The 57,202-nt window shown below is 64.6% G+C and carries 49 protein-coding genes and 1 other RNA gene (2 of these 50 running past the window's edge); 26 read left to right on the top strand and 24 right to left on the bottom strand.

What is annotated here, in order from left to right; all coding sequences use genetic code 11:
• The 3 genes from lpdA to aceE all read right to left on the bottom strand — a co-directional run.
• Positions 1–922 carry the 5' portion of a dihydrolipoyl dehydrogenase gene (gene lpdA / locus BXA07_RS11065; RefSeq protein ID WP_076567983.1) on the bottom strand. It extends 857 nt beyond the left edge of the window, so the window shows 922 of its 1,779 coding nt (coding positions 1–922); its start codon is at positions 920–922; its stop codon lies off the left edge, out of view.
• A gap of 10 nt (positions 923–932) precedes the next feature.
• Positions 933–2,588 (bottom strand): dihydrolipoyllysine-residue acetyltransferase, encoded by a 1,656-nt coding sequence (gene aceF, locus BXA07_RS11060; protein WP_076567982.1) that lies wholly within the window; start codon positions 2,586–2,588, stop codon positions 933–935.
• Between the two features lie 93 nt (positions 2,589–2,681).
• Positions 2,682–5,378 carry a pyruvate dehydrogenase (acetyl-transferring), homodimeric type gene (gene aceE / locus BXA07_RS11055; RefSeq protein ID WP_076567981.1) on the bottom strand — a complete coding sequence of 899 codons (2,697 nt, stop codon included), beginning with the start codon at positions 5,376–5,378 and terminating at the stop codon, positions 2,682–2,684.
• 463 nt (positions 5,379–5,841) lie between these two features.
• Between aceE and folD the strand changes: the two genes are divergently transcribed.
• From folD to BXA07_RS11025, 5 genes are all read left to right on the top strand, one after another.
• Positions 5,842–6,687, top strand: coding sequence for a bifunctional methylenetetrahydrofolate dehydrogenase/methenyltetrahydrofolate cyclohydrolase FolD (gene folD, locus BXA07_RS11045; RefSeq protein WP_070221908.1), 846 nt, complete (start codon positions 5,842–5,844; stop codon positions 6,685–6,687).
• Between the two features lie 36 nt (positions 6,688–6,723).
• A complete protein-coding gene (locus tag BXA07_RS11040) occupies positions 6,724–8,805 on the top strand; it encodes a M3 family metallopeptidase (RefSeq protein ID WP_170909644.1) in 2,082 nt (693 codons plus the stop codon).
• 8 nt (positions 8,806–8,813) lie between these two features.
• Positions 8,814–9,239 (top strand): DNA polymerase III subunit chi, encoded by a 426-nt coding sequence (locus BXA07_RS11035; protein WP_076567978.1) that lies wholly within the window; start codon positions 8,814–8,816, stop codon positions 9,237–9,239.
• Complete coding sequence (locus BXA07_RS11030) at positions 9,236–9,622, top strand: hypothetical protein (protein WP_076567977.1); 387 nt, start codon at positions 9,236–9,238, stop codon at positions 9,620–9,622. Before BXA07_RS11035 ends, BXA07_RS11030 begins: the two co-directional genes overlap by 4 nt.
• 279 nt (positions 9,623–9,901) lie before the next feature.
• On the top strand, positions 9,902–11,044 hold the full coding sequence (locus BXA07_RS11025) for a branched-chain amino acid ABC transporter substrate-binding protein (protein ID WP_076567976.1): 1,143 nt from the start codon (positions 9,902–9,904) through the stop codon (positions 11,042–11,044).
• Here the strand turns inward: BXA07_RS11025 and BXA07_RS11020 are convergent.
• On the bottom strand, positions 11,037–11,939 hold the full coding sequence (locus BXA07_RS11020) for a LysR family transcriptional regulator (RefSeq protein ID WP_076567975.1): 903 nt from the start codon (positions 11,937–11,939) through the stop codon (positions 11,037–11,039). The genes BXA07_RS11025 and BXA07_RS11020 overlap by 8 nt on opposite strands.
• A gap of 88 nt (positions 11,940–12,027) precedes the next feature.
• Here BXA07_RS11020 and BXA07_RS11015 point away from each other — a divergent pair, with 88 nt between their 5' ends.
• Positions 12,028–13,041, top strand: a complete 1,014-nt coding sequence (locus BXA07_RS11015; protein WP_076567974.1) for an NAD-dependent epimerase/dehydratase family protein — start codon at positions 12,028–12,030, stop codon at positions 13,039–13,041.
• A 21-nt stretch (positions 13,042–13,062) separates the two neighbouring features.
• Here BXA07_RS11015 and BXA07_RS11010 read toward each other — a convergent pair whose 3' ends face one another.
• Together BXA07_RS11010 and ilvD are read right to left on the bottom strand one after the other, a co-directional pair.
• Positions 13,063–13,374, bottom strand: coding sequence for a c-type cytochrome (locus tag BXA07_RS11010; RefSeq protein ID WP_076567973.1), 312 nt, complete (start codon positions 13,372–13,374; stop codon positions 13,063–13,065).
• A gap of 220 nt (positions 13,375–13,594) precedes the next feature.
• Positions 13,595–15,466: a dihydroxy-acid dehydratase gene (gene ilvD / locus BXA07_RS11005; protein ID WP_076567972.1), complete on the bottom strand. Its 1,872-nt coding sequence runs from the start codon at positions 15,464–15,466 to the stop codon at positions 13,595–13,597.
• 173 nt (positions 15,467–15,639) lie between these two features.
• On the opposite strand from ilvD, the gene BXA07_RS11000 reads away from it, so the two are divergent.
• Together BXA07_RS11000 and lgt are read left to right on the top strand one after the other, a co-directional pair.
• A complete protein-coding gene (locus BXA07_RS11000) occupies positions 15,640–16,566 on the top strand; it encodes a LysR family transcriptional regulator (RefSeq protein ID WP_076567971.1) in 927 nt (308 codons plus the stop codon).
• Positions 16,567–16,629: 63 nt separating this feature from the next.
• Entirely contained in the window at positions 16,630–17,454 is an 825-nt protein-coding gene (gene lgt, locus BXA07_RS10995) for a prolipoprotein diacylglyceryl transferase (protein ID WP_076567970.1), read from the top strand.
• 7 nt (positions 17,455–17,461) lie between these two features.
• Here lgt and BXA07_RS10990 read toward each other — a convergent pair whose 3' ends face one another.
• From BXA07_RS10990 to BXA07_RS10970, 5 genes are all read right to left on the bottom strand, one after another.
• Entirely contained in the window at positions 17,462–17,926 is a 465-nt protein-coding gene (locus tag BXA07_RS10990; protein WP_076567969.1) for an EVE domain-containing protein, read from the bottom strand.
• An 87-nt stretch (positions 17,927–18,013) separates the two neighbouring features.
• Positions 18,014–18,191, bottom strand: a non-coding RNA gene (gene ssrS, locus BXA07_RS10985) — 6S RNA.
• 54 nt (positions 18,192–18,245) lie between these two features.
• Complete coding sequence (locus BXA07_RS10980) at positions 18,246–18,557, bottom strand: cell division protein ZapA (protein WP_034747344.1); 312 nt, start codon at positions 18,555–18,557, stop codon at positions 18,246–18,248.
• Entirely contained in the window at positions 18,557–18,820 is a 264-nt protein-coding gene (locus tag BXA07_RS10975; protein WP_076567968.1) for a DUF904 domain-containing protein, read from the bottom strand. The genes BXA07_RS10980 and BXA07_RS10975 overlap by 1 nt, the downstream gene beginning before the upstream one ends.
• 156 nt (positions 18,821–18,976) lie before the next feature.
• Positions 18,977–19,723: a hypothetical protein gene (locus BXA07_RS10970; protein WP_139335528.1), complete on the bottom strand. Its 747-nt coding sequence runs from the start codon at positions 19,721–19,723 to the stop codon at positions 18,977–18,979.
• Between the two features lie 526 nt (positions 19,724–20,249).
• Here BXA07_RS10970 and groES point away from each other — a divergent pair.
• From groES to BXA07_RS10955, 3 genes are all read left to right on the top strand, one after another.
• Positions 20,250–20,540 carry a co-chaperone GroES gene (groES, locus tag BXA07_RS10965; protein WP_010400979.1) on the top strand — a complete coding sequence of 97 codons (291 nt, stop codon included), beginning with the start codon at positions 20,250–20,252 and terminating at the stop codon, positions 20,538–20,540.
• Between the two features lie 50 nt (positions 20,541–20,590).
• Positions 20,591–22,240 carry a chaperonin GroEL gene (gene groL, locus BXA07_RS10960; RefSeq protein WP_076567966.1) on the top strand — a complete coding sequence of 550 codons (1,650 nt, stop codon included), beginning with the start codon at positions 20,591–20,593 and terminating at the stop codon, positions 22,238–22,240.
• Positions 22,241–22,425: 185 nt separating this feature from the next.
• Positions 22,426–22,932 carry a hypothetical protein gene (locus BXA07_RS10955; RefSeq protein ID WP_244556246.1) on the top strand — a complete coding sequence of 169 codons (507 nt, stop codon included), beginning with the start codon at positions 22,426–22,428 and terminating at the stop codon, positions 22,930–22,932.
• Positions 22,933–22,938: 6 nt separating this feature from the next.
• Here BXA07_RS10955 and BXA07_RS10950 read toward each other — a convergent pair whose 3' ends face one another.
• Positions 22,939–24,177: an MFS transporter gene (locus tag BXA07_RS10950; RefSeq protein WP_076567965.1), complete on the bottom strand. Its 1,239-nt coding sequence runs from the start codon at positions 24,175–24,177 to the stop codon at positions 22,939–22,941.
• Entirely contained in the window at positions 24,174–24,686 is a 513-nt protein-coding gene (locus BXA07_RS10945) for a PadR family transcriptional regulator (RefSeq protein ID WP_244556245.1), read from the bottom strand. The genes BXA07_RS10950 and BXA07_RS10945 overlap by 4 nt, the downstream gene beginning before the upstream one ends.
• 99 nt (positions 24,687–24,785) lie before the next feature.
• On the opposite strand from BXA07_RS10945, the gene BXA07_RS10940 reads away from it, so the two are divergent.
• Both BXA07_RS10940 and BXA07_RS10935 read left to right on the top strand, forming a co-directional pair.
• The gene (locus tag BXA07_RS10940) at positions 24,786–25,343 is read left to right on the top strand and encodes a GNAT family N-acetyltransferase (RefSeq protein WP_076567964.1); all 558 of its coding nucleotides are present in this window, start codon (positions 24,786–24,788) and stop codon (positions 25,341–25,343) included.
• A gap of 118 nt (positions 25,344–25,461) precedes the next feature.
• The gene (locus tag BXA07_RS10935; protein ID WP_170909647.1) at positions 25,462–27,000 is read left to right on the top strand and encodes a POT-type proton-dependent oligopeptide transporter; all 1,539 of its coding nucleotides are present in this window, start codon (positions 25,462–25,464) and stop codon (positions 26,998–27,000) included.
• Positions 27,001–27,047: 47 nt separating this feature from the next.
• Here BXA07_RS10935 and BXA07_RS10930 read toward each other — a convergent pair whose 3' ends face one another.
• Positions 27,048–28,679 carry an alpha-D-glucose phosphate-specific phosphoglucomutase gene (locus BXA07_RS10930; protein WP_076567962.1) on the bottom strand — a complete coding sequence of 544 codons (1,632 nt, stop codon included), beginning with the start codon at positions 28,677–28,679 and terminating at the stop codon, positions 27,048–27,050.
• 168 nt (positions 28,680–28,847) lie between these two features.
• Between BXA07_RS10930 and BXA07_RS10925 the strand changes: the two genes are divergently transcribed.
• The 6 genes from BXA07_RS10925 (at position 28,848) to BXA07_RS10900 (ending at position 35,599) form a co-directional block, all read left to right on the top strand.
• Complete coding sequence (locus BXA07_RS10925) at positions 28,848–29,333, top strand: sigma-70 family RNA polymerase sigma factor (protein WP_170909643.1); 486 nt, start codon at positions 28,848–28,850, stop codon at positions 29,331–29,333.
• A gap of 8 nt (positions 29,334–29,341) precedes the next feature.
• Positions 29,342–30,430, top strand: a complete 1,089-nt coding sequence (locus BXA07_RS10920) for a FecR family protein (protein ID WP_076568008.1) — start codon at positions 29,342–29,344, stop codon at positions 30,428–30,430.
• 85 nt (positions 30,431–30,515) lie between these two features.
• Positions 30,516–32,939 (top strand): TonB-dependent siderophore receptor, encoded by a 2,424-nt coding sequence (locus BXA07_RS10915; protein WP_076567960.1) that lies wholly within the window; start codon positions 30,516–30,518, stop codon positions 32,937–32,939.
• 340 nt (positions 32,940–33,279) lie between these two features.
• Positions 33,280–33,618: a DUF3649 domain-containing protein gene (locus tag BXA07_RS10910; protein WP_076567959.1), complete on the top strand. Its 339-nt coding sequence runs from the start codon at positions 33,280–33,282 to the stop codon at positions 33,616–33,618.
• The gene (locus tag BXA07_RS10905; RefSeq protein WP_076567958.1) at positions 33,615–35,246 is read left to right on the top strand and encodes a PepSY-associated TM helix domain-containing protein; all 1,632 of its coding nucleotides are present in this window, start codon (positions 33,615–33,617) and stop codon (positions 35,244–35,246) included. The genes BXA07_RS10910 and BXA07_RS10905 overlap by 4 nt, the downstream gene beginning before the upstream one ends.
• Positions 35,246–35,599, top strand: coding sequence for a DUF3325 domain-containing protein (locus BXA07_RS10900; RefSeq protein WP_076567957.1), 354 nt, complete (start codon positions 35,246–35,248; stop codon positions 35,597–35,599). The genes BXA07_RS10905 and BXA07_RS10900 overlap by 1 nt, the downstream gene beginning before the upstream one ends.
• Position 35,600: 1 nt before the next feature.
• Here the strand turns inward: BXA07_RS10900 and BXA07_RS10895 are convergent, their stop codons facing one another.
• The 6 genes from BXA07_RS10895 to BXA07_RS10870 all read right to left on the bottom strand — a co-directional run bounded on the left by BXA07_RS10895 (position 35,601) and on the right by BXA07_RS10870 (position 43,399).
• Complete coding sequence (locus BXA07_RS10895; protein WP_083708162.1) at positions 35,601–37,403, bottom strand: putative bifunctional diguanylate cyclase/phosphodiesterase; 1,803 nt, start codon at positions 37,401–37,403, stop codon at positions 35,601–35,603.
• Positions 37,404–37,571: 168 nt separating this feature from the next.
• Positions 37,572–39,200 (bottom strand): methyl-accepting chemotaxis protein, encoded by a 1,629-nt coding sequence (locus tag BXA07_RS10890; RefSeq protein ID WP_076567956.1) that lies wholly within the window; start codon positions 39,198–39,200, stop codon positions 37,572–37,574.
• Positions 39,201–39,426: 226 nt separating this feature from the next.
• The gene (gene xylB, locus BXA07_RS10885; protein ID WP_076567955.1) at positions 39,427–40,896 is read right to left on the bottom strand and encodes a xylulokinase; all 1,470 of its coding nucleotides are present in this window, start codon (positions 40,894–40,896) and stop codon (positions 39,427–39,429) included.
• Between the two features lie 143 nt (positions 40,897–41,039).
• Positions 41,040–41,573 (bottom strand): GNAT family N-acetyltransferase, encoded by a 534-nt coding sequence (locus BXA07_RS10880; protein ID WP_076567954.1) that lies wholly within the window; start codon positions 41,571–41,573, stop codon positions 41,040–41,042.
• Positions 41,570–42,088 carry a GNAT family N-acetyltransferase gene (locus BXA07_RS10875; RefSeq protein WP_076567953.1) on the bottom strand — a complete coding sequence of 173 codons (519 nt, stop codon included), beginning with the start codon at positions 42,086–42,088 and terminating at the stop codon, positions 41,570–41,572. The genes BXA07_RS10880 and BXA07_RS10875 overlap by 4 nt, the downstream gene beginning before the upstream one ends.
• 36 nt (positions 42,089–42,124) lie before the next feature.
• On the bottom strand, positions 42,125–43,399 hold the full coding sequence (locus BXA07_RS10870; protein ID WP_076567952.1) for an amidohydrolase family protein: 1,275 nt from the start codon (positions 43,397–43,399) through the stop codon (positions 42,125–42,127).
• 383 nt (positions 43,400–43,782) lie between these two features.
• Here BXA07_RS10870 and BXA07_RS10865 point away from each other — a divergent pair, with 383 nt between their 5' ends.
• The 5 genes from BXA07_RS10865 to BXA07_RS10845 all read left to right on the top strand — a co-directional run bounded on the left by BXA07_RS10865 (position 43,783) and on the right by BXA07_RS10845 (position 52,407).
• Positions 43,783–44,634 (top strand): phasin family protein, encoded by an 852-nt coding sequence (locus tag BXA07_RS10865; protein ID WP_076567951.1) that lies wholly within the window; start codon positions 43,783–43,785, stop codon positions 44,632–44,634.
• 167 nt (positions 44,635–44,801) lie between these two features.
• Positions 44,802–46,553 (top strand): ABC transporter ATP-binding protein, encoded by a 1,752-nt coding sequence (locus BXA07_RS10860; protein WP_076567950.1) that lies wholly within the window; start codon positions 44,802–44,804, stop codon positions 46,551–46,553.
• On the top strand, positions 46,543–48,351 hold the full coding sequence (locus BXA07_RS10855; RefSeq protein ID WP_076567949.1) for an ABC transporter ATP-binding protein: 1,809 nt from the start codon (positions 46,543–46,545) through the stop codon (positions 48,349–48,351). The genes BXA07_RS10860 and BXA07_RS10855 overlap by 11 nt, the downstream gene beginning before the upstream one ends.
• A 126-nt stretch (positions 48,352–48,477) precedes the next feature.
• Entirely contained in the window at positions 48,478–50,178 is a 1,701-nt protein-coding gene (locus tag BXA07_RS10850; protein WP_076567948.1) for a methyl-accepting chemotaxis protein, read from the top strand.
• Between the two features lie 111 nt (positions 50,179–50,289).
• Positions 50,290–52,407, top strand: a complete 2,118-nt coding sequence (locus tag BXA07_RS10845) for a tetratricopeptide repeat-containing diguanylate cyclase (protein ID WP_244556244.1) — start codon at positions 50,290–50,292, stop codon at positions 52,405–52,407.
• Positions 52,408–52,476: 69 nt separating this feature from the next.
• Here BXA07_RS10845 and BXA07_RS10840 read toward each other — a convergent pair whose 3' ends face one another.
• The 4 genes from BXA07_RS10840 to BXA07_RS30105 form a co-directional block, all read right to left on the bottom strand.
• Complete coding sequence (locus BXA07_RS10840; protein WP_076567947.1) at positions 52,477–52,806, bottom strand: hypothetical protein; 330 nt, start codon at positions 52,804–52,806, stop codon at positions 52,477–52,479.
• Positions 52,807–52,980: 174 nt separating this feature from the next.
• Complete coding sequence (locus BXA07_RS10835) at positions 52,981–53,892, bottom strand: P-loop NTPase family protein (RefSeq protein ID WP_212592284.1); 912 nt, start codon at positions 53,890–53,892, stop codon at positions 52,981–52,983.
• Positions 53,893–53,999: 107 nt separating this feature from the next.
• The gene (locus BXA07_RS10830; RefSeq protein WP_076567945.1) at positions 54,000–54,884 is read right to left on the bottom strand and encodes a hypothetical protein; all 885 of its coding nucleotides are present in this window, start codon (positions 54,882–54,884) and stop codon (positions 54,000–54,002) included.
• A gap of 60 nt (positions 54,885–54,944) precedes the next feature.
• A complete protein-coding gene (locus BXA07_RS30105; protein ID WP_139335526.1) occupies positions 54,945–55,607 on the bottom strand; it encodes a hypothetical protein in 663 nt (220 codons plus the stop codon).
• 318 nt (positions 55,608–55,925) lie between these two features.
• On the opposite strand from BXA07_RS30105, the gene BXA07_RS10820 reads away from it, so the two are divergent.
• Together BXA07_RS10820 and BXA07_RS10815 are read left to right on the top strand one after the other, a co-directional pair.
• Positions 55,926–56,801, top strand: a complete 876-nt coding sequence (locus tag BXA07_RS10820; protein WP_076567943.1) for a hypothetical protein — start codon at positions 55,926–55,928, stop codon at positions 56,799–56,801.
• Positions 56,798–57,202: the 5' end (the start) of a hypothetical protein gene (locus BXA07_RS10815; RefSeq protein ID WP_076567942.1), read on the top strand. Its footprint extends 1,098 nt past the window's final position; the window shows 405 of its 1,503 coding nt (coding positions 1–405); it begins with the start codon at positions 56,798–56,800; its stop codon lies beyond the right edge, outside the window. Before BXA07_RS10820 ends, BXA07_RS10815 begins: the two co-directional genes overlap by 4 nt.

Below are 57,202 nucleotides of genomic sequence, written 5' to 3'. Positions count from 1 at the left end.
TCGCCATTTCCAGGCCGATGATGCCGCCGCCGATGACCAGCATGCGTTTCGGGATCTGGCGCAATTCCAGTGCACCCGTCGAATCGACGATGCGCGGGTCTTCCGGCACGAAGGGCAGCTTCACCACGGACGAACCGGCGGCGATGATGGCCTGCTTGAACTGCACGACCTTTTTAGAACCGTCGCCTGCCGTCACTTCGATGTGGTTCGCGGAGAGGAACTGGCCCACGCCGGTGACGACTTGCGTCTTGCGTGCCTTGGCCATGCCGGCCAGGCCGCCCGTCATGTTCGAGATCACGCCTTCCTTGTACTTGCGTACCTGGTCGATGTCGATCGTCGGCTTGGCGAACGTCACGCCCGTGTTGGACATGTGCGCCGTTTCGTCGATGACGGATGCCACGTGCAGCAGCGCCTTCGACGGGATGCAGCCCACGTTCAGGCACACGCCGCCCAGGGTGGCGTAGCGCTCGACGATGACGGTACTCATGCCCAGGTCGGCCGCGCGGAACGCCGCCGAGTAGCCGCCAGGACCTCCACCGAGCACCATCATGTCGACGTCGATGTCGACCTGGCCGCTGTAATTGCCGGCCGGGATGGCGGCAACGGCCGCAGGTGCAGGTGCGGCTGCCGGAGCGGTTGCCGCCGGCGCAGGAGCGGCAGCTGGCGCGGCAGCTGCCGCGCCTTCAGCCGCTTCCACCACCAGCAGCGCGCTGCCTTCGGCGATCTTGTCGCCGACCTTGACCTTGACTTCCTTGACGACGCCCGCGTGGGTCGACGGAATCTCCATGCTGGCCTTGTCCGATTCGACCGTGATCAGGGACTGGTCCACCTTGATGGTGTCGCCGACCTTGACCATCAGTTCGATGACTTCGACTTCCTTGAAATCGCCGATATTCGGTACTTTTACCTCTACTGTGCTCATCAATCGCTCCTTACAGCAGAATTTTGCGCATGTCGGCCAGGACTTCGCCGAGGTACACGGAGAATCGCGCGCCCATCGCGCCATCGACCACGCGGTGGTCGTAGGACAGCGAGGTGCCCATCATCAGGCGTGGCTGGAAGGCCTTGCCATCCCATACCGGCTTGATCGAGGCTTTCGACAGACCCAGGATCGCCACTTCCGGCGCATTGACGATAGGCGTGAAGTGCGTGCCGCCGATGCCGCCCAGGGACGAGATCGTGAAGCTGGCGCCCTGCATGTCGGCCGGTTTCAGCTTGCCTTCGCGTGCCTGCAGCGACAGTTCCGTCATTTCGCGGGCGATCTGCGAAACCGACTTCTGGTCCGCGCCCTTGATCACCGGTACCACCAGGCCGTTCGGCGTGTCGGCCGCGAAGCCGATGTTGTAGTACTGCTTGAGGATCAGGTTCTCGCCCTTGGCGTCGAGCGAGGCGTTAAACGCGGGGAATTTCTTCAGCGCGGCGACGGACGCTTTGATCACGAATGCCAGCATGGTCAGCTTGGCCGCATCCTTGTTCTTCGCATTGGCCGCGTTGGTATCGACGCGGAATGCTTCCAGGTCCGTCACGTCCGCTTCGTCGAACTGCGTGACGTGCGGGATCATGACCCAGTTGCGGTGCAAATTCGGGCCCGAGATTTTCTTGATGCGCGACAGCGGCAGCAATTCGGTCGTGCCGAACTTGCTGAAGTCCAGCGACGGCCATGGCAGCAGATCCAGGCCAACGCCGGAACCGGCCTTGGCGACCGGTGCGTTAGGCGCGACAACGGCGCCCGACATCACGCCCTTGACGAAGTTCTGCACGTCTTCCTGGGTGATGCGGCCCTTCGGACCGGAACCGCCCACGCGGGCCAGGTCCACGCCCAGTTCGCGCGCGAACTTGCGGATCGATGGCGACGCGTGCGCCAGCTTGCCGTTCACGGCAGGCGCGGCGGCAGTTGCCGGGGCAGCAGCGGCGACCGGCGCCGAAGCGACGGCGGCGGCTGGTGCGGCGGCAGCTTGCGCGGCCGGCGCAGGCGCGGCGGCCGGGGCGGCAGCGCCACCGGTCGTTTCCACGACCAGCACCAAGCTACCCTTGGCGACCTTGTCGCCGACCTTGACCTTCAATTCCTTGACGACACCGGCGTGGCTCGATGGGATTTCCATGCTGGCCTTGTCCGATTCGACCGTCAGCAGCGACTGGTCGACCTTGATCGTGTCGCCCACCTTGACCATCAGTTCGATGACTTCGACTTCCTTGAAGTCGCCGATATCGGGCACGGTCACCTCGACCAGGGCCGGCGCGCCGGCAGGGACGGCGGGTGCCGGCGCGGCCGCAGGAGCGGCGGCGGGGGCGGCTTCAGCGGCAGGTGCCGGGGCGGCAGCGGCGGCTGGCGCCGGCGCCGAGTCGTCGTCCGCCACTTCCAGCAGCAGGACCAGCGAACCTTCGGCGATCTTGTCGCCCACGTTGACTTTCAATTCCTTGACGACACCGGCGTGGCTCGACGGGATTTCCATGCTGGCCTTGTCCGATTCGACCGTGATGAGGGACTGGTCGACCTTGACCGTGTCGCCTGGCTTGACCATCAGTTCAATGATCTCGACTTCCTTGAAATCGCCGATATCCGGGACTTTGACTTCCACAATGCTCATAGCTTGCTCCGTTATTTTATTTGTCAGATGGACCCGCGCACACGCCAGGGCGGCGCTTGCGCACTGCCCTGGCGTGATCGGATCACTTAACGATTACTGGGTCACCGGATTCGGTTTGTTCGCGTCGATGCCGTACTTGGCGATCGCCTGCTCCACCACCGACACGTCGATCTTGCCTTCGTCAGCCAGCGATTTGAGCGCGGCCACGGTGACATAATAACGGTTCACTTCGAAGAACTCGCGCAGCTTGGCGCGGCTGTCCGAGCGGCCAAAGCCATCGGTACCGAGCACTTTGTAGGTGCGGCCCTTCGGCATGAAGGCGCGGATCTGTTCTGCAAATGCGCGCATGTAGTCGGTCGTGGCGACGATCGGGCCGTCCGTATCCTGCATCAGCGACGTCACGTACGGCACGCGCTGCTCTTTCGACGGATTGACCATGTTCCAGCGTTCCGCATCCTGGCCATCGCGGGCCACCAGGGTCAGCGACGGCGCCGACCACACGTCCGCGGCCACGCCCCAGTCGTTTTCCAGCAGTTCGGCGGCGAAGATCGATTCGCGCAGGATGGTACCGCAACCGATCAGCTGTACGCGCAGCTTGGCGTCAGCCTTGCCTTCTTGCAGCTTGTACATGCCTTTCAGGATGCCTTCTTCCTGGCCTGGCTTGATGCCTGGCTGGGCGTAGTTCTCGTTCATGATCGTGATGTAGTAGAACACATCTTCCTGGTTGGCGATCATGCGGCGCAGGCCGTCCTGGATGATGACGGCGACTTCATGGCTGAAGGTCGGGTCGTACGGCATGCAGGTCGGGATGGTCGCGGCGAAGATATGGCTGTGGCCATCTTCGTGCTGCAAGCCTTCGCCGTTCAGCGTCGTGCGGCCGGCCGTGCCGCCCATCAGGAAGCCGCGGGCGCGCATGTCGGCCGAAGCCCATACCTGGTCGCCGATGCGCTGGAAGCCGAACATCGAGTAGAAGGTGTAGAACGGGATCATGATGCGGTCGTTGGTCGAGTACGACGTCGCCGCGGCGATCCACGAGCTCATGCCGCCCGCTTCGTTGATGCCCTCCTGCAGGATCTGGCCGGCCTTGTCTTCGCGGTAGTACATGACCTGGTCCTTGTCGACCGGCTCGTACAACTGGCCTTTCGGGTTGTAGATGCCGATCTGGCGGAACAGGCCTTCCATGCCGAAGGTACGCGATTCATCGACCAGGATAGGCACGACGCGCTGGCCCAGGTTCGGGTCTTTCAGCAGGGTCGAAATGACGCGCACGAAGGCTTGCGTGGTCGAGATTTCGCGGCCTTCCGGCGTCGCTTCCAGCACGTTCTTGAACGCGTCCAGGCCAGGCACGGGCAGGGTTTCCTCGGACTTCTGGCGGCGCTGCGGCAGGTAGCCACCCAGGGCCTTGCGGCGCTCGTGCAGGTAGAGCATTTCCGGCGCGTCGTCGGCAGGCTTGAAGAACGGGATGTCGGCCAGCTTGTCGTCGGGGATAGGCAGCGAGAAGCGGTCGCGCATTTCGCGGATGGCTTCGTCGTCCAGTTTTTTCGTCTGGTGCGCCGTGTTGCGCGCTTCGCCGGACTTGCCCATGCCGTAGCCCTTGATGGTCTTCACCAGCAGGACGGTAGGCTGGCCCTTGTGTTCCTGGGCGATCTTGAAGGCAGCGTAGATCTTGTGCGGATCGTGGCCGCCGCGGGTCAGGCGCCAGATGTCGTCGTCACTCATGTTGGCAACCATTTCCAGCAGCTTCGGATGCTTGCCGAAGAAGTGCTTGCGCACGTAGGCGCCATCTTTCGCCTTGTAGTTCTGATATTCGCCGTCGACGGTTTCCATCATCACGCGCTGCAGGATGCCTTCCTTGTCTTGCGCCAGCAGGGCGTCCCAGCCCGGGCCCCAGATGACCTTGACGACGTTCCAGCCCGCGCCACGGAATTCGCCTTCCAGTTCCTGGATGATCTTGGTGTTGCCGCGCACCGGGCCGTCCAGGCGCTGCAGGTTGCAGTTGACCACGATGACCAGGTTGTCGAGCATGTCGCGCGCGGCCAGGCCGATCGCGCCCAGCGATTCCGGCTCGTCCATCTCGCCGTCGCCGCAGAAAGCCCAGATTTTACGGTTGTCGGTCTTGGCGATGCCGCGTGCGTGCAGGTACTTCAGGAAGCGCGCCTGGTAGATCGCCATGTGCGGGCCCAGGCCCATCGACACGGTCGGGAACTGCCAGAAGTCGGGCATCAGCTTCGGATGCGGGTACGAGGACAGGCCCTTGCCGTCGACTTCCTTGCGGAAGTTCAGCATTTGCTCTTCCGTCAGGCGGCCTTCGAGGAAGGCGCGCGCGTAGACGCCGGGCGAGGAGTGGCCCTGGATGTACAGCAGGTCGCCGCCGTGGTCGGCCGTCGGCGCGTGCCAGAAGTGGTTGAAACCGATGCCCAGCATGTTCGCCAGCGACGCGAACGAGGACAAGTGGCCGCCCAGGTCGCCGTCGGCGCGGTTGGCCTTGACCACCATGGCCATGGCGTTCCAGCGCATCCACGAGCGCAGGCGCTCTTCGTATTCCAGGTTGCCGGGGCAGTGTGCTTCTTGTTTGGTGGGGATGGTATTGACGTAGGCGGTGGTACTGGAGAACGGAATCTGGGCGCCGCGGCGGCGGGCCAGGTCAACCATGCGCTCCATCAGGTAATGCGCGCGTTCCGGACCTTCATTTTCCAGCACGGCTTCGAGCGCGTCCAGCCACTCCTTGGTTTCCTGCATATCCGGGTCGGTGCCGATCTGTGTCGTTACCTGGTTCAGTTGAGCTGACATCTGTTGAGTCTCCTTTGTGAACGCCCCACCCCGATTTTCCGGATCGCTGTCGGACGGTATTTCGCTGATTATTTACTATTAAGTCGGTTTAGTGTGGGGATTCTAACAGCGTATTTAGTATTTTTCAAATTACGATATAGCATTTCATATCATGAAATCACCCTATGAAATTTATGCTGCACTGCCGCAAATTCTGTCCGGAAATTTGGGTGAGCAGAGTGGCAAAAGGAATGAGCACCCCAGTCGTCGGCACAGGCTCCCCGGGCCAAGCGGACCTGAAAAATGTCGAGGGCAAGGCGCAGCGACGCAGACAGTACGCCAGTACGGCAAGGAGCTGCAACGCCGCCATCGGCATTTTCTCAGGCCCGCGTCTCCGGCCCGCTGTTGTTACGCCAAAACCGCCCCTTTGCGCCGCCCGGCTTTATAATCTGTCTTTTCCCTCCCACATCTCTCAGCCCCTACCATGCCAGCACAACTGATCGACGGAATCGCCCTCTCCCAAAAACTGCGCAGCGAGATCGCCACGCGCGCCGCCGCCCTCACGGCCAAGGGCACCCAGCCCGGTCTGGCCGTGATTCTCGTCGGCGAAGACCCGGCCAGCCAGGTGTATGTCCGCAACAAGGTCAAGGCGTGCGGCGACGTGGGTTTCCACTCGGTGCTGGAAAAATATGAAGCGGACCTGTCCGAAGCCGACTTGCTGGCACGCATCGCCAGCCTGAACGCGGATCCCGCCATCCACGGCATCCTCGTGCAGATGCCTTTGCCGAAGCACATCAACCCGCACAAGGTCATCGAAGCGATCGCCACGACGAAAGACGTGGACGGCTATTCCGTCCTGAGCGCCGGCGAACTGATGACGGGCTTGCCCGGCTTCCGCCCGTGCACGCCGTACGGTTGCATGAAACTGATCGAAAGCACGGGCGTGGACTTGCGCGGCAAGCACGCCGTCGTCATCGGCCGCAGCAACACGGTCGGCAAGCCGATGGCCCTGCTGCTCTTGCAAGCGAACGCTACCGTCACCATCTGCCATAGTGCGACACCGGACCTGGGCCTGTACACGCGCCAGGCGGACGTGGTCGTGGCCGCCGTCGGCCGCCGCAACACCCTGACGGCCGACATGGTCAAGCCGGGCGCCATCGTCATCGACGTGGGCATGAACCGCGACGATGACGGCAAGCTGTGCGGCGACGTGGATTTTGCCGGAGTGAAAGAAATCGCGTCCCACATCACCCCAGTACCGGGTGGCGTCGGTCCGATGACGATCACCATGTTATTGATGAACACAGTAGAGGCTGCCGAGCGCATCTAAAGAATCACCCCGGGGCGGCATTGCCGCCTTATTAATATGGAACCGACGATGAACACCAATCCCCTGCTTGATTTTTCCGGACTGCCACGCTTCGACGCGATCACGCACGAGCATGTCACGCCTGCCATCGATACCCTCCTGGAACAGGCGCGCGCCACGGTGGCGCGGCTGGAAGCGCCCATGGAAGAAGTGAGCTGGGACAACTTCGTCGCGCCCCAGGACCAGATCGCCGAAACCCTGGGCCGCGCCTGGAGCATCGTCAACCATTTGAATAGCGTGGTCGATACGCCGGAACTGCGCGCCGCCTACAACGCCAACCTGCCCAAGGTGACGGAATTCTGGACCGAGCTGGGCCAAAATGAAGTGCTGTTCGGCAAATACAAGCAGCTGCAGGCCAGCCCCGCTTTCGCCAGCCTGTCGCCGGCACGCCGGCGCATCGTCGACAATGCCGTGCGCGACTTCCGCCTGGGCGGTGCCGAGTTGCCCGAGGACAAGAAAGAGCGCTTCGGCGCCATCCAGGAAGAACACGCTGCCGTCGCTACGCGTTTTTCCGAAAACGTGCTCGACGCCACCAATGACTATAAGTTGCTGGTCGAGAACGAAGCCGATCTCGCAGGCCTGCCCGACGACGTGAAGGCCGCCGCGCGCGCCGCCGCCGACAAGGCCGGCAAGCCAGGCTATGAATTCTCGCTGCACTTCCCCTCTTATTACCCGATCCTGCAGTTTGCCGACAATCGCGCACTGCGCGAAACCATCTACCGCGCCAACGCCACCAAGGCGTCGGATCTGGGCGAGGTCTTCAGCAAGAAAGAGGACTGGGACAATACGCACAACATCGTCACCTTGTTGCGGCTGCGCAACGAAGAGGCCCAGCTGCTCGGCTACGCCAATTTCGCCGAAGTGTCGCTCGTCTCCAAGATGGCCACTTCGCCCGCGCAAGTCATCGCCTTCCTGGAAGACCTGGCCAAGCGCGCGCGTCCGTTCGCCGAGAAGGACCTGGCCGAACTGCAACAATTCGCCCGGGAAGAGCTGGGCATCGCCGAGCTGCAGGCGTGGGACGTGCCGTACGCTTCCGAAAAGCTGCAGGAACGCCGCTACGCGTTCTCGGCCCAGGAAGTCAAACAGTATTTCCCAGAACACAAGGTGATCGACGGCCTGTTCCGCCAGATCCAGAACCTGTTCGCGGTCGAGATCAAACCCGATACGGCGCCCGTCTGGCACCCGGACGTGCGTTTTTACCGCATCGAGCGCGACGGCCAGCTGGTCGGCCAGTTCTACCTGGACCCGTATGCGCGCGCCGGCAAGAGCGGCGGCGCCTGGATGGACGATGCACGGGGCCGCCGCGCCGACGCACAGCACGTGCAAACGCCGATCGCCTACCTGACCTGCAATTTCACGCAGCCGGCCGTGGTCGATGGCCAGGTCCAGCCTGCCCTGTTCACGCACGATGAAGTCATCACCCTGTTCCACGAGTTCGGCCACGGCCTGCACCATATGCTGACCGTCGTCGACGAGCTGGGCGTGTCGGGCATTGCCGGCGTCGAATGGGATGCCGTGGAACTGCCGTCGCAATTCATGGAAAACTTCTGCTGGGAATGGGAAGTGCTTGAACACATGACGGCGCACGCCGTCACGGGCGAGCCGCTGCCGCGCGCGCTGTACGACAAGATGCTGGCGGCCAAGAATTTCCAGTCCGGCTTGCAGACGCTGCGCCAGGTGGAGTTCTCCCTGCTCGACATGCATCTGCACTATGACTACGACGCCGGCACGGGCCAGACTGTGCAGCAGCTGATCGACGGCGTGCGCGCCCAGTTCGCGCTGATCATCCCGCCCGCCTTCAACCGCTTCCAGAATTCCTTCGGGCATATCTTCTCCGGCGGCTACGCGGCCGGCTACTACAGCTACAAATGGGCCGAGGTGCTGTCCGCCGACGCCTATGCGGCGTTTGAAGAAGCCAGGGCGCTGGGACCGGCCGCCACCACGGCGGCAGGCAAGCGTTACCTGGAGGAAATCCTGTCCGTCGGCGGCTCGCGCCCCGCGCTCGAATCGTTCACGGCCTTCCGCGGCCGCGAACCTAGCATCGACGCCCTGCTGCGCCACAGCGGCATGGCAGCCTGAGGGATGACATGACGCGCGTCGATTTTCATACGAATGTGCCCGACAAGCTGGCCTACGCCTGCCGCCTGGCGCGCAAGGCGTATATGGCCGGCAACAAGGTCGTGGTGCTGGCGGGCAACAGCGCCCAGCTAGACGCCATGAATGCGGCCATGTGGACCCTCTCGCCGACCGACTTTGTGCCGCACGTGCTGGCCGGCGAGCCGCTGGCCGCGCAGACCCCCATCGTGCTGACCGACAGCGAAGAGGTGGAACTGCCGCACCACGATATCCTGGTCAATGTATCGCAGCTGCCACCCGCCAACTACGCGCAATTCCAGCGCGTGTTCGAGATCGTTTCCATGGACGAGCAGGACGCCCAGGCGGGCCGCCAGCGCTTCCTGCACTACCGCCAGCAGGACGTGCAGCCGACCCACTTCGTGGCAGGTAAAGCATGAACCAGCAGCCATTCGACCAGGGCATCCCCCTGCTGACGGAGGTGCTGCTGGGGCCGGATGTGCCGGAGGCGGCGCCCGTCGTACCTGCTGCGCCAGCTGTCGAGGAAGCACCAGCATTGCCACCCAGCATGCCGCTACCGGACTGGGATGCCATCGAACAGCGGCTAACGCAACGCATCCTGCATCAAGTCCAAGGCAAGATCGACCATCTGCTGGAAGAACGCATTGCCCACGTCCTGCAGACGGCCCTGCAAAACGCCCTGATCGGCATGCGCGGCGCCCTGCGCGAAGATTTGCAGCAATCGCTGGAGCAGATCGTGGCCCACGCGGTCAGCCATGAGCTCGGGCATCTGCATCCACCAGCGCAGACGCTGTACCCCTGAGCATGCTGCGCAATGCCGGGTTACGCGCTGCGCGCTGACCCGACCTACCACGACCCGCCCGACCTACCCTATTCTTTCCTCCAACGCCATTCTTTGGTGCGCTCGCACCCGAGAAATCGGTGCATCGCGCCTCACTTTGGTGATTGTTGCGACAAAATGCAAAAAGCCCGAAATGCGGCTTTGCGCCGCCTGTTTTTTGTTGTACCTTTCCTCACACGTACCGCCATTCGAAGCGGTTTCACGCGACGCCGCCGTATCTTTATCCATTGGAGAATGTTTATGCTGCTCAAGACCAAAGTCCTTCCACTCGCCCTTGCCCTCGCTTTTGCCGGTCACGCGGGCGCGCAGGAAATCATCAAGATAGGCCACGTCGCGCCGGTCTCTGGCGCCAGCTCCCACCTGGGCAAGGATAATGAAAACGCGGCCAAGATGGCCATCGAGGACTTGAACGCCAAAGGCTTCAAGATCGACGGCAAAGTCGTGAAATTCGTGCTGTTGCCCGAAGATGACGCGGCCGATCCGAAACAGGGTACGGCCGTGGCGCAAAAGCTGGTGGACGCCAAGGTCAACGGCGTGATCGGCCACCTGAATTCGGGCACGACGATTCCCGCTTCGCGCATTTACTTCAATGCCGGCATCCCGCAGATTTCGCCGGCCGCCACCAACCCGACGTATACCCAGCAGAAATTCAACACGGCCTTCCGCGTCGTGGCCAATGACAACAAGCTGGGGGGAACGTTGGGCGCGTATGCCGTCGGCAAGCTGCAGGCGAAGAAAATCGCCGTCATCGACGACCGCACGGCCTACGGCCAGGGCGTGGCGGAACAGTTCGTCAAGGGCGCCAAGAAGGCGGCGCCTGGCGTGCAAATCGTCGGCAAGGAATTTACCAATGCCAACGCCACCGACTTCAACGCCATTCTGACCAGCATCAAGTCGAAGAATCCCGACCTGATCTTCTTTGGCGGCATGGATTCCGTGGGCGGCCCCATGCTGCGCCAGATGAAGGCGCTGGGCATCAAGGCCAAGTTCATGGGCGGCGACGGCCTGTGCACGGAACCGCTGGGCAAGCTGGCCGGCGACGCCGTGGGTGAAAACATGGTCACCTGCGCGGAAGCGGGCGGCGTCACGGGCGACCAGCAAAAAGGCATGGACGATTTCCGCGCCCGCTACAAGCAGAAATACAATATGGACGTGCAGCTGTACGCGCCCTATGTGTACGACGCCGTGATGACCATGGCCACCGCCATGGCCGATGCGAAATCGTCGAAACCATCCGTCTACCTGCCCTTCCTGGCCAAGGTGCACTACCAGGGCGTGACGGGGCCGATCTCGTTCGATGCCAACGGCGACATCAAGGATGGCGCGCTGACCCTGTTCACCTACCGGGATGGCAAGAAAACCAAGATGGAAGTGGTCAAGTAAGCGATTGGCTGGCAACGTAATCGCGTAAACCTTCGGCCAGCGCGTCGAAGGTGGCGCGGCAGCGCAGGCTGCCGCGCAAGTCTGCATGCATGGTGACCCAGGTTTCCATCGGCAGCGCAAACGCTTGCGGCAGCACGCGCCGCAGGGCCGGATCGCGCGCCGCCAAGCCCGCCTGGCACACGCCGATGCCGGCGCCCGCGCGGATCAGGGCCAGTTGCGCCAGGTCGCTGTCGCTGCGCCAGGCAAAGTTTTCCCGCGTAAATCCCTGGAAGGCCGCACCCGCATTGCGCACGAAGGGGCTCGCCTCGTCGTAGCCGATGACGGCATGTTGCGCCAGATCAAGCAGTCCCGCCGGCGTGCCATGGCGCGCCAGGTAATCCGCGTGCGCATGCAGGCCCAGTTCGATCTCGCCCACCTTGCGCGCCACCAGCTGCTCCTGGCGCGGACGCAGCATGCGCACGGCGATGTCCGCCTCGCGGCGCAGCAAATCCTGCACCTTGTTGCTCAACACCAGTTCAATGACCAGACCGGGATGGCGTTCGCGCAAGCGGGCCAGTATCGGCGGCAGCACTTCCACGCCCACCACTTCGCTGGCCGCGATGCGCACGACGCCGGCCACGCCCTGCCCCTGGCTGCTGGCCGCCCGTTCCATCAGGGCCGCCGTGTGCTCCATGGTTTCCGCATGGGGCCGCAGCGCCAGCGCCACTTCCGTGGGCAGCAAGCCCAGCTGCGAACGCGTAAACAGCGTCGCGCCCAGCGCCTGCTCCAAGGCGGCGATGTGCCGGCCGACGGTGGGCTGGGTGATGGCCAGCGCACGGGCGGCGCCGGACAGGGAGCCGTGCCTGAGCACGGCCAGCAGCGAACGGTAGTATTCCCAGGCGATGGAGGTAGTCATACATAAATGTATAGCCTCTGATCGATGTTCGTCAATTTCCAATTAGGCTTGCGCGGCAGATACTGGCGCCATCAACCACACGGAGGTCATGATGGACAAAACGGTATTGGTACTGGGCGCGACAGGCGGCATCGGCGGCGAGATGGCGCGCCAGCTGCTGGCGGCGGGCTGGCAGGTGCGCGCGCTGCGGCGCGGGGATACGCCGTCGCCACGCGGCGATGGCATTGAATGGCTGCGCGGCGACGCGCTGTCGCGCGCGGACGTGCTGGCGGCCGCGAAAGGCTGCGCCGTCATCGTGCACGCCGTCAACCCGCCCGGCTACCGCCACTGGGGCCGGCTGGTGCTGCCCATGCTCGACAACACGGTCGCCGCGGCGATGGCCGAAGGCGCCACCATCGTGCTGCCCGGCACCGTCTACAACTTCGGCCCCGACGCCTTTCCCGCGCCGCACGGCTTGCTGGCGGAAGACGCGCCGCAGCGCCCGCGCACGCGCAAGGGCGCCATTCGCGTGGAAATGGAGGCAAGACTGGAACGGGCCAGCATGCAGGACGCGCGCGTGCTCATCGTGCGCGCGGGCGACTTCTTCGGCCCCCGCGCCGGCAACAACTGGTTTTCGCAGGGCCTGGTGAAACCGCGCCAGAGCGTGCGCAGCGTGCTGTATCCGGGCGCGCCCGGCGTCGGCCACCAGTGGTCCTACCTGCCGGACGTGGCGCGCACGATGGTGCAGTTGCTCGATGTACGCGCCACGTTGCCCGCATTTGCGCGCTTTCACATGGCCGGCCACTGGGACCGCGACGGCCGGCAAATGACCGGCGCGATTGCCCGCGTGGTGGAACAGGCGACAGGAACTGCGCCCGCCATCCGGCGTTTTCCGTGGTGGCTGGTGGTGCTGGCCTCGCCGTTCGTGGCGACCCTGCGCGAAATGCGCGAGATGCGCTACCTGTGGCGAATACCCTTGCCCATGGACAATACGCAACTGCTGGCCGTGCTGGGACAGGAAGCCCACACGCCCCTCGATGAGGCGGTTAGAGCCACCCTGGAAGGAATGGGCAATCTGAACGTGACAGGCAAAAAAAATGCGCCGGGATTGCCGGCGCACTAATTGCAGGTACTGCGGCACAGATTATTTCTGTGCCAGTACCCATTTAACCAGGGTGCGGGCTTCCGCCTCGCTCACTTGCGGGTTCGCTGGCATCGGGATCGCGCCCCAGGTGCCGGAACCGCCCTTCATGACTTTCGCCACGAGCTTGGCTTCCGCGTCTTTTTGACCGGCATACTTGGCCGCCACGTCTTTATACGCAGGACCCACCAGTTTCGTGCTCACCGCGTGGCAAGCCATGCAGTTTTTTGCTTTCGCCAGGTCCGGATTGGCCAACGCAGCTTGCGATGCCAGAGCCGAAACGGCCAATACACTCACCAACATAAAACGTTTCATTGTCTTTTCTCCAAAGTTACTTCCTGCGGCATTTTACTGTGTTTCCGCAGATGCACCACGAGCCCAGATCAAGCGTTTCAATGTAGTAACGCAATGTAGTCGGAAGGCATGCCTATTCTGCCCCATCCGCGCGCCCATGACCATGTTGTTTGTAAGGCGATGTAACGACAGCCGGCCCCGCGCGGTCGAACGGGGCCGGCCGTCTCACTTATGCAACAAATCAGCGTTTCTGCTTCTTCAACTGCGACAGATCGCGCACGGCGCCGCGGTCGGCCGACGTCGTCAGCGCCGCATACGCCTGCAGGGCCTGCGACACGTAGCGGTCGCGGTTGACAGGCAGCCAGGCCGCGTCGCCCTTCGCTTCCATGGCGGCGCGGCGCGCGGCCAGGTCAAGGTCCGTCACGCGCAGGTTGATGGTGCGCGCGGGGATGTCGATGTCGATGAAGTCGCCCTCTTCCACCAGGCCGATGGCGCCCCCTTCGGCCGCTTCCGGCGAGGCGTGGCCGATCACCAGTCCCGAGGAACCGCCCGAGAAGCGCCCGTCCGTGAACAGCGCGCACGCCTTGCCCAGGCCCTTCGATTTGATGTACGAGGTCGGATACAGCATTTCCTGCATGCCGGGACCGCCTTTCGGGCCTTCGTAGCGGATGATGACGACGTCGCCCTCATGCACGGTATCGGCCAAAATCGCTGCAACAGCGGAATCCTGGCTTTCGAACACGCGCGCCTTGCCCGAGAATGTCAAGATGCTTTCATCGACGCCCGCCGTCTTGACGATGCAGCCCTTTTCGGCCAGGTTGCCGTACAGGACGGCCAGGCCGCCATCCTGCGAATACGCGTGGGCCTTGTCGCGGATGCAGCCGGTGCTGCGGTCCTTGTCGACGGCGGCGAAGCGCTCGGACTGCGAAAACGCCGTCTGCGTCGGCACGCCGCCCGGCGCGGCGCGGAACAGTTCATGCACGGCAGGGTTGTCGGTGCACATGATGTCGTTTTGCGCGATGGCGTCGGCCATGGTGGCCGCGTGGATGGTCGGCAAAGTGGTGTCGAGCAGGCCGGCGCGCGCCAGTTCGCCCAGGATGCCCACGATGCCGCCGGCGCGGTGCACGTCCTCGATATGGTATTTGTCCGTCATCGGCGCGACCTTGCACAGGCAGGGTACCTTGCGCGAAATGCGGTCGATGTCGGCCATGGAAAATTCCACTTCCGCCTCGTGCGCGGCGGCCAGCAGGTGCAGCACGGTGTTGGTCGAGCCGCCCATGGAGACGTCGAGCGCCATGGCGTTCTCGAACGCGGCCTTGGTGGCGATCGAGCGGGGCAGCACCGAGTAATCGTCCTGCTCGTAATGGCGCTTGGCCAGTTCCACGATCAGACGGCCCGCGCGCAGGAACAGCTGCTGGCGGTCAGAGTGCGTGGCCAGGATCGTGCCGTTGCCGGGCAGGGCCAGGCCCAGCGCTTCCGTCAGGCAGTTCATCGAGTTGGCCGTGAACATGCCGGAACACGAACCGCAGGTGGGGCAGGCCGAGCGCTCGATCTCGGCCACGTCGGCGTCGGACACCGTGCTGTCGCCCGCCTTGATCATGGCGTCGACCAGGTCCAGCTTGATGATCTTCTGCGTGCCGTTGACCACCTTGACGACCTTGCCCGCTTCCATCGGCCCGCCGGAAATAAACACGACGGGGATATTGATGCGCATGGCGGCCATCAGCATGCCCGGCGTGATCTTGTCGCAGTTCGAGATGCAGACCATGGCGTCGGCGCAGTGGGCGTTGACCATGTATTCGACGGAGTCGGCGATCAGGTCGCGCGAGGGCAGCGAATACAGCATGCCGCCGTGGCCCATGGCGATGCCGTCATCGACGGCGATGGTATTGAATTCCTTGGCCACGCCGCCGGCCGCCTCGATCTCGCGCGCCACCATCTGCCCCAGGTCTTTCAGGTGCACGTGGCCGGGCACGAACTGGGTGAACGAGTTGACGACGGCGATGATCGGCTTGTCGAAGTCGCCATCCTTCATGCCGGTGGCGCGCCACAGGGCGCGGGCGCCAGCCATGTTGCGGCCGTGGGTGGTGGTGCGGGAGCGGTATTGCGGCATGATGGGGTCCTTCCAAGGATGATTGATGCCTGACTGTGCGGATTCTCAACAAAACCCTGCATGCAGTGGGGGTACGCCAGATTGCCTTGCGCACGCGCCACTGTCAAATATATGATGCACATGGCTGTGAGTCGTTTTACATATCACAGCATTCAATCTGCATGGAAAAGCATATGAACCTTGAACTGCGCCAGCTGCGCTACTTTGTCACCGTCGCCGAGGAGCTGCACTTCGGCCGCGCCGCCGCGCGCCTGCACATGACGCAGCCGCCCCTGTCGCAAACCATCATGGCCCTGGAAGAACAGCTGGGCGCCCCCCTGTTCGTGCGCACGCGCCGCGAGGTCCAGCTGACGCCGGCAGGCAGCGCCTTGCTGCCCGAGGCGCGCCGGCTGCTGGCGCAGGCGCAGGCGCTGCCCGCGCTGGTGCGCCGCGCCGCGCAGGGCGAGGCGGGGCGTCTGAGCCTGGCTTTCGTTTCCTCGGCGGACTACAGCGTGCTGCCGCCCCTGCTGCGCGCGTACCAGACGGCCTATCCGCAGGTGCAGATCGCCCTGCAGGAAGCCACCTCCGACCTGCAACTGGACGAACTGCTGGCCGGGCGCACGGATGCGGGCCTGCTGATCCCGCCCCTGCCCGAGAAGGCGAAGGGCGAACTCGACTACCTGCCCGTGCTGGCCGAGCCGCTGGTGCTGGCCGCGCCGTCCGGCCTCGCCATCCTGAACACGCCCGGCCCCGTGCGCCTGGGCGACGTGCCGCCGCTGCCGTTGATCATTTTCCCGCGTGCAATATCCCCCGCCCTGCACGACGCGATACTCGGCGTGTTCCGCGCGGCCGGCGTGACGCCGCAGATCGGCCAGGAAGCGATCCAGATGCAGACCATCGTCAGCCTCGTCTCGGCTGGCATGGGCATCGCGCTTGTGCCACAATCGGTATCGAACCTGATGCGCCCCGGCGTAGAATACAGGCCGCTGCAGGATGCCACGCCGCTGGTGGAAACGGGCCTGGCGTGGCGCCGCGACAATCCATCCGCCGTGCTGCAGGGCTTTCTGGCCCTGCTGCGCACGCAGATATGCAATACCGGTCAATTATTAAGTGGCCGCTAAGGCAAAAAACTTGCCGCAAGGTCATACTACGCAACCCAAGTTTCAAATAATGAAAGAAAACCGATGCTGATACACCCGATGCCCGACCCCATCGCCATACAAATCGGCCCGCTCGCCGTGCACTGGTACGGCCTGATGTATGTGCTGGCCTTTGCCCTGTTCATTGCCCTGGGCCGTGTGCGCATCAGGCAGCCGCATATCGCCGTGCTGGGCTGGAAGAAGGAAGACCTCGACGACATGCTGTTCTACGGCATGCTGGGCGTGGTGATCGGCGGGCGCCTGGGTGAAGTGCTGTTCTACCGTCCCGAATACTTCCTGCACAATCCGCTCGAGATCTTCATGGTGTGGCATGGCGGCATGTCCTTCCATGGCGGCTTCCTCGGCGTCATCCTCGCCATGTACCTGTGGAGCCGCAAGGCGGGCCGCAACCTGTTCGACGTGCTCGACTTCATCGCGCCGCTGGTGCCGCTCGGCTACGCGGCCGGCCGCCTGGGCAATTTCATCAATGCCGAACTGCCGGGCCGCATCGCCCCGGACACCCTGCCGTGGGCCATGCAGTGGCCGGGCATCCCGTATCCCGTGCACCCGTCGCCGATCTACCAGATGCTGGTCGACGGTATTTTGGTGTTCATCATCCTGTGGCTGTATGCGCGCAAGCAGCGTCCGCGCATGGCCGTGGGCGCCATGTTCACCCTGTTGTACGGCTGCGCGCGCTTCTTCACGGAATACTTCCGCACGCCGGACTGGGAAGTCGTGTGGCTGGGCGTGCCGATCACGTCGGGCCAGATGCTGTCGCTGCCCATGATCGTCGGCGCCATCGCCCTGCTCGTGTGGGCGTATAAAAGCCAGGTGATGGGCACGCCGCCCACCAAGGCGCGCGCGGTCTGAGGGGCGATCAGCCCAGTAGTTTGTTTGTAATCACTTTCCATTGCGCCGGCGTCACCGGCGTGATGGACAGGCGGCTGCCCTTCTTGAGCAGCAGCATGTCCTCCAGTTCCGGCATCTGGCGCAGCTCGGACAGGGGCAGCAGCGCCGTCTTCTTCAGGCCCCGTACGTCGACGCTGATCCAGCGTGGCTGTTCAGGCGTGGCTTTCGGGTCGAAGTACTTTCCACCTTCTTCAAACTGGCTGTGATCGGGATAGGCGCCGCTGGCCACTTCGGCTATGCCCGCCACGCCCGGCTGCGGGCAGCTCGAGTGATAAAACAGCACGCCGTCGCCCGGCCGCATGCCGTCGCGCATGAAGTTGCGCGCCTGGTAGTTGCGCACGCCGAACCAGGGCAAGGTGTGCCCGGGCGCGGCCATCAGGTCGTCGATGCTCACTTCATCGGGTTCGGACTTCATCAGCCAGTATTGTTTCATTGCATTTCCCAGGTCAAAGAATAAAAGCGACAGGCGTAAAAAAACGGCTGCGCATGCTGATGCTGCAACCGTTTTTTGTACTGCAAATTAGGCCCCGCCTGTGCCGCTATGCCGGCATCCCGAACCAAACGGTTCAAGGTGGTCACGTTAGTTCAATTTCGGGTTCGTCGAACGAGCGACGCTCACTCCCATCAAACAAAATTCGCAACCGATGCGCATAAATGGTTCAAGGAATATATGGCAATCGCGAACACCGCAGGGTAGACCCAAGTTTACTCCTTTGCTCGCGCATCGCAAAGACAAATCGTCGCGTGTCCGCTTAAAAAAGGTTTTCCTGGGGCGTCAGTGCGCTGTCCAGGACGGTGTGCATGGCCGAGATTTTTTGCTTCACTTCCAGTATCGTCAGTTCCGACAGCGGCCCTTGCGGCGACTTGACGGAAAGAAACTCTGCCGCCACGCCCAAGGCGGCCAGCACGGCGATACGGTCGTTGCCCTTGACCTTGCCCGCGTCGCGGATGGCCTTCATCTTGCTATCGAGATAGATCGCCGCTTCGCGCAGCGCGCGCTCTTCGCCGTCGCGGCACACCATGCTGTAGGACTGGCCCATGATATTGACATCGACACGCGGCATTACGCTTCCTTCTCGTTCTCGGCAATATAGGCGCCCGCTTCCGAAGCGGCTTGCTCCAGGCCGGCCTGCACCAGTTCCGGGATTTTTTCCAGCAAGGCTTCCACGCGCTCCTGCGCCTCGCGCATGCGTTGCACGTACTGCGCGTTGTCGGCGGACAGGGCGGCGTTGTCCTTGCGCAATTGCGCGTTTTCACGACGCAGCGCATGGGTCATTTCGGCCAGCAGGCCTATTTTGTCGGATAATTCATTGAATTCGGAAATCATCCCGCCACTATAGGGCGGACGCTCCATGGGCGTCAATCGAATCACGCCGCTGTCACACATATTTACATCAATGCAGGGCAGTTGGCGGACAATACACTCTTTTTCCGGCGCTTTTCGCCATCTGCACGCATCTGCCGGCGCCGCGATGGCAGCGTTTTACTCGTCGACGTAATCGGGTTCGATATCGAGACCGCCATAGCGGTTTTCGCAAGAGCGGCGCACCAGCGTCTGTTGTCCACCCTTGCCGTCAAGCACCATCGTCAAGTCGCGGCAAGTACGGTGGTAGCTGCCCGGCTTGGCGTCCGTCCGCGAGGGCGTCAGGCGCACTGCCAGCGGCGCCGCATTGCCCAGGCCCTTGTTGCTCCACTGGCGCGTCTTGCCATCCTCTTCATCTTTCAAGGTACGCACGGCGGCCGTCAGCAGCGATGCCTGCTCTTTCGCGTTCAACTTGGCCACCGTCACGTCCGACAGGAAGGGCGGATACACGACGGGCGCCGGGTCCTTGCCCTGCACGTCCCAGCGGCCGCTGTTCTGCGAACAGGTGCGGCGGCTCAGGTCTTGCGACTTGCCGCCCGCCGTGACGACGAATTTCAGGTCGCGGCAGAGGTGCGCCTTCAGGCTGTGCTCCGTCATGCCGGAATTGCTGAAGTTATAGGTCACGTTCACCCGCGCGCCGCTGTCGCCGCCGTTGTCCCACACGTGGGCGTCCTGGTCGTCGTCGTCCTTGTTCAGGTCGTTGAACAGCTCGTTGAGCAGCATTTCCTTTTCCAGCGGCGTCAGGGTGGCCACGGTGATCTCGTCGAGAATGGTGGGCGTTTGCGCGGCGGCATTGCCCAGGCAGGCGAGGCCGACGACGGCGACGCCCAGCAGGCGCAGGGCGGGACGGGAAAGTGTCAATGACATGGTGTGCTTTCTGGCGCAGGTGGCGATATTGATGTGCAATTGCAATCATCTTATCAAAGTCCATAGTAAAACCCTGTTTCCCGTGCGTACAGGAACGCCCCTCGCCTGCCGGCCATGCTAGAGTCGCGCCTGTTGCTGACGCCCGGGAAGCTGGCTTGCGCCAGCGCAAACCCTGTGTAAATGCAGGCTGCGCAGAACGTGTATGCATATCTTCCCGGAGAATAAGCCCTTGAATAAGCCCCCTACCGTCCCTATAATTAGCACTCGTTAGTAGAGAGTGCTAACAAACTCTTTCGTAGCAATCCTCAGGACATGATGGTGTCTGCCGGGCAACAGCAGGGAACGCTACGCGGCGGGCGACGCCGCGATGCCACCACTGCCCAGCGCCGGCCTGCACACGATGCCATGGGGTTTGCTTGACCGTTGCGGGCTGCTTTCAACGGCGGTCACTGAAAGCACGCCTGGCGCTGTGCCAGGCATGTATTCATTTAGCAACACCTATCCATTGAACTTTAAGGAGTTTTGTATGAATCTGCGCCCATTGAACGATCGCGTCATCGTCAAACGCCTCGACCAGGAAACCAAGACTGCGTCCGGCCTCATCATTCCTGATGCAGCTGCTGAAAAACCGGATCAAGGCGAAGTCCTTGCCGTAGGCAATGGCAAGATTCTCGACGACGGCAAAGTGCGTCCTCTGGATGTCAAAGTGGGCGACCGCGTCCTGTTCGGCAAGTACGCCGGCCAAACCGTCAAAGTTGACGGCGATGAGCTGCTGGTCATGCGCGAAGAAGACATCATGGCGATCGTCGTCAAGTAATTGTTTCCACGTTGTAGACAGATACATCCCGAAACTCAGGAGAATTGAACATGGCAGCTAAAGAAGTAGTATTCGGCGACGCAGCGCGCGCCAAGATGGTCGAAGGCGTCAACATCCTCGCCAACGCAGTCAAAGTCACCTTGGGCCCGAAAGGCCGCAACGTCGTGCTGGAGCGCTCGTTCGGCGCCCCTACCGTCACCAAGGATGGTGTGTCGGTAGCGAAAGAAGTTGAACTCAAAGACAAGCTCATGAACATGGGCGCGCAAATGGTCAAGGAAGTTGCTTCCCGCACCAGCGACAACGCCGGCGACGGCACCACCACCGCCACCGTGCTGGCACAAGCCATCGTGCGCGAAGGCATGAAGTTCGTTGCCGCCGGCATGAACCCGATGGACCTGAAGCGCGGTATCGACAAGGCAGTTGCCGCCACCGTCGAAGAACTGGCGAAAATCGCCCGTCCTTGCACCACGACCAAGGAAATCGCCCAGGTTGGCGCGATCTCGGCGAACTCGGACTACTCGATCGGCGAGCGTATCGCTGAAGCGATGGAAAAAGTCGGCAAGGAAGGCGTCATCACCGTTGAAGACGGCAAGTCGCTGAACGACGAGCTGGACATCGTTGAAGGCATGCAGTTCGACCGCGGCTACCTGTCGCCATACTTCATCAACAACCCGGAAAAGCAAGTTGCCGTCCTGGACAGCCCATTCGTCCTGCTGTGCGACAAGAAAATCTCGAACATCCGTGACCTGCTGCCGGTACTGGAACAAGTCGCCAAGGCTGGCCGTCCACTGCTGATCATCGCGGAAGACATCGAAGGCGAAGCGCTGGCTACCCTGGTTGTGAACAACATCCGCGGCATCCTGAAAACCTGCGCAGTGAAAGCACCAGGCTTCGGCGACCGCCGCAAAGCCATGCTGGAAGACATCGCTGTCCTGACGGGCGGCCAGGTGATCGCTGAAGAAGTCGGCCTGACCCTGGAAAAAGTGACCCTGGCCGAACTGGGCCAGGCAAAACGCATCGAAGTGGGCAAGGAAAACACCATCGTCATCGATGGCGCCGGCGAAGCTGCCTCGATCGAAGCACGCGTGAAACAAGTGCGCGTACAGATCGAAGAAGCAAGCTCGGACTACGACCGTGAAAAACTGCAAGAGCGCGTGGCCAAACTGGCTGGCGGCGTTGCCGTGATCAAGGTTGGCGCAGCCACCGAAGTCGAAATGAAAGAGAAAAAAGCCCGCGTTGAAGATGCACTGCACGCCACGCGCGCTGCCGTGGAAGAAGGCATCGTGCCAGGCGGCGGCGTAGCCCTGCTGCGCGCACGCGCCAACATCACGGTCAAGGGCGACAATCCTGACCAGGACGCCGGTATCAAGATCGTCCTGCGCGCCATGGAAGAGCCACTGCGCATGATCGTGCAAAACGCCGGCGAAGAAGCTTCGGTCGTCGTGGCAGCCGTACTGGCTGGCGCGGGCAACTACGGCTACAACGCTGCCAACGGCACGTATGGCGACATGGTGGAAATGGGCGTCCTGGACCCAGCCAAAGTGACCCGTTCGGCGCTGCAAAACGCCGCTTCGATCGCTTCGCTGATGCTGACGACCGACTGCATGGTCTGCGAAATCGCTGACGACAAGGCAGCTGGCGGCATGGGCGGCGGCATGGGTGGCATGGGTGGCATGGGCGGCATGGACGGCATGATGTAATGTCCGGCATCTCCGCGCGCAGGCGACGGCGCGCAGGGATGCATACGCCGGGACAGGGCAGGCAGGCCAAAAGCTGCCAGCGCCTGCCCGGCGGCCCCGAAAGCCATCTTCTACGGAAGGTGGCTTTTTTTCGTCTTGCCTTCTAGAAACCTCAACGATTGCCCGCCCGCGCGTTTTGCTTTAGCATGGCCGCCATCGCCCTTCTTTCTGACGCCACCATCATGCCGCCACGCGCCTCTTCTTCCAAAACCGCCGTCATCGCCGGCATCCTGGCCGGCTTGCTGGCCGCCGGGCTCGGCGCTTTCTACCTGCACCAGCAGTCCGCCCCGCACGGCACCGATGCCCCCGCCGCCGGCAGCCCGGCGCCGGAACCGAGCGCGCGCGCCGTCGACGCGCTGATGGCATTGCCGGAAATCAAGGCCTGGTCGGCGCATATCGAAAAGGCATCGGGCGGCCGCGCGCATGGCGCCGTGATGGAAACGTCGCCCGACGTGCGTCTCATCGATGGCAAGCCCTACCATGACCTGAGCTTTATGGAAAACACGCCGGAAGCGGCGCACCGCTGGGAGAGTTTCGTCGTTTCCCAGGATGGCAAGCGCATCCTCGTCGACGACGTCGTCAGCGGCGAGCTGATCAGCCTGGAACAATGGCGCAAGGACAACGCGCCCATGCAGCGCATTGCCACCCAGTAACTATCCCTACGCCGGCGCCCCCTGCGGCGCCGCGCCGCGCACGCGCGCCACCCACCACACGGTCCACAGCGACAAGCCCGCCGCCAGCCAGCCATTGATGCCGTAGCCGCTGATGTGGCCGGCCGCGTCCGTCTGCAGGGTCAGGCCGCCCAGCCAGGCGCCCAGGCCGCTACCCAGGCTTTGCAGGGCCGAATTGGCGCTGAGAAACGCGCCCCGCTTGTGCGGTTCCGGTATCGTCGTCAGCAGCGCCTGCAGCGGCACCATGCGGCCCGACACCAAGGCCATAAAGAAGGGAAACGCCAGCATCAGCCCCAGCAGCGGCAACTGGGGCAAGTGCGTCATGAACAGCAGCGGCGCAATCGACAGCAGCGACACCCAGCGGTACACCTGCTGCTTGCCGGCCCGGTCCGCCCAGCGGCCGATCAGGCGCGCCGTGAAGATCGTGGCGCAGCCGCCCGCCAGGTAGACCCAGGTGACGTCGGCCGGCGCCAGCCCCATATTGCCCACCAGCACGGGCGAAATGAAGGGTATGACCAGCATGCCCGCCGTCATGTTGACAATCGACAAGGAAAACGCTTGCAGGTGGCGCCGCTCGCGCAGCAGCGCCAGCAGGTTCGGCAGCACCTGGCGCAGCGGCGTGGGAGCCGCGCCCATGTGCGCCGTGAGCGCCGGCAGCACGCGCGCCGCACCGAGCCAGACCAGCAGCGACAGCGCGACCAGCAGGAAAAACGGCGAAGCCCAGCCAAAGTGCGCGGCCAGCACCACGCCGATGGGCACGCCGCCCACGGCCGCCATGGCAAACGAGGTCATGACGACGCCCGTGGCCGCGCCGCGCCGCTCGGCGGGAATCACGTCGCCGATGATGGCCATGACGATGGCGCCCAGCACGCCGCCCGTCAGCCCCGCAAACGCGCGCGACCACAGCAGCACGTGGAAGTTCGGCGCCAGCGCGCAAGCGAGGTTCGACACGGTGAACAGGCAAAACATGGTCAACAGCAGCTTCTTGCGGTCGAAGCGGTCGATATACGTGGCCGCCAGCAAGCCGGACAGGCCCGCGCACCAGGCATAGGCCGAGACGGCGCCGGAGACGGCGGCCGGGCCGATATGGAAGGCCTGCATCAGCTGGGGCGCCAGCGGCATCATCACCATGAAATCCATGATGACGGTAAATTGCGTCAGCGCAAGCAGCCACAGCATCGCGCGCTCGCGCGCCGGCGTCAGCAGAGGTGCAGGTGCGGCCGTCATGCCAGCGCCTCGATATCGCTGCGGGCCTGGCGCAGGATGGCGCGCATGGCGTCGAGGCGCACGGCATCCGCATCGCCCGCGCGCCCGCGCGCCAGCACGGCCGCCTTCAGTTCATGCATCAAGTGGCGCAAATCGTCGTCCGCGCCGGCCGGCGCACCGATCCTGGCGGCAATCGCATCGACATAGGCGCGGTTCGCCGCAAGAAAAGCCAGCCCCTCGGGCGTGATGCTGTGCAACTTCTTGTTGCCGTCGAGGCTGACGGCCACGTAACCGTGGCCCACGAGGCCGTGCATCAGCGGATAGATGGCGCCGGGACTCGGGGCATACGCGCCGCCGGCGCGCTGGCCGATGGCCTTGATGATGTCGTAGCCGTGGCGCGGCTTGTCGGCAATCAATTGCAGCACCAGGTAGCGCAAGGTGCCCGCGTCAAACATTTTCGGCCCGCGCGCGGCCGGGGCCACGCTGGCAGCGGCGCGCGGCGGGTGCGCGCCGTGTGGTAAGAGGGACATGGCATTCCTTAAGATATATCGCAATAAGATATATCTTAATTTGGAGTGCGCTGCAACGCAAGGTTTACTTTCCGGCATCAAAGCCCGATACTCGCCCACATGCCTGCCCCGACCGTCCGCCCCCTCACGCCCGACGACGCGCCCGCCTACCGCATGCTGCGCCTGGCCGGCATCGCCGAATCGCCGGGCGCCTTCTGCACCACGCAGGCAGCGGAAATCGCCGTGCCGCTGGCGCAGATGGCCCAGCGCCTGCGCTCCACGCCGCACCAAATAATGTTTGGCACTTTTGAAGATGGACGATTGATCGCCATTGCCGGCCTGCGCCGCGAACCAATTGCCGTCGTGCATGACAAGGCCAGCCTGTGGGGCGTGTACGTGGCGCCACCGGCGCGCGGCCGGGGCGTGGCGCGGCAACTCGTGCAGGCGGCCATCGCCCATGCCTGCGGGGTTCCCGAACTGGCGCGCGTGCGCCTGGCCGTGGCGCAGGACAACCATGCTGCGTTGAGCCTCTACCTGGGCTGCGGCTTTGTCCTGGCCGGCGAGGCGGCATCGGCCGGCATGCTGCAAATGCAATACATGCTGCCGCGGCCCGCCATCGCAACGACGAAAAATGATGTCTTTATGAAAATCAATACCTTACAAATCCCTGCGAAATAGCGGACAAGCCGTTTTTTCTGTTGCAAGCAAACGCGGCAGGCCTTAGCATCGCGGCTTACAAAAAAAACTTGGGGGAGAGCCAATGTCATCGGCCGAGACACAAACCGCCACGGGCAAAATGCCGCGGCAAATACCGTACATCATCGCCAACGAAGGCTGCGAACGCTTCAGCTTTTATGGCATGCGCAACATCCTGACGCCATTCCTCATCAGCACCCTGCTGCTGATGATCCCGATCGACCAGCGCACGGGCGAAGCCAAGCACGTGTTCCACACCTTCGTCATCGGCGTGTATTTCTTCCCGCTGCTGGGCGGCTGGCTGGCCGACCGCTTCTTCGGCAAGTACAACACCATCTTCTGGCTCAGCCTCGTGTATTGCGCCGGCCATGCCTGTCTGGCCATCTTTGAAAACAGCGTCAACGGCTTCTATTTCGGCCTGTTCCTGATCGCCTTCGGCTCCGGCGGCATCAAGCCGCTCGTGGCCTCGTTCGTCGGCGACCAGTTCGACCAGACCAACAAGCACAAGGCCAAGCTGGTGTTCGACCTGTTCTACTGGATCATCAACTTCGGCTCCTTCTTCGCCTCGCTGCTGATGCCGATGTTCCTGCGCGATTTCGGCCCGTCGATCGCCTTCGGCATCCCCGGCCTGATGATGCTGGCCGCCACCATCGTCTTCTGGATGGGCGCCAAGAAGTACGTGCACGTGCCGCCGGCGCCGCCGAATCCCGATTCGTTCACCCGCGTGGCCCGCACCGCCCTGCTGGCCCGCGTCGACGGCGGCTCGCGCCCTGGCCTGTACGTGGCCTACGTCGGCGTGATCGGCGCCCTGTATGCGTTCTACAGCATTCCCGAATGGGGCTTCGTGATTTCCGCGTGTACGGCGCTGGTCCTGCTGCTGGCCTTCGGCAGCATCGGCACGGCCATGCAGCTCGAACGCGCGCGCGGCATCCACCCGGACGAAGCCGTCGAAGGCGTGCGCGCCGTGCTGCGCATCCTCGTCATCTTCGCCCTCGTCACGCCGTTCTTCTCGCTGTTCGACCAGAAGGCCTCGACGTGGATCGTGCAGGCGAACACCATGGAAAAACCAAGCTGGTTCCTGCCGGCGCAGATGCAGGCGCTAAACCCGATGCTGGTGATGCTCTTGATCCCGTTCAACAACCTGGTGCTGTACCCGATGCTCAACCGCTTCGGCTGGGAAGCGACGGCCCTGCGCCGCATGACGGCCGGCATCGGCTTTTCCTCGCTGGCGTGGATCGTCATTGGCCTCTTGCAGCTGGCCCTCGACAGCGGCAGCGCCGTTTCCATCATGTGGCAGATCCTGCCCTACGCCCTGCTGACGTTCGGCGAAGTGCTGGTCTCGGCCACGGGCCTGGAGTTTGCCTACAGCCAGGCGCCCGTCTCGATGAAGGGCGCCATCATGAGCTTCTGGAATCTGTCGACCACGGTGGGCAACCTGTGGGTGCTGATCGTCAACCGCAGCGTCATGAACGAAGGCGTGATCGGCAAGATCGCCGAGAGCGGCATCAGCGTGACGGCCTTCCAGATGTTCTTCTTCGCCGCCTTTGCCGCCGTCGCCATGCTGGCCTTCGGCCTGTATGCGAAGCGCTACAAGATGGTGGACAACTACCGCCAGGCAGCCGTGCCAGCGAAGGCGTGATGCCGGCTTGATCCGACGTAAAAAAGGGCGCCCGAGGGCGCCCTTTTTTACGTCGTCACCGTCGGCGCGTCGCGCCCCGTGCGTGCGCGGATCTGCGCCACCTGCTCGGCCACGGCGATCAGTCCCGCCAGCGCCTGCTGCGTGGGGATCGCGTGCTGCGCGGGATCGGCTTCGTAGCGCTCCAGGTACAGGCGCAGGGTGGCGCCCTCGGTGCCCGTGCCCGACAGGCGCAGCACGATGCGCGCGCCGTCCGTCATGATGATGCGGATGCCCTGCTGCGTCGCCACGGAGCCGTCGACGGGGTCCGTGTAGCTGAAATCGTCGGCCAGCGCCACCGTGTAGCCATCGAATACCTGGCCCGGCAAGGCGGCCAGCCGGGCGCGCACGGCGTCCATCAGCTGCGCCGCGCAAGCACTGTCGATGCCTTCATAGTCGTGGCGCGAGTAATAGTTGCGGCCATAGGTAGCCCAGTGGGCGCGCACGATGTCTTCCACCGACTGTTTTTTCTCCGCCAGCAGGTTGAGCCAGAACAAGACGGCCCACAGGCCATCCTTTTCGCGCACGTGGTTCGAGCCCGTGCCGTAGCTCTCTTCGCCGCACAGGGTGGCCATGCCGGCGTCGAGCAGGGTGCCGAAGAATTTCCAGCCTGTCGGCGTCTCGTGGCAGGGGATGCCCAGCGCGCTGGCGACCCGGTCGGCCGCGCCCGACGTGGGCATCGAACGGGCGATGCCTTTCAAGCCCCCACGGTAGCCGGGCGCCACGGTGGCGTTGGCGGCCAGGATGGCCAGGCTGTCCGAGGGCGTGACGTCGAAGCGCCGGCCGACGATCATGTTGCGGTCGCCGTCGCCGTCCGAGGCGGCGCCGAAGTCGGGGCCATCGTCGGATGCCATGATGGCGATCAATTCCCGCGCATTCACGGGATTCGGGTCCGGATGGCCGCCGCCGAAGTCTTCCAGGGGCACGCCGTTGATGACGCTGCCCTTGGTCGCGCCCAGCATGCCTTCCAGGATGGCCGTCGCATACGGGCCGGAGACGGCGTGCATGCCGTCAAAGCAGATGCGCAAGCCGCCCGCGAACAGGGCGCGGATGGCGTCGAAGTCGAACAGCTGCTGCATCAGTTCCGCATAGTCGGCCACGGAGTCGATCACCTCGACCGTCATCTGCTCGATGCGCACGGTGCCCGGAGCGTCGAGGTCGATGTCCGCCGCGTCGCTGATGCGGTATTCGCTGATCGTTTGCGTGCGCGCAAACATGGCTTCCGTGACCTTCTCGGGTGCCGGGCCGCCATTGGCGATGTTGTACTTGATGCCGAAGTCGCCATCGGGACCGCCCGGGTTATGGCTGGCCGACAGGATGAGGCCGCCGCTGGCGCCATGCTTGCGGATCACGCAGCTGACGGCCGGCGTCGACAGGATGCCGCCCTGCCCCAGCAGCACGCGTGCGTAGCCGTGCGCGGCCGCCATGCGCAGCACCGTCTGGATGGCCGCGCGGTTGTAGTAACGCCCGTCGCCGCCCAGCACCAGGGTCTGGCCGCGGCAGTCGCCGAGCGTGTCAAACACGCTCTGCACGAAGTTTTCCAGGTATTGCGGGGCGCTGAAGACCGCGACCTTCTTGCGCAGGCCCGAGGTGCCGGGCCGCTGGCCGGCCAGCGGCGCCGTATTGATGATTTGAATAGCCATGTTGCCTCCCTGTTAACTTCCCATGTTAACCGATGCCGGGCGCCCGGCAAAGCGTTGTACGCCTGCCACGGTGCGGCAAGCCGCTTAGCGCCGCATCCCCGCATGTCATATAATGAGAATCATTCTCATATGCGGCATTCCTGGCTGCGGACTCAGACATCGGACGCCGTGGTTGCACGCTATTACCAAGAACTGTTGAACTTTTGCTGGCGCAGCTTGCGCAACCGCGAGGCTGCTGCCGACCTGGTGCAGGAAAGCTATGCGCGCGTGCTGGGCGAAGCGGCCGTGCGCGAACCACGCGCGCTGCTGTACCACACGGCGCGCAAGCTGATGATCGACCAGCACCGCCGCGCCACCCTGCGCCAGCACGAGGAACTCGATGCCCTGCCGGAAGCCGCGCATCCGGCAGCGCCCCGGCATTTGCAGCCGGAACAGGCACTGGAAAGCAGCCAGGACTGGCAAGCCTGCGTGGCCGCCATCGATGCCCTGCCGCCGCGCTGCCGCGACGCCTTCGTGCTGCACGTCTTCGAAGAATTGCCGCACGCACAGATCGCCGCGCGCATGGGCATATCCGTGAGCATGGTGGAAAAACATATCGCGCGCGGCATGCTCAGTTGCCGGGCGCAGTTGCATTCCTTGCGGGAAGCCACATAATGGCGCCCATGACCGCCCACCCGCCCCGCCATGATTTCGGCCCCTGCGCCCAGGAGCAGGCGGACTTGCGCGAGCATGCAGCTTTTGCCGCCACGCAAGACCCACTGGCGCTGGCAGCTGCCACCTGGTTCAGCCGGCGCGCTAACCTTGATGTGCCGCAACAGGCCGAATTTGCCGCCTGGCTGGCGGCCGATGCGCGTCACGCCCACGCGTACGCGCAGCTGGACGATACGCACCGCGCGGCGCGGCGGATTCCCGCCCGCGTCGCCGCGCGCTGGACGGTCCCCCCGGCGCCACTGTCCGCTCCCCGCCGGCACTGGCTGCGCGCCCTGCCGTATGCGGCCGCCGCCATGCTGCTGCTCAGTGTCGGTGCGGGCGGCTACCAGTGGTGGCAGCAGCAAGCCGTGTTCAGCCAGTCGTACGCCACCGTGCGGGGCCAGCGCCTGGCCGTCGCCCTGCCCGACGGCAGCAAGCTGCAGCTCGATACGGCCACGCAGCTGCACGTCACCGTGTACCGCCAGAGGCGCGAAGTACGCCTGGCGCACGGCGAAGCGCTGTTCCAGGTGCAAGCGCAGCAAGGGCAGCCATTCAACGTGCTCAGCGGCCCTGTGACGGTGACGGTGGTAGGCACGCAGTTTTCCGTGCGCAACACCCTGGCCCAGGACAGCCACCTGCGCGTGGCCGTGCAGCATGGCCATGTGCGCGTGGCGGGCGCGCGGCAAGAGCAAGTCGACCTGACGGCCGGCCAGGGCGTCACGGCCGACGCCGCAGGGAATTTGTCCGCCGTCGCCAGCCTGGCCCCCGGCAGCGTGGCGCCGTGGCGTGACGGCAGGATCACCTTCGACAACGTGCCGCTGGACGCGGCGCTGGCCGAATTCGAACGCTACGGCGACACGGGCCTGCTCGTGCGCGATCCCGCCGTGGCGCGCCTGCGCATCGGCGGCAGCTTCAGCCTGACACAGCTCGACCGCTTCGCCGCCGCCCTGCCCCAGCTGCTGCCCGTGCAGCTCGTGCGCACGGGCGCCGCCAGCGAGATCCGCATGGCGGCAACCATGCCTGCGCAGGCGCCCGCCATGCATCTGCAACAAAATAAATGAAAATAAGTCGCATTCGCAGGTGAGGATTTGATCCGCTGCCGCGTCTACTAGGTTAATCGACAACAAGTAACCTGGAGAATGCCGCATGTGGTCCCCCCGCTTCAATCTGCAACCCGCCCCCCTCGCCCTGGCCGCCATGCTGGCCCTGGGCACGCTCAGCGCCGCACAGGCGCAAGCCTTGCCCACCGTCAAACTGTCCATCGCCGCCCAGCCGCTGGGCCAGGCCCTGAATGAACTGGCGCGGCAAGCCAATCTGCAACTGCTGTTTGCCCCCGAGCTGGTGGCCGGCAAGACGGCGCCCGCCATCAGCGCCACCCTGAGCGTGCGCGACGGCCTGGAGCGCCTGCTGGCCGGCAGCGGGCTGCAGGCGGCCATCGACGGCAGCGCCGTCATCATCAAGGCGGCGCCCAAGGCCACGGGCGAGACGGCGACCCTGTCGGAAATCACGGTGACGGCCAATGGCGAGCGCACGGCCACCAGCGAAGGCACCGGCGCCTACACGACGCGCGCCGTGACCCTGGCGGGGGCCGAACGCTCGCTGCGCGACACGCCGCAATCGGTGTCCGTCGTCACGCGCCAGCAGATGGATGACAAGAACCTGTTCACCCTGGACCAGGTACTGGAGCAAAGCACGGGCCTGACGCGCATGAACCGCAGCTTCGGCTCGCATGAGTTCCTGTCGCGCGGCAATGCCCTGTCTTACCTGATCGATGGCATGCCCGGCATTTCCGACAATGCCACGGGCTGGCTGATCCCCGACATGGCCGTGTATGACCGCGTGGAAATCCTGCGCGGCTCGACCGGCCTGATCGTCGGCGCCGGCACGCCGGGCGGCGTCGCCAACCTGGTGCGCAAGCGCCCGCGCGCCGAAGCCCATGCGGACGTGACGGCCACCATGGGCAGCTGGCAGCAGCGCCGCGTCGAGCTCGACGCGGGCACGCCGCTGAACGGGGCCGGCACCGTGCGCGGCCGCGTGCTGGTCGCCTATGAAGACCGCGATTACTTTTATGACGCGGCGCACAGCCGCATGCCATTGTTCTACGGCATCGTCGAAGCGGACCTGGACGCCGCCACCACCGTGCGCGCCGGCGCGCGCCGCCAGCACACGGTGACGGACGGCTACTGGCTGTTCGGCCTGCCCCGCTACAGCGACGGCGCGACCTTGCCGGTACGCCGCTCGACGTCGCTGGCGCAGGACTGGAACCGCCACGACGCCACCATCGGCGAACTGTTCGCCGACCTCGAACACCGTTTTGGCGGCGACTGGAAGGCCAAGCTTGCCCTCAACCGCACGTATGGGGCCTTCGATCAGCAGGCAGCCATCGTGCGCGGCAGCATCAATCCCGCCACGCAGCAGGGGGCGCGCCTGTACACGGTCAACTACCGCAAGCAGGACATCGTCACCACGGGCCTGGACGCCAACGCGGGCGGCACTTTTCAAGCCTGGGGCGGCAGGCATGAGGTGCTGCTGGGCATGAACGCCTCGCGCGCCGTCACCGACGACCACGCGGCCTCGACCTCGCCCGGCCTGCCCTTCGACGTCTTCCACCCGAACAATTCGTTGCTCGCGCAGCCCGCGCATCCGGCCTGGGATTCGCTGCCGCACCTGAACGAGCAGCATTACGGCGCCTACGCCAGCACGCGCTGGGAACTGCGCCCGGACCTGCATCTGCTGCTGGGCGGGCGCCTGAGCTGGTTCGACAAGCAGACCACGGGCAAGCTGGCCACCGACCCCGTCAGCCGCTACAAGGAGAGCCGCGAATTCACGCCGTACGCGGGCCTGGTGCTCGACCTCGACAAGCGCTGGTCCGTGTACGGCAGCTATGCCAGCATCTTCCAGCCGCAGAGCCTGTACTACACGCTGGGCGGACAGCCCTTGAAACCCGTCGTCGGCGACACCTATGAAGCGGGCGTGAAGGGCGAACTGTACGACGGCCGCCTGAACGTGGCGCTGGCCGCCTTCCGCATCGACAAGCGCGACACGGCCATCTACGACGAGGCCAGCAATGACGATTGCCTGAAGTGGGACGTGACGGGCAGCTGCTACCGCAATGGGCGCCCCATCCGCAGCACGGGCATCGACGCGGACGCCAGCGGCGAAGTGCTGCCGGGCTGGCAGTTGTCGTCCGGCTACACCTACAACATCGCGCGCGGCGAAGGCGATGAAACGCCGCCCACCGTCACGCCCAAGCACATGCTGCGCGTGTCGACCAGCTACCGCCTGCACGGCGCGTGGAACCACTGGAGCATCGGCGGCGGCGTCTCGGCACAAAGCGGCTATGTGTACCGGGCCGATGACAATCCCGACGTGCGCTTCCGCAACGGCGGACGCGCGGTGTGGGACGCGCGTGCCGCGTATATTTTCAACCGCAACTGGAGCGCCAGCCTCAGCATCGCCAATATAACGGACAAGACCTACTGGGCCGCCACGGGCGAATTGCGCCGTGGTAACTACTTCGGCGAACCGCGCAACATCCTCCTCACCGTGCGCTACACGCCGGCACTGTAAGCGCTTGCCATCCACGCTGCCGCATGCCTGCGGCGGCGTCATTGCCGCAGCGCACACTTGCATGTCTCGCAACTCCGCACTATAATAAGAATAGTTCTCATTCACATTTGGATTCCAGCCGGAATCCGCTCCCGCATTACCCGCCCGCCACTCATCGGCCGGCACGGCATGGCTGGTGCGCAGCTGGATGACACGCTGCGCCAGCCAGGCATCCCCGCCAAGCAAGCCTTTCCATATCCATCACCAACAAAGGAGGTTTCATGGCACGAACACCTACGCTGGCCGCCGCGCTTTCTCCCGCCGCTGCCGCCCTGCCGCCCGGCAAGGAACACGACTGACCATGCACGCACCTGCCACAGTTGAAAAAATCGCGCGCCTGCGCCTGTCCGACGGAGCCATGTACCGGCTCGGCGTCGCCTCGCGCAGCGTGGCGGCCATCGTTGGCGGCTACGTGCTGGCCGCGCTGGTCACCATGCTGCTGTCGGTGAGCCTGCCCATGGCCCGTTCCGAAGCCGTCATGACGGCCACCCTGCTGTCGTTTGCCGTCTACACCTGCGCCGTGATGTGGGTCTTTGCCACGCGCAGCGCCCTGCGCGCCTGGCTGGGTCTCCTGATTCCGGCCGCCGTCATCGCCGCCATCCTGCAATCGATGGACGCACTCTCCTGGAGTCTCGCATGAAAGAAGGTTTCCGCCAGTCGATGGCGTGGCTGCACACCTGGTCCGGCCTGCTCGTCTGCTGGATCTTGCTGCTGGTGTTTTGCGCCGGCACGGCCAGCTACTACCGCAATGAAATCACCTTGTGGATGCAGCCCGAACTGCACGGCGCCGCCGCCAGCGACGTGACGACGGAAGTGGCGGCCACCGTCGCGCAACAGGCGATGGAAGAGCGGGCCACGGGCGCCACGCGCTGGTTCATCAGCCTGCCCGGCGAGCGCAATCCGGCCACCCAGCTGGGCTGGAGCAAACCCTCGAAGCCCGGCGAAAAGAAGCGCGGCCGGCGCGGCAATTTCCATAGCGAGAAAGCCGACCCGGCCACGGGCGAGGTGCTGTCCAAGCCGCGCGAGACGCGGGGCGGCGAATTCCTCTACCGCCTGCATTTCGACCTGCACTACATGTCGGCCATCTGGGGCCGCTGGATCGTCGGTTTCTGCGCCATGTTCATGTTCGTCTCCATCATCAGCGGCATCGTCACGCACAAGCGCATCTTCAAGGACCTGTTTACCTTCCGGCCGAAGAAGGGCCAGCGCTCGTGGCTCGACGCGCACAATGTGACGGCCGTGCTGGCCCTGCCCTACCACATCATGATCACCTACACGGGCCTGGTCACCTTGATGTTCCTCTACATGCCGTCCGGCGCCACGGCCGCCTACAAGGGCGACCAGGACGCCTTCTTCGCCGAAGCGTTCCCGGGCCGTTCGGGCGACAGCAAGCCGGCCGGCGTGGCCGCGCCGCTGACCGCGCTCGCGCCCCTCGTGCGCCAGGCGGAACAGCGCTGGGGCGGCAAGGTCGAGCGCATCTCCGTCAACCACCCGGGCGACGCCAACGCCACCATCACGCTGACGCGCGCGGGTGGACGCGACATGTCGTCGAAGCAGCCGTCGATGGAATTCGACGGCGTTTCCGGCAAGCTGCTGTCGAGCGAGGGCGACGCGCAGCCTGGCGCCGCCGCCACGCAAGGCGTGATGGTGGGACTGCACGTCGCGCATTTCGGCGGACCGCTGCTGCGCGCCCTGTTCTTCCTGTCCGGCCTGGCAGGCTGCGCCATGGTCGCCACGGGCGCCCTGCTGTGGGCCGTCAAGACGCGCCAGAAGCAGGCCAAGGCACTGGCCGCCGGCAAGCGCGCCAGCTTCGGCCTGCGCCTGGTCGAAGCGCTCAACATCGGCGCCATCGCCGGCATCCCGATCGCCTTCGGCGCCTACTTCTGGGCCAACCGTTTGCTGCCGGTGGCGATGGAGGACCGGTCGAAAGAGGAAATCGCCTGCTTCTTCGGCGCCTGGGCCCTGGCCACCATCATCGCCCAGCTGCGCCCCTCGCGCGCCATGTGGCGCATGCAGCTGGCCGCCGGCGCCTTCCTGCTGGCGTCGCTGCCCCTACTGAACGTCTTCACGACCCATGCGCACCTGGGCGCGACCCTGTTCCTGGGCCGCGGCCCCGTGGCCGTGGCCGCGTTCGACCTGGTGGTGCTGGTGCTGGGCCTGGGCCTCGCGTATGCGGCGTTCAAATTGAAACCGCTGCCCGTGAAGGCGGCCAAGGCACACAAGGCAACGGATGCGGTAAAACCGGCGCAGACGATGGAGGCCGCGTGATGGAGCTGCTGTCGAACGTCCTCGTCTTCGCCTTGTGCTACGCGGGCCTGTCCGCGCTGTGCCTGGCCATGGACCGCCATTACGCCGACCTGCACGGACGCGGCGCCGAGCCGCCCGCGCCCCTGCGCCGCCGCCTGCGCTGGACGGGATGGCTGGCGCTGGCGGCCGGCCTGGCCTGGGCCATGCACAGCGCCGGTGCCGGCTATGGCCTCGTCTACTGGATCGGCAGCCTGACGGGCTGCGGCCTGCTGCTGATCTGGCTGCTGCCGTACGCGCCCCGCCAGGCCATGCGGCTGGGCCGCGGCGCCGGCACGGCGGCCATCGTCGCCGCCGTGGCCCTGGCCGTCCTGTGAACTAGGCCGGGGCACCAGACCTGAGCAGCGCCTCGACGCCTTCCGCTCCCATGGCGCGGCCCAGGAAATAGCCGAACGCCTCGTCGCAGCCCATCTCGGCGAGCAGTTCCAGCTGCTCGCCGTTTTCCACGCCGCCGGCGATGGTGCGCAGTCCCAGCGTGTGCGCCATGGCCACGATGGCGCGCACCATGGCGCCATCGTGGCCCGGCTTGCCCAAGTCGTCGACAAAGCACTTTTCGATCTTCACGGCATCCGTGGGAAAGCGCTTCAGGTAATTGAGCGAAGCGTCGCCCGTGCCGAAATCGCTGATGGCAATGGCCATGCCCAGCTGGCGGAACTGGCGCAGTATCAGCTCGCAATTCTGGTGGCGGTCGATCAGGATGGCGGCCGCGATTTCCAGTTCGATGCAGTGTCCCGGCACCCCGGCCGCCTCCAGCGCGGCGGCAAAATTGCGCGCGATATCGCGCTGGTAGAACTGGCGCGCCGACAGGCTGACGGACACCGTCAGCATCTGCCCCTGCGCAATCCAGCTGCGCGCCTGTTCGACGGCCGTGGCCAGCACCCACGCTCCCACCGGCAGGATCAGCGCGCTTTCTTCCAGCACGTGCAGGAAGTCGAGCGGCATCATCAGGCCCAGTTCCGGATGCTTCCAGCGCAGCAGCGCCTTCACGCCCGTGACCCTGCGCGTCTTCAAGTCCATGCGCGGCTGGTAGTACAGCACGAATTCGTTGCGTTCCAGCGCATGGCGCAGCGCCGTTTCAAGGATGGTGCGCGAGTACGACTGCGCCTGCATGCGCGCCGCATAGCGCAAGCAGGTGCCGGGCGCGTGGCGCTTGGCCGCATACATGGCCAGGTCGGCCTTCTCGATCAGCGCATTGACGTCATCGTCGTCATCGGGATACAGGGCCACGCCCACGCTGGCCGCCACCGCCAGGCTGTATTCGCCGATGACGAAGGGGGCGGCAATGGCGCTGACGATTTTCTCGGCCACCCGCTCGGCGTCCTGCGCCGTGCGCAGTTCCGTCAGCAGGATGATGAATTCGTCGCCGCCCTGGCGCGCCACCGTGTCGACCTTGCGCACGCACTGCTGCACGCGGCGCGCGAACTCCGTCAGCACCTGGTCGCCCACGTCGTGTCCCAGGCTGTCGTTGATGGACTTGAAGCGGTCGATGTCGACGAACAGCACGGCCAGCAAGCCCTGGTGGCGGCGCGCGTAGGCGATGCCGTGCTCGAAGCGGATCTGGAAATGCAGGCGGTTCGGCAGCCCCGTCAGGCCGTCGTGGTGGGCGATGAATTCCAGCTGCTGCTCGGCGCGCCGGCGCGCCGACACATCGTGCAGCAGCAGCACGGCGCCGCCCTGCGCCAGCGGCGCGCAGCTGTATTGCACGTCGATGCGCTTGCCGTCGAGGTGGCGCAGCAGCACGGCGCCGCGCGCCACTTCCAGCACTTCCTGGCGCGCCACGCAGTCGCGCACCTGGCGCGCCGCGTCGACGGGTGCGCCGTCGTGGAACAGGGGCAGGAGCTGCGTCACGGGCTGACCCACGCCGTCACCGGGCAGCAGCCCTCCCAGCGCGCCGGCGCGGGGATTCAAATACCGCACCACGCCATCGTGGTCGGTGCCGATGACGGCGGCCGGCAGCGCGTGCAGCAGCGCCATGGCATCGGCCATGCGCTGCGCCTGCGCCGCCTGCAGCACCGCGCCGGCCGCATGGCGCATGCGCCACGCACGGGCCGTCTGCCACTGGCAAGCCAGCAGTGCGGCGAGCACCATGGCCAGGCACAGCGCCAGCAGCAGCGCCGTCATGCGTCACCCGGCAGGCAGGAGATGGAAGACATGCTTTTCCTTTGCAACGCGCGCCATGCGGCCGGGCGCAGATCCATGCGGAAAGGAAATAGTATAAGAATTCCGGCAAGAATTTTGCCTGATGAAGCGCCGCTTGACTGGCATCAAGCGGCGCGGGGCACGCCCGCCTCAGGCCAGCGACAGCCTGCGGACCTGCGCGGCGCCAGCCTGCGCGGCCACGCCAGGCGCGCCGTGCAGCTGGAAGATGCTGACGGCATCGGCCAGGCTGGCCGCCTGCTGCTGCAGCGCGTCCGCGGCGGCGGCGGCCTGCTCCACCAGGGCCGCATTCTGCTGCGTCACGCCATCCATCTGGCTGATGGCGATGCTGATCTGCTCGATGCCGTCGCGCTGTTCCACGCTGGCTACGGCGATTTCGCCGATGATGGCGTTCACGCGCTGCACGCTGCTCACCACCTCATCCATCGTGCGCCCCGCCTGGCCGGCCAGCACGCTGCCCTCTTCCACCGTGCGCACGGATTCGCCGATCAGCTGCTTGATTTCCATGGCCGCCGCGGCCGAGCGGTGCGCCAGGCTGCGCACTTCCGTCGCCACGACGGCGAAACCGCGCCCCTGTTCGCCCGCGCGCGCCGCTTCCACAGCCGCATTCAGGGCCAGGATATTCGTCTGGAAGGCGATGCCGTCGATGACGGCGATGATGTCGACGATGCGCTTCGACGAGGCATTGATATGGCTCATGGTCTGCACCACCTGCGCCACGGCCGCGCCGCCGCGCTGCGCCACGTCGGACGCGCCGCCGGCCAGCTGGCGCGCCTGGTCGGCGTTGTCGTTATTCTGCCGCACGGTCGATGTCAGTTCGATCATCGAGGCCGCCGTCTCTTCCAGCGAACTGGCTTGTTCTTCCGTGCGCGAGGACAGATCCATATTGCCGCTGGCAATTTCACCGGACGCCAGGGCGATGGCGTCCGTGCCGGCGCGCACCCGTCCCACGATGGCGGCCAGGTTGCCGCTCATCGCCTTTAAAGCGCGCAGCAGGTCGCCGATTTCGTCGCGGCTGCCGTCGGCCACCACGGCGCGCAGGTCGCCGGCCGCCACCTGCTGGGCAATGCCGACGGCCGCGCCCAGCGGCACGGTGATGCTGCGGATCAGCCACCACACGGTGACGGACCCCACGACCAGGGTCACCAGCACGGTGGCCAGCATGACGATGCTGGCGCTGCGGTGCGCGGCGTCATCCTGCTCCTTCATCTGCGCCATCAGGCCATGCGACTGCTTGCCGATGGCCGCGACGATGGCGTCGATCTGGCGCGTCGGTTCGCGGTCCATGCCCTTGACCAGCGCATCGACCGTGTGGGCGCTGTCGGCGCGCGCGCCATCATACTGTTGCAGCGCCGCCAGGTAGCTCACGCCCAGCGCGTCGTGCGCCTGCAGCGCACGCTCGACGGGCGCCGTGTCGAGTTTCAACGCCCCCATCATGGCCTGCAGGCTTTTCAATTCCTTGCGCGTCTGCGCGCCGCTGGCGACGAACGCTTCGCGATAGCGCTGGAAGGCGGCCGCGTCGCCGCCGCGCAGCAGGATGTTTTTCCATTCCTGCACCTGTATCTTGAATTCCACCTGCGCGCTGCGCGCCGCATCGACGGCTTCCGTCAGGGCGACGGCGCGCTGCATGGCGTCCGCGCTGCGCGCGCTGGCCGCGTCGAGCGCGCTCCAGCCGCGCGCGCCGACGAACACCAGCGCAAGAAAGAAGAAGGCGCCCAGCAGACCCAGGCGGATGGAAATTTTCAGATTCGCGAGTTGCATGTATTTCTCCCGGCGGCAAGAACAGGATGGCAACAAAGACGCCACCAAATCTATCCAATTCTCACCAAATACAGAAATCATGCGGCGCGCCCCGTGAAAAACCAAGCGGCACTTTTGTTAGTGAAACACTTTCAGCATAGAAACAACAAATTACACGGGAAGGTTGACTGTCCAGCCATAGTGGCGCGCCAGCAGCATGGTCAGGCAGGCAATCTTGCCGGCGGCGTCAGCGGGCGGACGCGGCCGCGAACTCCTCGCGCAGCAGCGGATACAGCCGCCGGTAGCGCGCCAGGCGCTCGTCGAGCACGCCGGACGGCTGCGGCGCCACCGTTTCCTGCACGGACGGGCGCGTGCACACCTGGGCGGGCGGCAAGCCCGTCGCCGCCATCTGCGCCAGGCGCGCCGCGCCCAGGGTGCCGCCGGCCACGCCATGGTCGTGGCGCAGCACGTGCAAGCCCGAGGCGTTCGCACACAGCTGCGCCCAGAAACGGCTGCGCGAACCGCCGCCCACGAACGACGCCTCCCGCAAGCGCGTGCCGGCGCTGCGCAGGGCCGCATTGCCGTCGGCCATGGCAAAGGCCACGCCCTCCATCACGCTGTAGGCCAGTTCCGCGCGCCCGTGCTCCGTCGACAGGCCGAAAAACACGCCGCGCGCCGCAGCGTCGTTGTGCGGCGTGCGCTCGCCGCTCAAATACGGCAGGAAGACGGGCGCCGTGCGCGCCGCGACGTTTTCCGCCAGCGCCACCAGTTCACCGATGTCGTTCGACTGCGTCAGCCGCGCCACCCAATTCAGGCTGGACGCGGCGCTGAGGATCACGCTCATCTGGTGCCAGCGCCCGGGCAGGCAATGGCAGAACGCGTGCACGCCCTGACCCGGATTGGGCGCGAAGCCGTCGCTGCCGGCAAACAGCACGCCGGACGTCCCCAGCGACAGCAGGCCGGCGCCCGGCTCCACCACGCCCAGGCCCACGGCGGCGGCCGCATTGTCGCCCGCGCCGCCGGCCAGCACGACCGCGTGCGCGATGCCCCATTCCTGGCACAGCGAGGGTCGCACCTGCGCGGCGGCGGCGCTGCCCTCGACCAGGCGCGGCATGTGCTCGCGCGTGAGGCCAGTGGCGGCCAGCATGCGCTCGGACCAGTCGCGCCTGGCGACGTCCAGCCACAGGGTGCCGGAAGCGTCGGACATGTCGGAGACATATTCTCCCGTCAGGCACAGGGCCACGTAATCCTTGGGCAGCAAGACTTTACTGATGGCGCGGAACAGCGCCGGTTCGTGCTTTTTCAGCCACAGCAGCTTGGGCGCCGTGAAGCCCGGCATGGCCTGGTTGCCCGTGATGGCGCGCGACTCGGGCACCAGCGCTTCGAGTTCCGCGCATTCGGCGAAGGCGCGCGTGTCATTCCACAGGATGGCCGGGCGCAGCACGCGCTGCTGCTCGTCGAGCAGGGTGGCGCCATGCATCTGGCCCGACAGGGCGATGCCGCGCAAGCCGGAAAACGCCAGCGGCTGGGCGCTGCGGATGGCGGCGATCACGTCCAGCGTGGCCTGCCACCAGTGTTCGGGATGCTGTTCCGACCAGCCGGGATGGGGAGTCGATACGCGCAGGGCCACGCCGCTGCTGGCGAGGATGGTTTGCGCGTCATCGGTGAGGATGGCCTTGACTTCGGAAGTGCCGATATCGATGCCGAGATAGGTCACGATGGTTCCATGAAAAGTGGATGGGCGGCCGCGTGCGGCGGCGATGTCACCCTATGGTACTGGCCCGGCGCCGCCGGCAGCGGGCTTTTCCGCATACTTTTCCCCGTTTTGCCGGTACGCGCCGGCCAAGCTCGCCATCCAAGCTAGCCATGCAGGCGGAAATCGCGGCGGTAGACATTCGTGTCCTTGCCGTCCGGCTGGCGGCGCGTAAAGCGCTCGAAGCGCAGTCCCAGCTTGTTGAGCAGATTGATCGACGCCTGGTTCTGCAGCGAGGTGATGCCGTACAGCGTGGGCAGGCGCAGCACGTGCTGGGCATGCCGCACGATGGCGGCAGCCGCCTCCCAGGCATAGCCCTGGCCCCAGTAGGCGGGACGCACGGCATAGCCGATGTCGGGGCCGGGCAGGCTGTCGCGGCGCACCAGCCCCGCCATGCCCACGGGCGCGCCGTCGCTGCGCCGCTCGACGATGTACAGGCAGTCGCCATGCGCGCGGAACTGCGCCATCGGCCCCGACTCCAGCGCCGCGCGGGCCGCTTCCAGGGTGTGGATGTTGCGCTGGCCGATATTGGCGATCCACGACGGGTCGTTGACCAGCTCCATGTAGAACGCCGCATCGTCCAGGGTGGCCGTGCGCAGGCGCAGACGGGGCGTCTCGATGACGGTGACGGCGCCGCTCATGCCGGCCACTGCATCGGGTCGGTCAGCAGCTGGTACATCACGTAGGCGTCGACATAGCCCAGCTGCGCGTGGCGGTAGGCCAGCGGCAGGGTAGCGACGACGCTGAAGCCCAGCTTTTTCCACAGGGTGACGGCGGCCAGGTTGGTGCTGACGACGAAGTTGAACTGCATCGCCAGGTAGCCCGCGCGGCGCGCTTCTTCCATGCAGTGCACGCCCATCAGGCGGCCCACGCCCACGCCCTGCGCGGCCGGATCGACCATGAACGAGGCATTGGCCACATGCGATCCATGTCCAGGCTGGTTCGCCACCAGCTTGTACATGCCCAGCAGGCGCTCGCTGCCCATCACGGCGACAAAGCTTTGCACGCCGGGGCCGAACCAGTAGGCGTGGCACTCTTCGCGCGTGGTATCGGCGGGGAAGGTGTAGGTATCGCCGCCGGCCACCAGGGTCTGGAAAATCGGCCACATGGCGTCGAAATCGGCTTCGTTGGCCGGGCGGATATCAATTTCTTTCAAGGCGGTGCTCCCGATAACAAGTGATGGCCGATTGTATCAGCGCCCCAGGCGGAAGTTCACACTCTCGGGCCGCCCCGGCAGGTGCAGGCGCGATTGCGCGCGCGGCGCCTCGCTGACGACTTGCCCGCGGCGCAGCACCAGGCGCCGCGCGGCGCGCAGGCGCAGCGCTTCCACGGTGCTACCGCAATCGAGGATCAGCAAGTCCGCGTGGCAGCCGGGCGCGATGCCGTAGCCGTCCAGGCCCAGGATGCGCGCCGGCGTCTCCGTCACGGCCAAAAAGCACTCGTGCATGGCTTGCTGGCCCGTCATCTGCGCCACGTGCAGTCCCATGTGCGCCACTTCCAGCATGTCGCCCGAACCGAGGCTGTACCACGGGTCCATCACGCAATCGTGGCCAAAGGCGACGGGAATGCCGGCAGCCAGCATCTCGGGCACGCGCGTCATGCCGCGCCGCTTCGGATAGGTGTCGTGGCGCGCCTGCAGGGTGATGTTGATGAGGGGGTTGGCAATGGCCGCCACGCCCGCCTCGCGGATCAGGGGCAGCAGCTTGCTGACGTAATAATTGTCCATCGAGTGCATGGAGGTCAGGTGCGAGCCCGTCACCCTGCCCTGCATGCCAAGGCGCTGGCTGTGGAAGGCCAGGGTTTCGATGTGGCGCGACAGCGGGTCGTCCGACTCGTCGCAATGCATGTCCACCATCAAGCCCCGCTCGCAGGCAAATTCGCACAGCAGGCGCACGGATTCGGCGCCGTCGGCCATGGTGCGCTCGAAATGCGGGATGCCGCCGACCACGTCGACACCCATGGCGATCGCGCGTTTTAAATTGTCGAAGGCGCCGGGGCTGCGCAGGATGCCGTCCTGCGGAAAGGCCACCAGCTGCAGGTCGAGATACGGGGCCACCTGGCGCTTGACGTCGAGCAATGCTTCGACGGCCAGCAGGCGCGGGTCGCAGATGTCCACGTGCGAGCGGATGGCCAGCAAGCCGCGCGCCACCGCCCAGTCGCAGTACTGCAGCGCGCGTTCGACCAGCGCGTCCTGCGTCAACTGCGGTTTCAGCTCGCCCCACAGGGCAATGCCTTCGAGCAAGGTGCCGGACGCATTCACGCGCGGCAAGCCGTAGCTGAGCGTGGCGTCCATGTGGAAGTGGGCGTCGACGAAGGGCGGCGTGACGAGGTCGCCCTGCGCGTCGATCTCTTGCGCGCCCGTCACGGGCAAGGCGGGGCCAACGGCGGCAATGCGGCCGCCCTCGATGGCGATATCGGTGGCGTGGCGCCCGTCGGGCAGGCTGGCATTGCGGATGACTAGGTCCATGCGGACACTCCTTCGGTTGACGACTGTGCCTGGTGCTTCAAGTTAATTGTCATCCTATACATTTTCCATGGATGCTGCAGTGCACGAATGCTGCCACTCGCCAGAACACAGCCATAGATTCCTTGGCAACGCTTTGCGCGGGCGCAAACTTCCAGCAAATGCTGCCAGGCGCATGGATGAAGGAAGCGCACGCCACACGGCTTGAATAAAATAACTTTCAACCAACTCGAATCACCGCTAGAATATTCATATTGCGTTGCATCATAAAAAGTCTATGATCAGCTGTTCAGCACGCTACCCACTTTACAAAACGCGGCCAACTCTGGTTTTCGGGATTTTGCAGAGCGTTTTGCCAGCATTTTAATCCGTACAAAGGAGTAAATATGTTTTCAATTCCTGAACAATTTTCCAGCGCCGCGAAATCGCAACTGGAAAGCCAGCTGCAAATCTTCAGCAATCTCACCAGCAAAGTCTTTGAAAGCGCCGAGAAAATCATCGCCCTGAACTTGAACGCCGGCAAGGCGGCCATCTCGCACACGGCAGAAACGGCGCAGCATCTGCTGGAAACGCAGGACCCACGCGATTTCTTCAGCTACAGCACCAGCCAGGCGCAACCGAATATCGAGAGCGTGCTGGCCTACAGCCGCCAGCTGTTCGGCATTGCTTCGAGCACCCAGGCCGAATTGCTGGCCTCGGCCAAGGCCCGCCTCGATGCGGCCGTGCCTGCCACGCCGGCCGCCGCGCCGGCCGCCGCCAAGCCTGCGCTCGCTGCCGCCACACCTGCCGCTGCACCAGCGCCAGCGCCGGCAGCGGTACCTGCCACCGTTGCCGCCAAGCCGGCGGAAGTAGCCACACCTGTCGCCAAGGCAGCGCCAGCGCCAGCCCCTGCTGCTGCGCCCGTAGCCAAGCCAGCGGCAGCTCCGGCCAAGGTTGCCGAGAAGGCCGCCGACAAGCCCGCCGTCAAAGCCGTCGAAGCCAAGCCAGCCGCCAAGGCGGAAGCGGCCAAGCCCGTTCCAGCGCCCGCCACCGCCGCTGCGCCAGTAAAAGCCGCCGCGCCGGCACCGGCCAAGCCGGCCGCCAAGCCAGCCAGCGCCACCGGCAATACCGCGGCCAAGGCCGCCGTGAAGCACGCCCCTGCGCCAGCCGCCAAGCCGGCGGCCAAGGCAGGGCCCAAGGGCGCGCCATCGAAACAGCTTGACATGCTGGGCGGCGGCAAGGGCAGCGGCCGCAAGTAAGCCGCCTGCACGGCAGCGACGCAGCACAACAACGGGCTACGGCCCGTTTTTTGCGTGCCCGTCCACAGCGCGCTTTTCCGCCGTGTTGTATCCTACGCGTACTTTTCCGTCCGCGTGCCCGCCCTTCCGCCCCGCGACACCCCATTACTGCAAAACAAAAGGTAACCATGAGTTTATCGAGGCTCATCACCGGCTTCGTGCGTCAGCATTGGCCGGCGTATGCCGCCGCCGCCGTCATGCTGACAGGCGTGGCAACACTGACCGTCTGGATTCCGCGCCGCGTGGGCGCCATCATCGACGCCCTGGCCGCGCACCGCATGACGACATCCGAGCTGTGGCTGGAGCTGCTGACCCTGCTCGCCGTCGGCGTCGTCATCTACTTCCTGCGCGTGGGCTGGCGCATCACCCTGTTCAAGGCCGCCTACCAGCTGGGCGTGATGTTGCGCACGCGCTTCTACACGCGCATGTCGCAGCAGGGCGCGTCGTTTTACCAGCACCAGCGCACGGGCGACCTGATGGCGCTGGCGACGAACGACATCGACGCCATCGAAATGGCCGCCGGCGAAGCCATGCTGGCCGGCTTCGACGGCACTTTGACCCTGCTGATGGTGCTCGGCATCATGCTGCTGGGCGTGGACTGGCGCCTGGCCTGCATCGCCCTCTTGCCCTTCCCCCTGATGGGACTGGCTTTCTGGCGCATCTCCAGCCATATCCACACGGCGTCGACGGATTCCTTAAAGCGCTTTTCCGCGCTGAACGACCATGTGCAAGAGTCCTTGTCGGGCGTGCGCACCCTGCGCGCGCTGGGCCTGGAAGAGCGCAGCAGCAAGCAGTTTTCCACGCTGGCCGGCCACGCGGCCAACGCCAGCCTGACGGCGCAGCGCTGGGAAGCGGCGTACGAGCCGGCCGTCGGCCTGACCCTGACGGCCGCCACGGCGCTGACCCTGGGCCTGGGCGGCTACCTCGTGTGGCAAGAGCAGCTGACCATCGGCGCGCTGACGAGCTTTTCCATGTACCTGGGCCAGCTGATCTGGCCCATGTTCGCCGCCGGCTGGGTACTGTCGTTGATCGAACGGGGCCGCGCCGCCTGGCAGCGCCTGCAGCCGATGTTAGATGCGCCGCTGGCCATCGACGACCATGGCACGATCGATACGCTTACGCCCGGCCCCCTGCAATTGCAGGACATCGGCTTTGCCTACGCTGGCCAGACGGCGCCGGCCCTGTCCGGCATCTCGCTGCGGCTGCAGCCGGGCCAGACCCTAGGCCTCGTCGGTCCGACGGGCAGCGGCAAGTCGACCCTGCTGCGCGTGCTGCTGCGCCAGGTCACGCCGCAATCGGGCGCGGCCACGTGGAACGGCCAGCCGCTGGCCGCCTACACCCTGCACGCGCTGCGCGCGGCCATCAGCTGGGTGCCGCAGGAATCGTTCCTGTTCTCCGCCACCATCGCCGACAATATCGCCCTGGCCCGCCCCGGCGCCTCGCGCGAGGAAGTGGAGCGGGCGGCGCAGCTGGCCGACATCCACGCGGACATCTTGCAGTTCCCGGACGGTTATCAAACGCATGTGGGCGAAAAAGGCATCACCCTGTCCGGCGGCCAGCGCCAGCGCGTGGCGATTGCCCGCGCCCTTCTGGCCGACAACGGCTTGCTGCTGCTCGACGATGCGCTGTCCGCCGTCGACACGGGCACGGAAACGCGCATCCTGCAGCACCTGGAAGAATTGCGCCGCAAGCGCCCCGAGCGCAGCGCCATCATCGCCAGCCACCGCCTGAGCGCCGTCGTCAACGCGGACATGATCCTCGTGCTGCGCGATGGCCACGTCACGGAAACGGGCAACCACGACGCGCTGATGCAGCGCGACGGCTGGTACGCCAGCCAGTGGCGCTATCAACAACTGGAAGCCAGCCTCGATGCCATCTAAGAACGACCAAGCCGCCACCGCCACGCCATCCGTGCGCCGCCAGGCCGCGCAAGCCGTCGGCCTGCTGCGCCGCGCCGCCGCGCCCGACCTGCGCCATTTATACTGGGCCACGTTCTGGCTGATCCTCGCCGCCGCCCTGGAAGTCACGGGTCCCATTTTAGGCAAGGCCCTGATCGACCAGCACCTGCTGCCGCGCCACCTGGACTGGACGCGCATGTCGCTGCTGCTGGGCGGTTGCCTGCTGACGGGCTGGGTCGCTTCCGGCCTGCGCTATTTGCAGCTGGTGCGCCTGTCCGGCCTGGCCATGCGCTCGGTGCAGCGCCTGCGCGAAACCGTGTACCAGCACGTGCTGCGCCTGCCGATGAGTTTTTTTGATCGCGCCATCACGGGCCAGCTGGTCAGCCGCGTCACCAACGACACGGAGGCGGTGAAATCGCTGTACGTGCAGGTGCTGTTCGTCATCCTCGACAGCTCCATCGTCCTGGTCGGCACCATGGCCGCCATGGCCTTCCTCGACTGGCGGCTGATGCTGATCGTGCTGGCGCTGCTGCCGGCCGTGCTGCTCATCGTCTTTTTGTACCAGCGCTGGAGCGCGCCGGCCGTCACGCGCGCGCGCGCCCTGCGCAGCGAAATCAACGGGCAGATCGCCGAATCGATAGGCGGCATGAGCGTGCTGCAGGCGAATAACGCGGAAAAGCGCTTCGGCGCCCGCTTCACGGGCATCAACCAGGACCACTACACGGCGCGCATGCAGGAATTGCGCGCCAACGCCTGGCTGCTGCGCCCCGCGCTCGACATGCTCAACATCGTGCTGCTGGCCGTCGTCATCTTCAGCTTCGGCCGCCGCGACATGGGCGCCGTGGAAGTGGGCGTGCTGTATGCGTTCATCAGCTACATCGCGCGCGTGATCGAACCCTTGATCCAGATCACCATGCAGTTCAGCCAATTGCAGCAATCGGTGGTGGCGACGGCGCGCGTGTCGGCCCTGCTCGACGAAGCGCAGGCGCTGGAACACGCGCAGGGCAGGCAAACACCGGCCCTGCGGCAGGCGAAAACGGGCAGCGACGTGCCCGCCGTCGACATTGCCCGCCTGACGTTTGCCTACGTGGAAAACCAGCCCGTGCTGCACGAGCTGTCGCTGAGCATCCCCCAGGGCGCCTTCTTTGGCATCGTCGGCCACACGGGCAGCGGCAAGTCGACCTTGCTGTCCCTGCTGCTGCGCTTCTACCCCGTCACGCAGGGCAGCATCGCCATCAACGGCGTGCCCCTCGACAGCATCGACAACGAGCATTTCCGCGCCGACGTGGGCCTGGTGCCGCAAGACCCCTTCCTGCTGGCCGCCTCGGCGCGCGAGAACATCGACATGGGCCGCGGCTACACGCAGCAGCAGATCGAGACGGCCGCGCGCGCCGCGCATGCGCACGACTTCATCGCGGCGCTGGAACACGGCTACGACACGCCGCTGGGCGAAGGCGGTTCGCGCCTGTCGTCGGGGCAGAAGCAGCTGATCGCGATTGCCCGCGCGCTGGCCGGCCAGCCGCGCATCTTGCTGCTCGACGAAGCGACCTCGCGTATCGATAGCCAGACGGAGCAGATCGTGCAGACGGCCCTGAACGAGTTGCGCGGCAAGGTCACCATCATCGCCATCGCCCACCGCCTGTCGACCATCCGCGAGGCGGACCGTATCATCGTGCTCAATCACGGCCGCATCACGGAAGCGGGGCCGCACGAGGAACTGATGCAGATCGAAGGGGGCCTGTACCAGCGCCTCTACCTGCTGCAGCAACTGGCAATTTGATAGCCACGGGGCGCCGTTGCATGGCGCCACTTTTTTTCTGTACGGCATTAAAAATGCCGTACGGACGGGAGTATATTCATCTGGCGGGCAGCGCCAACGGCCCCAACCACACTTCCGGGGGATGCCATGCGCAGCAAACTGTCGATCAAGAACATCTTCACCGCCATTTTTCTGCTCAGCCTGGCGCTCGCCGTCATCAGCCTGTGGGCGCTGTTCCGCGTGGCAGGCAAGCAGGCCGAGGCGAACCGCGTCACTGAAACGCGCTACCAGTCCTACCTGCTGGCCGATGAACTGCGGCAAAGCTCGGACGACCTGACACGGCTGGCCCGCACCTACGTCGTCACCGGCGACGCCAGGTACGAGCAGCAATACCTGGACATCCTCGACATCCGCAACGGCAAGAAGCCGCGCCCCGCCCATTACGAGCGCATCTACTGGGACTTCGTGGCCGCTGGCGTGCCCGTGCCGGCGTCGACGGGACCGGCCGTGCCCCTGGCAGAACTGATGCGCAAGGCCGGCTTCAGCGAGCAGGAATTCGCCAAGCTGCGCGAAGCGCAAGCCAATTCGGACGGCCTGGTCAAGACCGAGGTGATCGCCATGAACGCCGTCAAGGGCCGGTTTGACGACGGCAGCGGCAATTTCACCAAAACCGGGCCGCCGGACCTGGAAATGGCGCGCGCCATCATGCACGACGCCGCCTACCACAGCAACAAGGCGAAGATCATGCAGCCGGTGAATGAATTCCTCACGCTGCTCGACCAGCGCACGAGCGCCGCCGTGCAGACGGCGATGAGCGGCACCATGGCCGCCTATTCCGTCACGGTCGGCGTGCTGCTGGTGTCGGTCATGGTTTCGCTGCTGTGCCTGTTCCTCGTGTACCGCCACATCAAGCGCAGCCTGGACCAGGCGATTGCCACGGCGCAGCTGATCGCCGGCGGCGACCTGAGCATCGACGCCGTCATCGAAAGAGCCGACGAAATCGGCGTGCTGCTGCACGCGATGAATACCATTAACGCCAACCTGACGGGACTGATAGGCGACATCCGCAGCAGCACCGGCGAAATGTCGGTGGCCACGCACGAAATCGCGCTGGGCAATGCCGACCTGTCGGCGCGCACGGAAGCGCAAGCCAGTTCCCTCGAAGAGACGGCCAGCTCGATGGAAACGCTGACGGCGACGGTGCGGCAAAACGCCAGCAACGCCGGCGAGGCGAACCAGCTGGCCGCCACCGCCTCGGCCGTCGCCGTGCAGGGCGGCGCCGTCGTCGCCCAGGTGGTCAGCACGATGGGCGCCATCAAGGAAAGTTCCAGCCAGATCGCCGACATCATCGGCGTCATCGACGGCATCGCCTTCCAGACCAATATCCTGGCCCTGAATGCGGCCGTCGAGGCGGCGCGGGCCGGGGAACAGGGGCGCGGCTTCGCTGTCGTTGCCGGCGAGGTGCGCAGCCTGGCCCACCGCAGCGCTGCCGCCGCCCAGGAAATCAAGACCCTGATCGGCGCCTCCGTGGAACGGGTCGACGCCGGCAGCAAGCTCGTCGACGAGGCGGGGCGCACCATGGCGCTGGTGGTGGAATCGATCCAGAAGGTGGCCGCCATCATGAGCGAGATCACCAGCGCCAGCCACGAGCAAAGCGCGGGGATCAGCGAGGTCAACCAGGCAGTCACGCAGATGGACAACATCACGCAACAGAACGCCGCCCTCGTCGAGCAGGCGGCGGCCGCTGCCGAAAGCCTGCAGGAACAGGCGCAAGCCCTGATCGAGGCCGTCGCCATCTTCCGCCTGAAGGGCAGCGCACCGGCCCCCGCCGCCCTGGCCCAGCACTGATGCGCAATCAAAGTGTGCACTTTCACAAAATTCTGTGTGTGCCATGATATTTCTTGATTGCAACATCATATAATCGCTGCAGACAAGCGTGGTCATTGCGGGGGCGGGACGTTGGCAGGCAGACAGAAACGGGCATCATGGCGAAAGGCGCACTGGCTGCTGGTACTGGCCTGCCTGCTGCCGCCCGGGGCGCACGCCCAGGACAGCAAACTGGAGCGGTATCTTGCCGCCGTGCGCGACGATGGCCGCTTCGTGCCCGCGCGCGCCCTGCAGCGCCTGCAAGAGGTGGAAACGCAGGCGCGCAGCGCTCCCTTGCCCGTGCGCGCGGAATTTCTTACGCAGTTGAGCAACGCCCGCATGCGCCTGGGGCAGAACGACATCGCCATGCAGCTGGCCGAAGAGCTGATCGCCTATGCCCGCATGAACAAGAGCGACGTGGCGCTGGCGAAGGGCACGCTCAACAAGGCCTACATCACGTTTGCCCTGAACGAGCGCCGTGCCTCGCACCTGCTGGCCTTTGAAGCGGAACGCATCGCCAACCGCACGGACGACCTGCCAGTGCGGGTGCAGGCCACCATCAGCGCGGGGCAATCCTGGGCCGAGGAAGGCAATTTTCCGTTTGCGCTAGCCAAGCTGCAGGCGGCCGTCGACCTGGCGCGCCAGAGCAATTCCCCCTCCAGCCTGGCCGCCGCCCTGAATGCCCTTACCCAGCTGTACACGCAGATGCGCGAATACGACAAAGGCTTCGAGGTGCTCGACGAGTTGCTGGCCGTGTCCGCCACGCTGGAATCGCCGGGCCGCATGGCGCAGGCCAAAAACACGGAGTACGGGCTGGCGCTCGACGCGCAGCAGCCGCAACGGGGCCAGCGCGCGCTGCTGGCAGCCCTGGCGCTGGAGCGCCAGCTGGGAGCGCGCGGCATGGTGGCCGTCACCCTCGTCAATCTGTCGGACAGCTATCTGAAGCAGGGCGACTATGCGCGCGCGCTGCGCTTTGCGAATGAAGCCATCACGGCGGGGCGCCTGGTCAACAACGATCAGGTGGAGGCGACGGCGCGGCTGAACATCGGCCAGGCGCTGATCGGCCAGGGACGCTTGCAGGAAGGCAAGCAAAGCGTGGCCACGGGCCTGGCCTACTACGAGCGCACGGCCAACCAGCCGGACATGCAGGCCGTGCTGCTGGAGTACGGCATGGCGCTGGAAAAGGCGGGCGACATGCGGGGCGCCGTCACGGCCTACCACAGCGAACGGGCCATTTCCAACCAGCTGTTCGAGAAGCAGCGGCAGAAGGCCGTGTACGAATTGCAAGAAAAGTATGAGGCGGAAAAGAAACAGCGCCAGATCGAGCTGCTGAGCCGCGAAAATCAGCTCAAGAGCACGGAAATCGACAACCGCCGCCTGCAGCAGCGCGTGTGGTGGCTGCTGGCACTGGTGCTGGCCATGGGGTCCGCCATCGTCGGCTTGCTGTACCGCAAAGTGCGCCATGCCAACGTGCAACTGAAGGTGAAAAACCAGGAACTCAAGCGCCAGAGCTCGCGCGATCCCCTGACGGCCCTGTACAACCGCCGGCATTTCCAGGAATTCATGCGCAGCCATGCGGGCAAGCCCGTGCATCCCCCGGCCGGGAACGACATGGTGGGCGCCCTGTTCCTGCTCGACGTCGACCATTTCAAGCACATCAATGACCGTTACGGCCATGCGGCGGGCGACCTGGTGCTGACGACGATCGCCGAAACCCTGCACGACGTGTTGCGCGAAACAGACATGATCGTGCGCTGGGGCGGCGAGGAATTCCTCGCCTTCCTGCCCGCCGTCGCGCGCGACGGGCTCGACGACATCGCCTTGCGCATCCTCAACGGCGTGGCGGCGCAAGTCATCCATTATCAGGGGCAGACCATCGAGGTGCACGTCTCCGTGGGCTTCGCGCCCTATCCGCTGGCGCCGCTGGGCCAGCCTTTGACGTGGGAACGCAGCGTCAACCTGATCGACATGGCGCTGTACCTGGCCAAGGCGCACGGACGCAACCGGGCGTACGGCTTGCGCGGCTTCCGGCACGTGGAACGCACGACACTCGAAGCGGTGGAACAAGACCTGGAACGGGCGTGGCGCGACGGCCATGTGGACTTGAGCGTGGTCTTGGGCAAGGCGGATGGGAAGGGCAATGCGGGGAGCGCGCCAGCAGCGGCGTCAGATGGCGCCAAGGGCGCCTGCGCTACGGCCGCCGCCAGCTGACGGACCCTGCATGTCGCTGGCGGCAGCTGGCCGGTCCGGCGAAACCGGCCCGCGCCTGTATCGCGGTGATTACTTGTGCGCGGCGTCCTGCATCTTTTCGCCCGCTTTTTCCACTTTTTTGCCGACCGCATCGGCCGCTTCGCTCATTTTCTTGTCGGCGTCAGCGGCGACCTGGTCCATCTTGGCTCCCGTGTCGGCAGCAGCCTTGCTCACGGCGTCGTCGGCCTTGCTGGCGGCGGCCTTGATGTCGGCTTCAGCCTTGGCGGCGGCGGCATCGATTTTCTGGCCCGCTTGCTCGGCAGGACCGGCAGCGACATCTTCCTTCTTCTGGCAGGCAGCCAGCGCCACAACGATCATCCCGGCGGCGCACACAGTCATCCAGTTTTTGCTTACTTTCATGATATTCCCTTTCATTGTTATCAAAAGACACAGATCAGTTCGCAATATACACCTGCCTAAAATTTTCTAGCGTGCGCTAACGCACATAAGAACAGGCTTTTGTGGCGTAGTTGTAAGCAATGGTATCTTGACATCTTCATGCCGCCTTTCGCGACGGGCCCAAGCTGCTGTGCACTACTGGCCCGGCGCGGCGTCCAGCAGCGAACGTTCGAGCAATTGTGACAGCGCCGTACGCAGCGCCTGGGTACGCGCCGCCAGTTCCGGCCGCTTGTAGCGCTCGGCGGCGATCAGATTGCTTTCCAGGCAGACACGATCCCCCTTGGCCAGGCAAGCGTCGGCCGCGTCGAGCCGGGCGCTGGCTTGCGCCACTTTCACCCTGGCATCGAGTTCCAGGCTGTCCGCATCGTCGCCCCAGCGCTTGACATGCGCGGCCAGGCGCGTGGCGGCCAAGTCCGGTTCGCCCGCGTCGAGCGCCTGGTTGACGGCTGCCTGCGCCGTGCTCCACGCCTGCTCGCGCCGCTGCTTTTTCTCGCACGCGGTGGCCGCAGTCGCGATGCTGGCCTGCAGGCGCTTCCACTGCGCCGCCGGCGCCCTGGCGCTTTTCAGCACGGCCAGCGCGCTGCGCGCCCCGTCCAGGTCGCACTGCGCTGCCAATGCGGTGGCGGCCTCGACCTGCTCGGCCACGCTGGCCGGCTTGTCGGCAGGTTTGTTGAAGAACCAGATGCCGGTCAGCACCACGGCCGCGGCGATCCACGTACGCAAGCGCACGGGCGGACGCGGCGGCGGCACCGAGCCCCTGACGGCCGGCTTCGCGGGCGGCGCCTTGGTCGGCGCGGGAGCCAGTGCAGTAGGTGGTACGGGAGGAGGCACGGCGGCCGGTGCGGCCTGCGGCACGGACGCTGGAAAATGCGCGGGCACCGGCGCCGGCACGGGGTCCGGCATCACCGGGGCCGGCGCCGCCACCTTCGTCAAAACAGGCGCCGTCCCCGACTGGCGCTCGCCACAAAACGGGCAATGCACCACGCGCAGCGGCAAGATCCGGCCGCAAGCGGCATGGATACAAACTTTATTCACTTTTTCAGACACGTTCCAACCTTTGTTGCTCATGCAACGAAACAGGGCATCCGATCATATTGAATACCCTCTCCGTTACACGAACTCTGCTTATCTCTGCTGGCGGAGATAGCGCAGACTTAACGCTCCGCCTTCACCAGCCCTAATGCTCGTTCTTTTTCCAATATTACCTCACGATCACGGTTCAGCAGCTTCGCACGTGCCAACCACTTTGCAGCCGCACCCAGATCATTAGATGCCGCACTTTTTTCCGCCAGTTTGATGTAATGATCAACTATCTTGCTAGCGAGGCCCTTGACTTCTTCACCACGATATTGCCCATCAGGATCAATCTGCCGGATTTGATCAAGCGAAGCCTTGGCCGAACTTTCCGGGGGATCAGTATATTGAGCTCGCTCAATATAAAGAGAAGCACGACGCAACTGATCATCGATTTCAGAGCGATCCCCCTCATTAAGCTTAACGGCCTTCGTATCCACCGCGCGACTTTCATTCACTTGCACCACCGTGCTTGGAGCTTGCACATCCTTTGATGATCGCATCGCAAAAAAGATGACTGCACCAACAACCGCAACGGCAACAATTACCAATCCCACCTGGGAACCGAGCCATTTTTTTGTATCTGTCGAGCGCGAAGCACCATTTGCCTTACAAAAACTAGCCACGTACTCCTCTGCTATGCGTGGATCCAGCCCGGTGCGTTTTCCTGGCGCCTTGTTCACTACCTTACTCAAGGCCAGACGTTCTTCCTTCTGGTCCAGCTTCTTGTCATTGTCCGTGAACTGGTGCAGAAGTCTATCCAGCTCCTCCACGAGCGCACGCTCAGACACGGCGGAATACTCATCCAACTGTTCACGGATCACCAATTCTATTTCTCTGCTCACAATACCGCGAGCGGCCGCTTCTTCTTTAATACGCCGCTCCTCACCACGATCCAGATAATAATCATCGTCCACAGCCGCAGCGACACGGTTCTTCAGCCAGTCCAGATCAGATTGATTCATGTTTTCCTCGTTTATTAAAAATTATGATTTGACCGCTCAAGCAAAAAACATTCTTCACTACTACAAAATTTTCCAGCCCCATATACCTGACCGCTGCATTACGCCATTTTCCCGGCAAAAGTCGTTGATGTACTTCTCCGCTATCTCAGGATCAACCCCCTTCATCAGGCCCGAACGCGGTTTACAGACACTTTGCAAAGCATCCACTCGCCCCTTTTTATCCAGCTTTTTCTCAGTATCGGTAAACACGTGCAACAGTGCAGCAAGCTCATCCAACAATGCTTTTTCATTGACTATATTCAAACGTTGCAAAGTCAACGACAAAATCGACTCGACCCGCTTCACGTCCAGTCCCAGATTGTTTTTTCCAAATCGCAACAAAACACTAAAAGTAGTGCTATCGCAGTATGAATTGGTAATATTGTCGGCAATATGAAGACTGAATTTTTTCTGTGCATCCTCCGTCAGGACGAGATCTGGTAAGCGCTCCCCTTTCGGCGTACTAACGCTGTGTCGCCCGGAAACGGCATTGCCTACCTGTTCATGCATAGGTATCGGGCATGGTGTACTCTTATCGACGCTTGGGGGCACGAATAGTGGTGACACTACTTTCACTTTAATGGAGGTTTGCTTCACGCCACAGAAAGGACAAAAACTCACAGCCCAAGAAAATGTCGACTGGCAAGTCAATTCTTGGCATTGATATTCAATTTCCTGTTTCACAAAACACCTCTTAATACGTCACCCATACGCCACAGGGAGAAATCATCCTGTCCTGACGATGAAATCAGCATCAATAAACTTGCAATCAAACATCTAAAATTATCTTTCAAATAATAACCCATCCTCTGCCACCGACACCATCTATTTCCAACATAACAAAATGTATAGCCCTAGGTCTGCTCAGTCTGCCTTTGAAAGTCCGCATCACGTTCTGCATAAATAGCTGCCGCGACAATTCAGGGGGCTTGAGACTGATCAATCCTTGTTTCATCGCCAGGATCTAAGCTACAAGCACAGGCCACGCACAAGGAGATTGCCATGCCAGCCCACCTGATCATCGAAGACGGCCAGCCCTGGTGGTGGGACAGCGCCGATATCTGGGTCGTGCCGGGCAATGATCCGAACGGCGCACCCGGCGCGCCCATCGCCGGCACCAGCAATTACCTGTGGGGCCGCGTGCACAACACGGGCAACAGCGCCTCGAACGGCGTGCGCGTGGACTTTTACTGGGCCGACCCTTCCGGCCAGATCGCCGTCGGCGCCGCCACGCAGATCGGCTCCGCGTTTGCCGACCTGCCGCCCGGCGCCACGCAGGAAGTGCTGTGCCTGGTGCCCTGGGTCCCCGTCATCGTCAATGGCGGCCACGAATGCCTGCTGGCCGTGGCCCACGGGCCTGGCGACGTCAACCCGCTGCCCGACCCGTTGCCCAACGGCTTACCCTTCCAGCCCACCTCGCACGACCAGATTGCCCAGCGCAACGTCACCGTGGTGCTGGCGGCAAGGCGCGCGCAATTGCTGGCTATCAGGGTGGCGGCCCTGCCGCGCGCAACGAAAAAAGTGGAACTGCAGATCGAGTATGGCGGCGAGCTGCCGGAGCGCCTGCTGGCCACGCTCGGGCTTGAGCGGTGGCAGCCGGCCAGGGATGCCCGCCTGGTCGCGGGCCTGGCGCGCACGCCCCACTGCAATGGCGACGTGCCCGGCGAGCAAAAACTGGCGCTGGAAGTACCGCGCGGCCAGGCGCAGGCCGTCTATCTGAGCGTGCGTGCCGAAGCCTTGCCGCCACGCCACTATGCGCTGCTGCGCGTGCTGGAGAGCCAGGATGGCAAGTTACTGGGCGGCGTCACGTATGTCGTCACCGACCTGGAAAAAGAACAAGCTCAAGAACAGCAAAGCCCCGAGGAGCAAGCATCATGAGCGATACCCCCATGCAAGTGCTGACGCGGCCATTCGCGATCGAGCCCGTCACCAATATCATGCTGCCCGATGGCATCTTCGACAATGCCATCTATGGCTTGCGCATCGCCGCCCACGTCACGAACACGTCCAGCAGCCCGCTGACGAATGTCACGGTGTACCTGGAAAGCGTGGGCGACCCCGGCATCGTGCCCGTGGCGCGTACGTTCTTCTTTGCCAGCGTGCCCGCCGGCGCGGCCATGCTGGTCATGTGGGATGCCGACTTCCAGCACGCCACGCCCGGCAAGAGACTCGTCAGCTTTGTCGCCAAGGCCGACGGCTACGCGCCGCGCCGCTCGATCCAGCAGATGTTCGTCTCGCAGACGCGTTTCGACAGCAGCACCAATACCTATACCTGCACG

This window comes from Janthinobacterium sp. TND4EL3, assembly GCF_900156175.1.
Taxonomy (GTDB): domain Bacteria; phylum Pseudomonadota; class Gammaproteobacteria; order Burkholderiales; family Burkholderiaceae_D; genus Janthinobacterium.
The sequence above is the reverse complement of the archived record's forward strand: the minus strand, read 5'-3'. Positions and strand labels throughout refer to the sequence as shown.

Excerpts from the sequence above, each read along its gene's own strand:
- aceF (WP_076567982.1), bottom strand. The coding sequence starts at position 2,588 with ATGAGCATTGTGGAAGTCAAAGTCCCGGATATCGGCGATTTCAAGGAA.
- aceE (WP_076567981.1), bottom strand. The coding sequence starts at position 5,378 with ATGTCAGCTCAACTGAACCAGGTAACGACACAGATCGGCACCGACCCG.
- folD (WP_070221908.1), top strand. The coding sequence starts at position 5,842 with ATGCCAGCACAACTGATCGACGGAATCGCCCTCTCCCAAAAACTGCGC.
- BXA07_RS11040 (WP_170909644.1), top strand. The coding sequence starts at position 6,724 with ATGGAACCGACGATGAACACCAATCCCCTGCTTGATTTTTCCGGACTG.
- BXA07_RS11035 (WP_076567978.1), top strand. The coding sequence starts at position 8,814 with ATGACGCGCGTCGATTTTCATACGAATGTGCCCGACAAGCTGGCCTAC.
- BXA07_RS11030 (WP_076567977.1), top strand. The coding sequence starts at position 9,236 with ATGAACCAGCAGCCATTCGACCAGGGCATCCCCCTGCTGACGGAGGTG.
- BXA07_RS11025 (WP_076567976.1), top strand. The coding sequence starts at position 9,902 with ATGCTGCTCAAGACCAAAGTCCTTCCACTCGCCCTTGCCCTCGCTTTT.
- BXA07_RS11020 (WP_076567975.1), bottom strand. The coding sequence starts at position 11,939 with ATGACTACCTCCATCGCCTGGGAATACTACCGTTCGCTGCTGGCCGTG.
- BXA07_RS11015 (WP_076567974.1), top strand. The coding sequence starts at position 12,028 with ATGATGGACAAAACGGTATTGGTACTGGGCGCGACAGGCGGCATCGGC.
- BXA07_RS11010 (WP_076567973.1), bottom strand. The coding sequence starts at position 13,374 with ATGAAACGTTTTATGTTGGTGAGTGTATTGGCCGTTTCGGCTCTGGCA.
- ilvD (WP_076567972.1), bottom strand. The coding sequence starts at position 15,466 with ATGCCGCAATACCGCTCCCGCACCACCACCCACGGCCGCAACATGGCT.
- BXA07_RS11000 (WP_076567971.1), top strand. The coding sequence starts at position 15,640 with ATGAACCTTGAACTGCGCCAGCTGCGCTACTTTGTCACCGTCGCCGAG.
- lgt (WP_076567970.1), top strand. The coding sequence starts at position 16,630 with ATGCTGATACACCCGATGCCCGACCCCATCGCCATACAAATCGGCCCG.
- BXA07_RS10990 (WP_076567969.1), bottom strand. The coding sequence starts at position 17,926 with ATGAAACAATACTGGCTGATGAAGTCCGAACCCGATGAAGTGAGCATC.
- BXA07_RS10980 (WP_034747344.1), bottom strand. The coding sequence starts at position 18,557 with ATGCCGCGTGTCGATGTCAATATCATGGGCCAGTCCTACAGCATGGTG.
- BXA07_RS10975 (WP_076567968.1), bottom strand. The coding sequence starts at position 18,820 with ATGATTTCCGAATTCAATGAATTATCCGACAAAATAGGCCTGCTGGCC.
- BXA07_RS10970 (WP_139335528.1), bottom strand. The coding sequence starts at position 19,723 with ATGTCATTGACACTTTCCCGTCCCGCCCTGCGCCTGCTGGGCGTCGCC.
- groES (WP_010400979.1), top strand. The coding sequence starts at position 20,250 with ATGAATCTGCGCCCATTGAACGATCGCGTCATCGTCAAACGCCTCGAC.
- groL (WP_076567966.1), top strand. The coding sequence starts at position 20,591 with ATGGCAGCTAAAGAAGTAGTATTCGGCGACGCAGCGCGCGCCAAGATG.
- BXA07_RS10955 (WP_244556246.1), top strand. The coding sequence starts at position 22,426 with ATGGCCGCCATCGCCCTTCTTTCTGACGCCACCATCATGCCGCCACGC.
- BXA07_RS10950 (WP_076567965.1), bottom strand. The coding sequence starts at position 24,177 with ATGACGGCCGCACCTGCACCTCTGCTGACGCCGGCGCGCGAGCGCGCG.
- BXA07_RS10945 (WP_244556245.1), bottom strand. The coding sequence starts at position 24,686 with ATGTCCCTCTTACCACACGGCGCGCACCCGCCGCGCGCCGCTGCCAGC.
- BXA07_RS10940 (WP_076567964.1), top strand. The coding sequence starts at position 24,786 with ATGCCTGCCCCGACCGTCCGCCCCCTCACGCCCGACGACGCGCCCGCC.
- BXA07_RS10935 (WP_170909647.1), top strand. The coding sequence starts at position 25,462 with ATGCCGCGGCAAATACCGTACATCATCGCCAACGAAGGCTGCGAACGC.
- BXA07_RS10930 (WP_076567962.1), bottom strand. The coding sequence starts at position 28,679 with ATGGCTATTCAAATCATCAATACGGCGCCGCTGGCCGGCCAGCGGCCC.
- BXA07_RS10920 (WP_076568008.1), top strand. The coding sequence starts at position 29,342 with ATGACCGCCCACCCGCCCCGCCATGATTTCGGCCCCTGCGCCCAGGAG.
- BXA07_RS10915 (WP_076567960.1), top strand. The coding sequence starts at position 30,516 with ATGTGGTCCCCCCGCTTCAATCTGCAACCCGCCCCCCTCGCCCTGGCC.
- BXA07_RS10910 (WP_076567959.1), top strand. The coding sequence starts at position 33,280 with ATGCACGCACCTGCCACAGTTGAAAAAATCGCGCGCCTGCGCCTGTCC.
- BXA07_RS10905 (WP_076567958.1), top strand. The coding sequence starts at position 33,615 with ATGAAAGAAGGTTTCCGCCAGTCGATGGCGTGGCTGCACACCTGGTCC.
- BXA07_RS10900 (WP_076567957.1), top strand. The coding sequence starts at position 35,246 with ATGGAGCTGCTGTCGAACGTCCTCGTCTTCGCCTTGTGCTACGCGGGC.
- BXA07_RS10895 (WP_083708162.1), bottom strand. The coding sequence starts at position 37,403 with ATGACGGCGCTGCTGCTGGCGCTGTGCCTGGCCATGGTGCTCGCCGCA.
- BXA07_RS10890 (WP_076567956.1), bottom strand. The coding sequence starts at position 39,200 with ATGCAACTCGCGAATCTGAAAATTTCCATCCGCCTGGGTCTGCTGGGC.
- BXA07_RS10880 (WP_076567954.1), bottom strand. The coding sequence starts at position 41,573 with ATGAGCGGCGCCGTCACCGTCATCGAGACGCCCCGTCTGCGCCTGCGC.
- BXA07_RS10870 (WP_076567952.1), bottom strand. The coding sequence starts at position 43,399 with ATGGACCTAGTCATCCGCAATGCCAGCCTGCCCGACGGGCGCCACGCC.
- BXA07_RS10865 (WP_076567951.1), top strand. The coding sequence starts at position 43,783 with ATGTTTTCAATTCCTGAACAATTTTCCAGCGCCGCGAAATCGCAACTG.
- BXA07_RS10860 (WP_076567950.1), top strand. The coding sequence starts at position 44,802 with ATGAGTTTATCGAGGCTCATCACCGGCTTCGTGCGTCAGCATTGGCCG.
- BXA07_RS10855 (WP_076567949.1), top strand. The coding sequence starts at position 46,543 with ATGCCATCTAAGAACGACCAAGCCGCCACCGCCACGCCATCCGTGCGC.
- BXA07_RS10850 (WP_076567948.1), top strand. The coding sequence starts at position 48,478 with ATGCGCAGCAAACTGTCGATCAAGAACATCTTCACCGCCATTTTTCTG.
- BXA07_RS10840 (WP_076567947.1), bottom strand. The coding sequence starts at position 52,806 with ATGAAAGTAAGCAAAAACTGGATGACTGTGTGCGCCGCCGGGATGATC.
- BXA07_RS10830 (WP_076567945.1), bottom strand. The coding sequence starts at position 54,884 with ATGAATCAATCTGATCTGGACTGGCTGAAGAACCGTGTCGCTGCGGCT.
- BXA07_RS10820 (WP_076567943.1), top strand. The coding sequence starts at position 55,926 with ATGCCAGCCCACCTGATCATCGAAGACGGCCAGCCCTGGTGGTGGGAC.